The following is a 57,671-nucleotide window of genomic DNA, read 5'->3' as shown; positions in this document are numbered from 1 at the left end:
GCAGCCCGAGGTTAAGGCGATCGCCCAACCCGGTCCGAGCGGGCTGGCAAAATGCTCTGGCAAATGGTAACAGATTTAGTGCCGAAGCTACCGTGCCTCCCTGAGAGACCCCACGTGACGGCCCATCCCGACCACTTTCCAGCGGGGGATGCTGTTTTTTTTACCTGAGGCGGGCATTGTAAGACAGGGGGCAGACAAGCGGAATCCGGCAGCCCTACCACTGCTTGCACCCGCAACCCCTAACTCGCACCCCCCGGCTAGCAAGCCTCGCCATTCTCTGTTTTCATGGGAAAAGCCCCTATGCCTGTTGCCCCTATGCCTGATGTGTCCACCCTTGGTCTCTCCAGCACTTGGCTGATCAAAAGTGCCCAAACCCTAAGCGGCCACCCCTATACAGGGACCGTCCATATTTACCAAATGGGTCAAATTTACCAGATCTCCTGGTTGACCAGTTTGGGCGATTTTGCTGGGTTGGCGTTTCTGGAGGATGATCACCTCCTGGCGGGTTGGTGCCCCGATCAAGACTATGGCCTGATGCTCTACCGCATTACCCCAGACGGTATCCTGGAGGGTCGTTGGACAACCCCCATGAGCTATGCCCAAACCCATCTGGAACGGGCAACGGGGGGCATTGCTGGTCAGTTGGCGGGAACCTATACGGTCGCCGGGGAAGTGCGCAATAGTACTTATGCTGGCACGTTAACGATCGCCGAGACAACCTCGGATATCTACCATTTGCGCTGGCAGGCGGAACGGGCCTATGAGGGGATCGGCTTACGGGTACGGGATTGGCTGCTGGCCAGTTGGGGCTATACCTATCCCCCCAGTGTTATGGACTATACGATCGCGGGCGATCGGGCCTATGGCCGTTGGGTGCGGTTCCAACAGTCTGAAATTGGCCTGGAAACCTGGGAACGCATTTGCTAACGCAGTGCCACTTGCAGCGATTGGACCACGGCGTCGGAAAACATTTCGGTCACGGCTTCTAGGTAGGGGAGGAGCCGGGCCATGTTTTCAATGGCTAGCCGATCGTGCAGCTCCCGCGACAGCAGTCGCAGCATACTTTGTACCAACTTCCAATCTACCCTAAGGGCAGGATAGAGCATCACACAAAGCGGGAATAGCTCCTCTTTGACGGCGGCGATACTCCCCTCTAGCAGGCAGAGGCAGAGGTAAACCTGAAACATTTCCGCATCGCGCACACTGGAAATGCGCACGGTCTCATGGTTTAGGGAACCGGTATAGCTCTGGTACTGGGGGTATTCGCGGGCTACGCGATCGCAAATCACGTGGGCGATCGCGGTGCTCATGGGTAACACCTGCTGGACAGTCTGCAATTCCGGTGCGGGTAAGTCCCACTGGGCGGCAGCTTCATAGGTGCGTTGTAGGGGCATATAGAGGTGATCATCCATCACCTTTAGGTAGGGGGTTACCAGGGCTTGTTCGGGTTCGCTCAACCAGCCCAGCAATACCTGCCCAGTATAGTGAAACTGCATACTGACTAGGCCAAGCACCCGTGGCTCCCGTGCGGTGTACTGCCGCCGCACCTCCCCAAACGCCCGCCCTAGCAACACGGACAGCCGGGCGGGTGGCACTTCCTGGGCATAGGCCGTGAGTGTTTTCTGATAGGTTTGGTGGATATCTTGAATGATCTGCCAGGGGTTCGCCGTATCCACTTGAATCCCGTGGCGCTTGATCTCATCCGCTAACAACACCTCGACCTGGGACCAGGCCGTTGCACTGGCTAACTCTAAATGGTTAAGCAAATAGTTGGCGGTTTCTATCCGTCCGGCTGCTGAGTCTAATTCTGCATAACTCCGGGATTGTTCACGACTGGCCTGTTCTGCTTGGGCCGCCTGGTTGATGTCCGCGATATATTTTTTGGCCCACAGCGCGGATAGGGAGGCAAGGGTGTCGGTGTCCCTGTCTGAACGTTCGAGGGGGGAGTCTGTCATGTCGATGGGGTAGATGAGCAGCAGTCGGCAGAGACAATTTAAGGTTTTCTTAAGTCCCCTGAACTTCTATCATACCTTGCTGGCTAGGACACGGCGATCGTTTTCCTAGCTGACGAGCCGACTGGCTTCCGCTTCTGCTGGTGTTGGGGGAGACGGGGGGCCGTTGAGCCGGGAGTCAGCCTGGGGGGTGGGGGCAACCGCCCGATCGGCGTCCGCCGGCAGTATGCCGCAGGGCAGGGTCATACACGCGACCGTGCCCACGCCCACCTCACTCACTAGGGTTAAGGTGCCCTGTTGCAGCGTTACGCAGGCTTGGGTAATCGTTAAGCCCAAACCCGTTCCCATGGTCTTGCTGGCACTTTTGGCCCGGAAAAAGGGTTCAAACAGGTGTGCCTGGTCCTCTAGGGCAATCCCATGTCCATGATCACGGATATAGAAGGTCACGTGTGGTGTTGTGGCTGGTATAACGGGTGATTGGTCGGGATAGAGGAGGGCGGGAACATCTGGGCAAGAGAGTTCCAATTGAATTGTGGTGTGAGGCCGGGAGTATTTAACTGCATTACTCAACAGGTTAGAGAGGCAATGCCAGAGCAACTTGGCATCAAGATAGACCTGCTGACAGGTCCCGTGTTGGATAAATTCCAGGTGGTGGTGCTGGCCAATGCCCGTTTGGAAAGCCGCCAATAAGTCCTGGCAGAACGCAGCCACGTCCATTAGGGTGGGGGTATAGGCTAGACGGCCTGATTCAATATGACCAAAGGTGAGAATATCTTCGATCAGGCCATCCATGCTTTTGACGGCTTCTTTCGCCTGCTGGAAATAGCTCTGTTTTTTCTCCTCATGGCATTGGTGCCCGAATTGTTCCAGGAGTTCCACTGCCGATTTGATCAGGGACAGCGGTGTCCGGAGATCATGGGAGGCCATTGCTAAATATTGGGTTGTTCGCTGTTCAATATCCTTAGCTCGTTGTCGGAGCGTTTTCTCGGCTTGGTGGCGACGAATGGCAACCTGAATGGCCACATTAAGATCTTCGGGACGAAAGGGTTTGAGTAAATAGCCAAAGGGTTGGGTATCGTGGGCCTGCTGCACCGTATCCGGATCGGCAAAGGCCGTCAGGTAGACGATCGGAATTTGATAGGTATGCCAAATCTGGTGGGCAGCCGCAATCCCACTAATTTTGCCTTGGAGAACAATATCCATCAGTACCACGTCCGGGCGTAGCTCCGCAGCTTTCGCGATCGCCAATTCGCCGGAATCGACCGTACCGCTCACCACATATCCTAATTTTTTAAGCTGGCGACTAATGTCATGGGCAGTAATAAACTCATCTTCAACAATTAGTACTTTTGCAGTAGCCATAGAATCGACACGGAGATTCCTAACAATTTAGTTATACTGGCCAGCGAAGGCAAAATCATAGAGATTTATAAATCTAAAAAAACTATTGCCGACCTGTACCCAGGTTACGATCGTCAGCAGTGCTCAAATTATCCGGTGAATAAATGTTATAGGATTTTCGCCAGACTGGGTAGCGATTGTGAGGTTTTAGAAAGAGAGTGCTTACTGAATTCTCACTCGGAAGGCCCTGATCCCTAACCCCTGCCTAACTGAGCTAAACTCAAGGGTAAGGTTCGCAATTGAGTTTAATCAGCGAGCTAATATTGTTCCTATTGTACCGTTAGCACTACAGCTGGAAAAGTAAAGTTTTTCAACATTATTCCGTGTAATTGCTGGATTGGGATAGGTCGGTGCTCAGGCCCGTCGTTCGTAGTAAATTTCGGCAAAGGTGAGTTGGAACTGGGTACCCTGCTCGACGTTGAGGGCGATCGTGCCTTTGATTTGTTGGGTGAGGCCACAAACAAGCTGTAGCCCCATTGAGTTGGTATGACGGAAGTCCAGATCAGCAGGAAAGCCGACACCATCGTCCTGGACCGTTAATTGGTATCGGGCTGCATTGAGGCGGGCCAGCGTCACCTGCACCGTGCCCGATCGCTGATCGGGAAACGCATGTTCCAGGGCATTGGTGACCAGTTCGTAGGCAATCAGGCCGCAGGGAAGGGCTGTTTCCAGGTTCAGGGCAATTGGCTCGATCGCGAAGCTGAGTTGGATGCCCTGGGTGGGGCGGCCATACATGGAGAACGCATAACTGACCAGTTGATGGAGGTACTCGTCAAAGGCCATTTGGGCCAGGTCAGAGGACTGGTACATGCGTTCGTGAATCATCGCCATTGCCGAAATCCGGTTCTGACTATCCTTAATAATGCGGAGGACCTGGGGATCTTCGATCATATCTACCTGCCAGGACAACAGGCTGGAAATGATTTGCAAGTTATTTTTAACCCGATGATGAATTTCCTTGAGCAGCACCTCTTTTTGCGATAACTCATTGGCTAACTGGGAGTAGAGATTGGCTTGTTGAATCGCAATCCCAACTTGGGTAGCCAGCCGCTGGAGGAGATTGAGTTCCGTGTGCTGCCACTGGCGATCGTGGCAGGCATGGACAATCAGCAGCCCCCACAGACAGGTATGCTCGCCTTCGGACCAGGCACAGGTAGCGCCAATTTCGACCGGCGTTTCTTCGGCGGCCAACAGGATCGGGGCTACCATGCGGGACTGCACTCCAATTTCCTGCATAAAGTCGGCAATGCAGGCACTCCACGCATCCGCCTGCACATTGGGCACAATCTGGGCCTGACCCTGGCGATAGAACGTCATGCAGGCTTCCAGGAAGGATTCGTCGAAAAACCGTAAATTGAGCAGGCTGGGCAGGCCGGGTGTGACGGCTTCTTGAATCACGTGGGTGGCGGCTTGGGGATAGAGGCGGAAAATCAGGACGCGATCGGCCTGGAGCAGTTGGTGGATCTCCCGTACCGTTGTGGCCAAAATATGATCGAGATCGAGGGATTGGCGAATTTGTTGGGAGAGGGCGTGCAGGACTTTTTCCTGGCGGATTTGTTGCTCCAGGATTGTCTCCGTGCGTCGGCGTTCGGCCAGTTCCGCTTGTAGGCGGGCATAGAGATCGGCTTGCTGGATGGCGGTCCCCAAACGCCCGGCGATTTGCCGCAGAAGATCCACTTCGCCCGTGGGCCACAGCCGGGGAGCCGTGCAGTGGTGGGCAATTAGCAGGCCCCAGAGGCGTTGCTCACCGTAGAGGATGGGCACCACCAGGTTAGCCCGGATCTGGAATTGGGTCAGAAATTCGGCATAGCAGGGATCGATCGCCGCCGTCTGCACATCCGCTACCACGGCCACGCGACCCGCTTGGTACTGTTCAACCCAATCGCCGGGGAAGCACGGGTCCTGCACGGCTTGTCCCTGAAGGCTTAGAGCAGCCTGCGAGACCGCCTCCACGAGGACATCACCTTGCCAGTTCGCCTGGAAACGGTAGATCAATACGCGATCGACGCTCAGGAACCTTCGCACTTCTTCCACCGTAGCTTGCAGGATATCCGCCAGGTTGAGGGGCTGGCGCATGCGGAAAAATAATTGGGCCAAAAGGTGATCTTGTTCTGCCTGACGTTGTAGGGTCTGCTCAGTGCGTTTGCGATCGCTAATATCAAAGCAAACGCCCGTTACGCCAATGCTGCCATCCGGTCGGGGCACGATCGCCCCCGTATCGCGAATCCAGGCGACCTCGCCCGTTGGCTTGATGATCCGATACTCGCGCTGGATATTTTGCCTGGGGTGGTTGAGCCTGACGAGGGAGTAGTAAAAACTGTCGCGATCGTCGGGATGCACGAGTTCGATGAGGCATTGGGGCCGAGCCAGAACGGCCTCTAGGGTTAAGCCAGTGAGTGTCTCTACCCCCCGGCTGATAAATAGAAGATCAAAGGTTTGGTCAGGATGCAATATCCCGCGATAGACAGAGCCAGGAATTTGGTCGGTCACTTCGCGCAATAGCTCCTTTTGCTCCTGCAAAGTTTGCTCAAAGACCCACCGCTCGGTAATATCACTAATGCGGACAATCATGCACTCCGTACTGGCCACTTGCAGATGTTTGGCCACGAGGTTCCCCCAGAAGCGATTGCCCTTTGGGGTCAAGTACTCAAATTCCCTTTTAAAAGTACCCGTCCGGCTAAATTCCGCCTTGAGGGTCTCAATCTCCTGTTCCGAGAGCGGTTGGGTATGAAAACGGGTGCTGTGCTTGCCAATCAGGTCGGCGGAACTGTCCACCTCAAACAATTCCACTGCCCGACGATTACACTGGGTAATACACCAGGTATTGATATCAACAATAAAGATGGCATCCGCCGATTCCGCAAAAATGCCCTCAAATAAATCTCGATTTCGCCGAATTTCCAATTCCGCTAGTTTGCGATCGCTGATATTGCGAACAATGGCAATCACTTGCTGAGAACCCAGGGGACTAAACCGAGCCTCAAAGTAACGGGGGATATCACCAAACAGCAGGCGATACTCTAAGCGTTGGATCTGTTGAGTTCGGAGCGTTTTTTTGACGAGTTGGTAGATTTGGCGTCCGACCGGTGAGGGCAGTATGTCCTGAACTCTCTGACCTAAAAGGGTTGCTGCTGGCACGTATAAGTCCGCATCCTGTTGGCACTTAACTTCGAGATATCTGCCCTGGGCATCTAAGCGAAAGAGCATATCGGGCAATGCTTGAACGATGGCTTCTAATTTTTGATTTTGCTCGGTGAGGGTAGCCGTGCGCTCAGCTACCCATTGCTCTAAAACCCGGTTGGTCGATCGCAACTTAGCCACGGCATCCTCTAGGGACTGCTCCATCTGCTTGAGGTCGGTAATGTCCAGGACCAGGCCATTGACCCGCACCTCCCCTGTGGGCAATCGGGTATAGGACGCCCGGTCTTCCACCCACCGAATGGCACCCGTGGCCGTCACAATCCGAAATTCGTGGTTTAACGGCGCTAGGGTTTGCTGCGCCTGCTCAAGCCGTTGCTGAAACTGGGCGCGATCGTCGGGATGGATGAGGTCAAACAGGGCGGCGGGATTGGCTTGGAACCGGGCCAGGGGATAGCCCGACACGGCTTCAATGCCCGCACTGAGGTAGGTGAGGCGCATCTGCCCATCGCGATCTAACTCCACCTGGTAAACCGAGCCAGGAATTGTACTTGTAATGGTCGTGAGATATTCATTCTGGTGTTCGAGGGCCGTAATGGCTTGCTGTTGCTGATAGAGGGCACGATCGCGGGCCTCGGTTCGCTGTTGTAACAGCGTGTCTTTTTGCCGAAGTTGGGCGGCGGTTGTGGCTTCCAGGGTAGCGAGTCGCTGGCTCAGGGATTGCACCATGTCGTAGAGGGCGGCGGCATTCAGACTATGCAGAATCGTGCTTTGGGTGACTAACCCCACCAATCCCCCATCTGCTCCGATCACGGCCAGCCGACGGACCCGTTGCGCTTGCATCAGCGTATGGGCTTGCCAGAGGGAATCTGCTGGGGTGAGGGTGAACATGGGGGAACTCATCACCGCCTGGGCTTCGACTGTGGCTAGGTTCAAGCCCAATAGGTGCAATTGCACCACATCTTGCTCGGTGATGATCCCTAGGGGGGCGGGGGAAGTCCTGGCAGTTTTATGGGTACGGCTGGGGGGGTCGGGACTCTCGATAACCACGACACCACTGATCTGGCGTTCGGCCATGCGCTGAATAATTGCTTGGAGGGAATCGGTCAAAGCCGCTGTTATCACCGATCGCGTCATCACTTCCTCAACCCGTCGCCAACGGAGCGGTTCGAGGGGTTGTAAGGCCCGTTGCAGGGTTTGTGAAGTCGCCACGCCCAACAGGCGATCGTTGTCATCGAGAATGGGCAAATGGCGAATGTGGTGCTGCTTAAAGAGGTGGATCACCCTAAAGACATCCTCGCACTGCGATCGCCGCAGGGTCATGACCGACGACTGCATGACCGTTGTAACCGGTACATCCGCCAGTGGCAGGGACTGGGCCATACACCGTACCAGATCGCGCACGGTCAGGATGCCGCACAATTCGGTGCCTGCCATCACCAACACATAGTCAGTCACATAGTCAGTCGCAAGGTCACCCCCCAGGTCTGAAGGGGGCGTAGCCCGCCCTGTGGCCAGGGCGCACGTTGAATGCTGGGGATGCATCATCCCCAGGGCCGTCGTTAGGGATGTATCTGGTGTGACAATGGGGGGCTGGGGATCGATCGCAAGATCAGGAAGCATGTCAACAGGAAGAGGGGGCAATCGGTTTCTTTATTTTGGCCAATTATTAACGCAAATGGTGGCGGATCAGCCCTCCCCAAGCATTATCCAAGATTGGCTTGCTCCGTACAATGTGACTCAAAATTATGTCAACTCCAGCACTCGGTGATTCCGATGCTTCCCGGAACTGCCATGTCCTCCCTAACCGTTAAGAAATTCAGGTGCGTTGACGGCCTGGTTGGGGACGTGTTAGCTTAAGCAGCAATTCAGGCTCGCCCCCATTCAATACCTCTGCCTCTGCCTCGGTGCTAGCCGCGATCGTACACTGGGAGGCGGTTTGAGTGGAGTGAGTGAAGTCAAGCTTAATCTGGTGACGCTTGTGGCTTGGGAATGAGTTTCCCGCGTTGCAGCGGTACTGGAACGGAGGAACCAAATTTTGGGGCTTATCCTCAACTGAATCTGGTGATTATCAGGATCAGGGGAGGAGGGACACCTCTCAGTCCTAGCCCGTCAGCTAACTCCGTCAGCATTGGGGGGAGGACTAAAGAGATCGCATTGTTCAGAAATTGAATTTAAGTCATTCAAAAATTCAATCGAAAGTGCAACGACTCTTAACAGCCTCTCAAGTTGCCGATGTTAAGGGCTGGTCGATTTGACCACACTGCACCTGTATCTACTTTGTGTTGGTTCTTGCCCTTTGGGCTTTCTAGCACGGGTGGATATTTTTCTCGCTGCTCTCATACCCATTGCTAGCCTTAGAGGATGTTTTAAAAGGAGGATCGCGGTTTTAACCGCGACTACGAATCTCAACGTTTGGCTGTCCTAAGGGTTGCTTTACGTTTGTAGTGGCGACTAACGTCGCCGAAACGACTTGTTTCTGGACTTTTCAAACACTCTCTTGGGGCTACGGATGGCTCGTAGTGACGACTTTAGTCGGCTACACCGTCAAACTTAGGTAACCGCAGTTAACCCTAGCTAACACTCGTGGTCTGTCAAACTTCATTGGGGGTAGGTTGGGCGCACTGCGTTTGCCCTAGCCCAGTGGGCGTGTTGGGTCTCGCAGACTAGACACGAATAACATCCCCTTGCTTTAGCTATGACAGCCTGCTAGCCAATACGGATGTATTCTGAACCGTTGTCGCCCCACAACTGGTTTACGATCGCATCTCTTGATTCCCCTATCCACAGACACTTCAACGAGGGAGCGTATATACCTTGGATAACTGGCAAGCCATTGTAGCAACCCTGCTATTCTTCGGTGTCATCTTTTTGGTAATGACCGAATGGATTCATCTAACGATCGCGGCCTTCTTGGGTGCCCTACTGTTAGTCTTTTTCGATATTCTCACCCTAGAAGAAGCGGTGGGCTATATCGGGAGAAGTTACTCAACCCTTGCCCTCTTTTTTGGGGTGATGGTATTGGTACGAGCTTTTGAACCTACGAAAATTTTTGACTATTTGGCGACCCAAATTGTGATCCTTGCCAGGGGCAATGGTAAGCGCCTATTACTGGGAATTGTCGCGATTACCACTCCCATTTGTGCTGTTCTACCCAATGCCACAACTGTGATGCTATTGGCTCCCCTTGTTCCAACAATGGCCCAGGAAATTGGAGTAGATTTTATCCCGTTGCTGATTTTAATGGTGCTGGTGGCGAATAGTGCAGGACTGCTGACCTTGGTTGGAGATCCAGCTACGTTTATTATTGGCGATGCCATTAACCTTAGCTTTATGGATTACCTGCTGCGGCTAAGTTTGGGCGGAGCGGTCGCGATCGGGGTTATCCTGGTCGTACTCCCACTGCTCTTCCGGCGTACTTGGCGCAAGCAGCTAGACACCCTTACCCAACTTCCCCATCCCCAGATCAACCATCCCCGCACCCTGCTGGTTGGGGGTCTTATTATGGCCCTGGTCCTCGGACTGTTTGCTGTGGGAGAAATGATGCCAGTGCCCATCTCGCCCGCTGCCGCTGCCCTCCTCGGTGCGGCCTTAGCGCTCCTGCTAGCCCACCATAGTGGCATTGATTCGGTGACTAACATCCTATTGCCGTTGTTTTATGCCATGATGTACGGGGCCACCCTAGGGGGAAATGGCACCTTGGTGGGTGCTTCCGCTAACATTGTGGCCGCAGGCATTGCTGAACAACACGGTAAGCGTATAGCGTTCCATACGTTTCTACGGTATGGCTTTCCCATCATGACCTTACAACTGATCGTCTCGGCTCTCTATGTGGCAATTGTTTTCCTCCGCTAGGTTGCAACCGGTCTGATGCAATGGGTTGACAGCGTTGCCCTGCCTAGAGGCTTACTTATGGCCCACGATCGCGTAAACCTGATAGGACTGGGCGATCGCGGGTGCGGGGGTGGCTAGACTGCTGAAGGGATCACTCGTTGGCGCTAAATCTGCCCCTAGGGGTTGGCTAAAGTGATAAGTCACCCGCTGAAAACCCGTGGTTTCCAGCAAATAGGTCAGAAACGCCGGATGCCACAGGCGGGTATTTAACGGGTCCAGAAACCACTGCTGGTTAAGCACTGCTGGACAGAGGGGGTTGAGCAACTCCAGGACGATCGTCCCGCCTGCTTTGAGGGCGGCATAGCTCTGTTGTACCAGCGCGATCGCGGCTGGGGGGGACAACGTATCCAGCAATTGCGCCGCAAATATGCCCTCTACACTATCGGCAGGCAGATCGGCGAGATAGGGCAACACCGGCGTTTGCAGCACCTCCAACCCTTTCTCTTGGCAGAGTAACCGCAAATCCGTATTTTGGGTTAAGCCCTTGGCCTGATAACCCGCCTGCTGCGCTAGGTCTAGAAATTCCCCCCGCTGGCAATTCAAATCCACGAGCAAACCAGCTCCAGCAAAGTAGGATAGCAAGACTTGGAATCGGCTTTTGGCCGTTGCTTCACTGCCCGCGAAGCGCTCCAGAAAACCCGCGTAATCAAAGCTTTCCATCAAGGGCACTGCCGGCGTCAGGGGAGTGACGGGTGGGCTTCCCGCTTGGGGATGCGGTGTGAGGGGGGAAGGCCCCGTCGGGGCGATCGCACTGGCTACCGGTACAGAGGGGGCAGATGCGTGTAGGCGTCGGACTTGGCGCTCCGCTCTTGCCACTTGCTCACGGGTGGCCTTCACCTCCTGTCGTATCGCATCCAGGTGGTAATACACCTGATCCCGTGTGGTTGTTTGGGCGGCTTCGGCCTGTTGCCACTGGCGTTGGCTTTGCTCCACTTCGCCCCGCAGGGTGACGATCGCATCGGTCACCTGTTCCAGGCGCGTATTGACGTGATCGCGCACCTCCTCCATAAAGTCATGGAGATCGATATCGGCCTGCTGCAAATTGTGAACCTCCTGCCGGAGGCCGCGCACGACCCGCACATTCGCCGCATTGTAGGAAATTTGCTTTTCGATCACCGGGCGCAGCAGCTTGCGGGCCAGTTTGCGCAACGCCACTACGATCGGCCCCAACACCTTACTATGGGCCTTGATCGTCACCTGGTAGATATCAAACCCCGTTTGCAGGAGTTCTAGGTCCTCGGCCAATTCATTGGGGGGTGTCCCCACTGGACGATCGATCGCGGGTTTGGGCGGTGCCGCCAGGTAACGGCGGGGTTCCAGGCTTCGGCGCATTTGCTCTAGGATGCGCTGTTTATCGATCGTGTCGTGATTCATATTTCAGTCGGGCGATCGGGGTTCTAACAACTGCGGCGCATTTGTGCAAGCATACTTTCAGTCCCGCGATCGGGGTTCTAACGCTTCTCTACACTGTCCTAACGCCTTAGGCCCGGAAATCCGGTTACCAATACGCTGCTGCAAAAGTTTACCAGATTAGCAGAACGCTTGTGGGGTAGGCGTCCCGCCTGCCCGATCCACCTGCCAGATCCCACAAGGCGAAAGGCGAAAGGCGAAAGGCGAAAGGCAAAAGGCGAAAGGCGAAAGGCAAAAGGCAAAAGGCAACAGGCGAAAGGCGAAAGGCGAAAGGCAAAAGGCAAAAGTTAAAGATCTTCGCTTGTCAAGCGTCTCTCTCAGCGGCGATCGTCGCAGTTTCCTTCCGGGTCTGGAGTTGTAGCACGATGTCATCATGCATCTGGCGGCTAATGGGATAGAAAAAGGCTAGAATCAGGCCGCCGATTAACACCAGGCTGGGAATCGGGCCAATGAGCCAGCGGATCGCCCACAGGGCACTTTCCGGTTGGATTGGGGCCGGTTGATCGGCCAAATGGGGAATCAGGCCAGCCCCGTCGAGGATTTTGCCCACCAGGAACAGGGCGATCGCGACGGCTACCTTTTGCAAATAGACCACTAGGCCATAGAAAATGCCTTCCCGCCGGTGGCCTGTGTTCAGTTCGTCCAGATCCACCACGTCCGGTAACAGCGACCACGGCACCAGGTAGGCTGTTGCCAACCCCGCCCCCGCCATTACTGCGAGTGTATACATGAGGCCGATTTGTCCCGGTTGCAGCCCGAATAATCCTGCCTGCGCCACCAGGGTCAGGGGGATGCCCCAGAGGTAAATCTTTTGTTTATTGGACTGCTGCCCCAGCCAACTCCAGAAGGCCATTGTGGCCAACGCGGTTCCCTGGACGGCTAGGGCCATTTGGGTGAAATGGGTTTCCGATAGCCCCATCCACTCCACCACGAAGTAGGGCAAAATCGCCGCTGTCACCTGGACGCCCAACCAGGAACACAGGTACAGCCCAATCACAAAGAGAAAGGGCCGGGTCTGGAAGGCGACTTGCAATTGTTGGCGGAGGGGCCAGGATTCCCCAGGACGATTGTCCTGCCGTTGTTGCTGGACCCAGCGAAACCGCCGATAGGTCCCCGCCACACACACATACACCGCCAGCGTGGCCACCAAACCGCACACGGCCCCCAGGATTAAATACTGCTGGCGTTCCCCAGGGACGATCGTAAAAATCACCTGGGCCAGAACTAGAGCAATAATGCTGCTGCCAATGCTAAAGGCGGCTTTGTAGCTAACCAGTTGGGTGCGTTCGTCATAGCGCTGCGTCAGTTCCGCCACCAGGGTTGAGTAGGGAATCACGACGGCGGTGTAGGCAGCATAAAACAGGAAGGCGATCGCCGTGTAATATCCCCACAACCCCAGTTGGCTAGTTGTATTGGGCACTACCCAGAACAGCAAAAACGTTAATCCTAGGGGAATTGCCCCCAGAAGCATCCAGGGATAGCGGCGGCCCAAGGGAGAACGGGTGCGATCGCTCAGCCAACCCACCAGGGGGTCATTAATGGCATCCCACAGCTTACTAATCAGAATCACACTACCCGCCAGCGTTGGATTAAGACCCGCCACATTGGTGAGATAGAACAGCGCAAAAAAGACCAGAATACTGCTGGTCACTTCACTCGACATTTCACCAGCCCCATAGGCCAGCTTTGTCGTCAAATTCAGGGGCACCGGTGACATTGGAACCGCTGTCTTAGCGGGAGAAGATTGGATCACAGCCATTTACCGAAAAAACAAAGCATCAGTCCTCCCCCCTTACTATCCCCTATTCTGTCTCCTCTCTCCTCTCTCCTCTCTCCTTCCTACCCCCTACGACAACTCAATCTGACAATCATCCCCGATCAAAAACCGCAATGCCTTGGGACGGCGGGGTGCTTCAGTGAGCCGTGCCCGTTGGCCAATCACACTATCGACTAAGCGTTGATGGATACCTGAAATACTCGCTTGATCCAGGATCACGCTATGCTCTAAATCCACCTCCTGGAGCGTGACCCCATCGGCAATGCTGCTATAGGGACCAATAAAGCAATTTTCTAAGTGGCAATTTTCGCCAATCTTCACCGGACCGCGCACCGTGCAGTTCACCAGCTTAGAACCGGCCCCAATCTGTACCCGCCCGATCACCTGGCTTTGGGCATCAATTTCACCTTTGATATCCGTTGTTAGATCACTGTCGAGAATTAACCGATTCGCCTCTAGCAAATCATCTTTTTTCCCCGTATCCAACCACCACCCCTCCAACTGGCAGGCTTTGACGGGATGCCCCAACCGAATTAACTGCTGAATCGCATCGGTAATTTCCAACTCGCCCCGTGCGGAAGGTTGAATTTGGGCGATCGCCGTATGAATCCTGGGGGTAAATAAATAAATCCCCACGAGGGCCAAATTCGAGGGGGGATGTTTAGGTTTTTCCACCAATTCTAGGACCCGCCCCTGCTCATCCAGTTTGGCTACCCCAAAGGCTGTGGGATTAGGGACGGGGCGCAGCAGAATCAACGCATCCAGGTTTTCAGATTGGAAAGTTGTCAAAAATGATTGCAACTGATTCTCAATCAGGTTATCCCCCAGGTACATGATGAAGGGTTCATCCCCCAGAAAGGGTTGGGCGGTTTTGACCGCATGGGCTAGGCCCAGGGGATGTTCCTGCAAAATGTAGGTAATCTTGGCCCCAAAGCGATCGCCATTACCGGTTTTACTGCGCACCTCTTCCCCGGTTTCCGGGCTGATGATGATGCCAATGTCCGTCACGCCTGCGGCCACAATCCGTTCAATGCCATACCAGAGGATCGGTTTATTGGCGACCGGGACCAATTGTTTCGCCCCGGTGTGGGTGAGGGGTCGCAGTCGGGTGCCCTTCCCCCCCGATAGGATCAATGCTCGCATCGCGGATTACCTTGCCGTTTGGAGTTCACCTAACATTGTCCGTAATCCTTGCCGCCAATGGGGGGCCGGTTCACCTAAATAGTGATTGATTTTGCCACAGGCGAGGACGGAATAGGCGGGACGACGGGCTGGCGTGGGATATTCGGAGGTGGTAATGGGGACAACGCGCTGAAGCCGTAGGGGGATGCCCAGGGCAGCGGCTTCTTCAAAAATGGCGATCGCAAAGTCATACCAACTGGCCACACCGCTATTGGTGTAGTGGTAAATCCCGGCGGGAATGGGTGTGTTAGTTGGGTGGGCGATCGCCGCGATCGCCTTGGCTAAATCCCCCGTCCAGGTTGGCGTCCCAATTTGATCGGCCACGACGCGGACTTCGGCGCGTTCAGCCCCCAGACGCAGCATGGTTTTGACAAAATTCCCCTTGCCCCCCGCCCCATACACCCAGGCCGTGCGCACAATCACCGCATCCGCATCGGTGGCTAAAATCGCCTGTTCGCCGGCCAGCTTAGACTCGCCATAGGCATTGAGGGGATGGGTGGGGTCGGTTTCCAGATAGGGAATGCCCTTATCCCCTGCAAACACATAGTCCGTTGAGATGTGAATCAAGCGGGCATCACAATCGAGGGCGGCAGCCGCCATCATCCCCGGTGCTTTGCCATTGACCATCATGGCGCGATCGCGTTCAGCTTCGGCGCGATCGACGGCGGTATAGGCTGCGGCATTGATCACCACGTCCGGGTGAGCCTGCTCGATCGCCGATCGCACTTGGTCCAGTTGGGTCAGATTGAGTTCCTGCCGGGTCAGAATGGTGAGATTCAGGCCGGGTAGGGTTTGTAAAGTGGTTTGTAATGCCTCGCCTAATTGTCCGGCTCCCCCGATGAGTAAAACACGCATAAATGATGTGGTTAATAGCTAGAGATGAGTGGTGGGTGGTTAGGGATGAGTGGTGGGATGGGAGAACCCCAAGCACGACGGGTTAGTCAAACAAATCAGCGGTCTGAAAGGATTGTCCCTGTTGATCTTTGGCAGAGAGGATCGGGGGTGTGGTTAGGCCCCAGTCAATGTTGAGATCGGGATCATCCCAACGAATGCAGCGATCGTGGGGTTGCGAATAATAGTCAGTGGTTTTGTAAAGAACATCGGCGGTGTGAGACCGAACGACAAACCCGTGGGCAAACCCAACGGGAACCCACAGTTGACGATGGTTTTCGGCACTGAGTTCGACCCCAACCCATTGGCCAAAGGTGGGGGAACGACGGCGTAAATCAACGGCAACATCAAAAATTGTGCCCACAACAACCCGCACCAACTTCCCCTGGGCTTGGCCAATTTGATAATGCAATCCCCGCAGGACGGATTGGCGCGAGTGGGAATGGTTATCCTGGACAAATTCAACGCTGAGGCCGGTTTGGGCTTGAAACTGCCGCTGGTTAAAACTTTCGTAGAAAAAACCGCGATCGTCGCGAAATACCTTTGGCTCAATGATCAGAACCTCTGGAATGGCCGTGGCAATAACCTGCATGACCTACCTCTACACAACCCCGCCCATCTTAAACCGGATTCCTCCCCCACTCAAGCTTCACTCCTCACGAAGCCCCAACGGCCTGGACCCGCTCTAGTTCCAGATCATTGAGGTAGTCGATCGTCCAATTGGCCTGTCGTTGCAACATGTGGAAGGGATAGGTATGGGCCACTCCAACGACGGGAATCCCGGCCCGTTTGGCGGCTTGAATCCCAGCAGGGGTATCTTCGATCGCTAAGCATTCATCGGGGCGGAGGTTGAGTCCCGGATAGGATTCATTCAAGCGGGTCACGGCAAGCAGGTAGCCGTCGGGTTCGGGTTTACTGGCCCGATGATCGTCCCCGGCGACAATCACGGGAAACTGGGCTAAGAGGTTGGCTTGTTGCAACACCCATGCAATTTCCTGACGCAGGGCACCGCTGACGATCGCGAGTTTCAGTTGGGCCGATCGCAACCGAAAAATCAGATCATCCAGGCCGGGATAGAGGGGTAAGCGCTCTAAACCCGCGATCAATTGTTGATAGGCTTGGGACTTACGCTGGACGAGTTTGTCTAAATAGTCGTCGCTCACGACGCGCCCGCGTTGGGCCAGGATTTCCTGGAGGCAGGCGCGATCGCTCCGCCCCAGGCACAGTTGCCGAAATTCTCCTGGTTTGGGCCGCAGGTTTTCCTCAAGGAGGATTTGTTCAATCAATTGCTCATGCAGCGATTCATCATTGATGATGACGCCATTGAAATCAAATAAGACGGCCTTTAATACCATGCCCGAACACCTCACCTAGGTCTAGACCGCTGGATCAATGGGGGTAGGAGCCGCTCACTGAGTCGGGTCCATCCCCCTAGGGCAGCGTTCCCTTAACTGGGTACGGGTACCCAATCCCCCGTCCCTGGCTCTACCTCTAGCTTACGCTCGCGCCGCGTCTCTGCCGCCGCATTGGCGTACTCTGCTTGGGCAGTTGCCGGGGTGGCATCGGCGATCGGTTTCACGCCCCGCGTCACCTGATGCATCCACCAAAAGGGAGTGGTTTGCACGGCCCCAAAGCCGACCCGGCCCATGTCGGCATCGAGGCTGTTGTCGGCATAGTCTTTGATATACGGTTCCTCGAAGATATCCATCAGCCAGGGGGTAAACCGCAGGGTTTGCTGGTTGCCATCCAACACCAGAAACTCGCCCCCGGTTTTCAGGAGCCGGTACCCTTCACGCAAGATGGCCTGGGTGATGGCCGGAGGAGTTTCGTGAAACAGGAGGGCGGCGGTCACCAGATCAAAGCTTGCGGCCTCCAGCCCTGTGTGGGCGGCGTCGGCATGGAGCCAGGTAATGGTTTGTTGGGCTTGTTGCGTTTTGCGATCGGCCATGACCAGCATGTAGGGCGACAGATCCAGGCCAATGACCTCAGCATCGGGGAAGGCTTGCTTGAGCAATAGGGTCATGGAACCGGTACCACATCCTAGGTCTAAAATCCGTTGTGGGGATTTCACGCGAATGGTGTCTATTAAGGCTTGACGGACGATCGCTTCCCCTGGGGGCAGGACGTGGTAGGTAATGGGGTCATAGGTAACCGCCGCATCAGCCGTGAGATAGCCGCCCACAATGCCATGAAAGGGGGCCGTCCGGTAATAGTCGGGATAGGTGAGATCCGTTCGTGCCGTGTCTCCACCGGAGAATCGTTGGAACCGTTGCGTGGCCTTTGGCCAATCAATTTCGGCTTTCAATCGGCGCAGGGCCGGTTCGTCGATCAGAAACGTCCGAAAAAACGGGGCCAGAAAGCGCTCAAAAATCGTGTCTTGACGGGGCATAAGGATTTCCGCAAAAGCCGATCGGGTATCGGGCAACAGATAAACCCCTTCAGTTTAATAAATCCTTACTTCCCGTGGACGTGGGGTGCTGACGTGACTGGCAATGCGTGCTCCCTGAAGAGCCTTCCTATAATTAAAGTTAGACAGCCCCCCAGGAGACCGCAACGATGATTGCGCCTGAACTTCTCGCTAGCTTGCCCTCAACGGAAGTGTTACCCTGCTCCGACGATACGCCTGTGGACAACGAAGATCAAAATTCTCTGCCTAATCTGTTGTTGTTCATGTTGGCCAGCCTGTGGGCCGATCGGATGGATTGGTATTTTGGGGTCGATATGGCGGTGTACCACACGACGGGCGCCGATCCCCGCATTCCTGTGGTGCCGGATGCGTTTTTGAGTTTGGGTGTCGAGCGGCGCAAGGGCGGACGATCGCGGCGCAGTTATGCCACCTGGGAAGAAAATTGGGTGGTGCCGATCCTGGTCTTGGAGATGGTCTCCCACAAACCGGGCGGCGAATATGGCTCGAAGCAGGAGATTTACCGCAAGCTAGGGGTTCTCTACTACGTGATCTACAACCCGGAATTTTGGCGACGCGATCAGCACCAACCGTTTGAGGTGTACCAGTTAGTAGAGGGAGAGTATCAGCTTGTGTTCAGTACGGCGCAGGCCGATCGTCCCTATTGGTTTGCTGATATTGGGTTAGGGTTGGGCTTTTGTCGCCAACGGCTGGGTGGCATTGAGCAGGAAATCTTGGTGTGGTATGACGCCCAGGGGAATGCCTATCCTACACCCGATGATGTGCGTGTCCAACTGCGGCAACAACAACAAGCACTCGCAGCCGAACGGCAACGCGCGGAAGCCGAACGGCAACGCGCAGAAGCCGAACGGCAACGCGCAGAACAGGCAGATCAACGCGCAGAAGCCGAACGGCAACGCGCAGAACAGCTCGTGCAGTACCTGCGATCGCTCGGCCTTGATCCCAATAACCTGCCCGACCGCTAGGATCGGTTCGGCGTGGGGGCCGTAGTGACGACTTTAGCCGCCACCCTGCTGGTCGCCCACATCCACCTCAGAGCGCTGCCTAATTCACCGCTGCCAGATCGTAGCGGCTGGTCAGTTTTTCCAACTGGCGCGTCAACAGGCTCAGGAACAAGCCCACATCCGTCACCACGCCGACTGACTCCAGCGAGCCACGATCGCTCAACTTGGTTACCACTGCCGGGTTGATGTCCACACAAACCATCTTGACCCCCGCAGGCGTCATGTTGCCGACGCCGATCGAGTGCAGCATCGACGACAGCATGAGGATCATATCGGCTCCTTGCAAGAGACGGGCGTAATCCTGTTGAGCCTCGATCAGGTTCATGTGGGTATCGGGCAACGGGCCATCATCCCGGATCGAGCCAGCTAGGGAGAAAGGCACCTGCCGCTTCACGCATTCGTAGAAAATGCCACTGGTGACCACGCCCTGCTCAACGGCGGCCTGGATATTACCGCAGCCCCGGATCTTGTTGATCACCTTCAGGTGGTGGCGGTGACCGCCCCGCACGGACACGCCGCGCTGCATATCAACCCCCAAAGAAGTGCCCATCATCGCCTGTTCCAGATCGTGGACCGCGATCGCATTGCCACCGAGCAACGCCTGCACATAGCCCTCCCGGATTAACCGTGCTAAATGGGCACTTCCTCCGGTATGGACGACTACAGGACCCGCCACCACGACCACCTTGCCCCCCTGATCACGGATATGGCGCAAATCCCAGGCAATTTGTTCGACTATTAGTTCCACCCGGCGTTCACTGGAAACCCCCGATCCCATGAAGGTGAACTCCTGGCTGCCCCGCTGGTCACGGGCCTCTGGCTTGCGGATGGTGCGAATCCCCTCGACGGCAACAACGACGCGATCGCCGACTTGCAAATCCCGGATCAGTTTACATTGGGCGATCGGGCCTGCCGCAGTCTCGGCGACCACCACCACCCCATCCATACGCTGGTTCTGTACCGGTACCCACTCGCAATGCACCCGCACTTCCGTCGGGTAAATCGTGGTGACATAGAAATCATCGGGCGCAACCCCCGCTTGGGTGACCGTTTCCAACTGGGCATCACAGACTTCTTGGGGACGGGCCATTGCCCCCAGGTTAATCAGTTGCGATACCAACTCCTCCATGACTAACCGGGAGGGCGCCGATACCTTAATTTCTGCGGAAGACGTACTTTGCCGCTGCTCACCCAGGTTGAAATTGAGCACCTGGAAGCTGCCGCCACCCTCCACAATCAGATCCAGTGCCCGGTTAATTAACCCGGCATCCAAAAGATGGCCCTGTAACTGAATCACGCGGCTTTCCACCGGGGCATTGGCATGGAGATCCACTTGCAGCGGTTCCGTGGTCCGGAGGGTCAGGCACTTGGCTGCGCCCCCCGCCTTGAGGAATTCCGTGAGCGGGGTCTCCAGCACGGTAAACCCAAGGGAACCTAGGCGTTGCTTCAGGTCATTGCTGGCCCGGTTCATGACGATCGTGTGATCAATATTGACCGCATTACAGGCAAAATTGTCCGCATCGACTTCACTGACCACGATCCGCTTCGCTGTGGGCACCCGGCGCTCAATCAAATGGTTCGAGTAGGCATCAAACGCGGGGGGATAGTAGAGCAAGTAGCCATCAGTAAGCGGGCAGAAGCAAGTATCTAGATGGTAGAAGCGCTCGTCCATTAACCGCAGGGACAGGACTTCGATATCAAGCCACTCGGCCAGGTAGGGGTGGGAGTCGAGTTCCGATCGGAAGCCATAGCCTGCCCAGAGCCACCGCCCCTCGCGATCAAGGAGGGCATCCCCCGCCCCTTCAAAGGGCAGATCATGGGGGAGTTCATGCACCGTATACCCCTGGGATTCAAACCAGGCTTTGAAATGGGGTTCTTCCCCTTGCCGTTCCTTATGGAAAAAGCGACTGAGGACGACCTGATTCCCCAGCACTAGCCCCGCATTGGCCGTAAACACCATATCCGGCCAGCCTTTTTGGGGTTGAACCAGATCCACGATCGCGTATTCCTTGAGAATATGGTGCAAGCCCTGCCACTGGCTAACGGCCCGCTCCCGCGAAGACTTATGAACATTTCCCTCCATCCAAGGATTAATCACGTAATCTACGTCATAGTGATCGGGAGGACACATTAGAATACGAATAGCAGAGGCTGTCATAGAGAAAAAATCCTGAAAGTAAGCGTTTGCATCAACCCATAAGCTCTCTGGCAGTCAAGCGTTTGTCGAGTGGGTTCGACAAGAACCTCTATAACTGTCGCGTCTAGCAAATTTTGTATCTGGCAAACACAAAAGCGCTGACCAGCCGTTCGCCAGACAGCACGAGTTGATCAGTTGACCAATTGCCTATTGTATTATGGGCACCTCGAAAAATACCAATTTTCGCAACGATGGCCAAGTTGCTAATCGCCTTGCTCTCGTGAGCCTTGGCGATCGCGATCGGGTTTCCTCGCTGGCTCCATTCGGTTGGGGGCTACCGTTAGCTCCTGCTGGCTCAAGCCATAGGTATCGCGCACTAAATAAAGGGGGCGACCCTTCACTTCTTCATACACCCGACCCAAATATTCTCCAATAATGCCCAGGGTGACTAATTGCATTCCCCCTAGGAATAGTAAAACCACCATGAGGGATGCATAGCCCGGTACATCCACCCCCAAGATCAGGGTGCGGAGGATGAGGAAAAAGGCATAGGTAAAGGCTAGCAATGATAGACTGATCCCGATATAGCTCCAGATCTTGAGGGGGACCAAACTGAAGGAGGTAATGCCATCCACGGCAAAACGCCAAAGCCGCCGATAACTCCATTTGGTTTGTCCCTGGTAGCGACGATCGCGATCGTAATAAACGGCGGTCTGCCGAAAACCCACCCACGCAAACAGCCCTTTCATAAACCGAGTGCGTTCAGGTAGCTGCTTCAGAGCCATCACCACTCGCTGATCTAAGAGGCGAAAATCCCCCGTATCCCGTGGAATAGCGATCGGGGACATCTGGCCCATCACGCGATAAAACAGATTGGCCGTCAGGCGTTTCAACCAGGTTTCGCCCTGGCGGGTGCGACGGGTAGCATAGACCACGTCGTACCCTTCCTGCCATTTGGCAATCAGTGTCTCAATTAGCTCTGGTGGATCTTGCAAATCAGCATCAATCGGGATCACGGCTGTCCCCTGGGCAAAGTCAAGTCCCGCCGTGAGGGCAACTTCTTTGCCAAAGTTACGCGACAGGTTAATGACCTTAATCGCGGGATTACGATCGTGGTGTTTTAATAATTCCGCCAATGTCTGATCGCGGCTGCCATCATTGACGCAGATAATTTCGTAGGGCCAAGCAATCTGGGCGAGGACGGGTTCTAGACGGGCAAAAAAGTAATCAATATTGGGCGCTTCGTTATAGAGGGGCACCACGATCGAAAGGCTGGGACTTGGGGAAGTTGGCGGCTGGGTTGACATGGAAAGCTCCGCCTCCGCCTAGGAGCTTGCCGGCACCCCACCCACCGGGGGACGATTCTGTAGTTGCTGGACAACTCGCCGCAGGACGCCGTTAATAAAGCGGTGCCCATCCTCATCCCCATAGAGTTTGGCCAGTTCAACGGCCTCGTTAATCGCGATCCGTTCCGGGGTCCCTAGGTAGCACATTTCCGTAATGGCAATTCGGAGCAGGTCGCGATCGAGGCGCACCAAGCGCTGCACTTGCCAGTCCACCAGCGACGCCTCTAGCAGCTGATCAATTTCCGGGCGGTTGGCGTGGAGGTGTGCCAGGATTTCCAGGGCATAGGCACGGACATCGGCTTGATTGGCCAATTGAATCCGCTCCGGGAAGTCGAGCGCGGCCCCTAGGCGATTGAGGGCTGCTTGTCCCTGCGCGATCGCCGCCTGGACCATCACCCGCGCACTGTCCAGATGGGCTGCCTGGGTTTCACTTTTCAGCAGTTGCTCATGCCCGCGATCGAGTTCCATTGCTGCCGTTTCCAACGCCTCGTGGGCCTCGGTGGTCAGGGTACGCACCGCTGCTAGGACCAGATTTTGTAGGTCTTGCTTGGCTAGTCGTTCAGGACTCGACGGTAGTTGACTGAGGGCCAAGAGGGCCAACTCACGGGAAATTTGGCGGGCTTTCATGTGGATTTTTAGCCTTCTTCAAAGAACCTTCTGTGATTAGCCTTCTTCAACCGGCAACATCGCCTCGCTGGTGGCCACACTCCGCGAGCGCGGATTCTCCGATCGCAGTGCTTCTGATCTTAGCGCTTCCAGGCGAACCTCCTCGGCCCGTCGCTCCTCCAGTCGCCGTAGATCGGGCAAGCTCATGCCATTCTGGGTCATGGCACTGGGGTTGACAATCCCGCCCGAAATCAACACCTTAAAGGCATCTTCGATCGACATCGAGATATTAATTGCCTCCGCTTCGGGCACGATCGCATACCAGCCGGTCGTTGGATTCGGTGTAGTCGGGATGAAAATACTGAGCATCGGTCCCGGAAAGTGGGGTTCGATTTCACTGCTGACATTGCCCGTCACAAAGGCGATCACCCACAGGCCCCGGCGTGGGTATTCCACCAACACCACCCGCCGGAATTTGCTACTCGAATCCTTGAGCAGGGTTTCCAACAATTGCTTCAGGGTTTTATAGACTGACCCAGCAAAGGGAATCGCTTGTAGAACCCGTTCTCCCACATCTAGCAACCACCGCCCGACGATATTCCGGGCCATGAGGCCAATCAACAGGATACTCAACAGGGGCACCGCCAGCCCCAGGGCCAGGTTAATCAGGTTAATCAGCAGGGGATCAAGATCGTTGATGGGGTTGAGTTGCTTGGGTACGCGGGTCAGGAAACTAACAACCCAGGTGGAGATCGTGAAGGTCAGCCAAATGGTCGTGGCCAGCGGAATCACAACCAAAAGGCCCGCAATCAGGTCATTCTTAAGATCTTGTTTCAGATGTTTGAACACAGTAGGCTGATTCTCCTCTGACGGACCGGGAAGGCAAGTAGTTGGGTGGATTAGGGAACCAGCCGGGGGTGACCCGCTGGCTGGGGGAAGGGGGATCGCACGGGGCCACGGATGATGCCCGTGGGATCTACCTTAGTTGTAAGACTTGTATCTACCTTAGTTGTAAGACTTGTAAAGAATTGTTTCAAGTTGCCTCAGGAATCCCGTCACGGAGGACCCGATCGGCCACCCCTGAGCGACGGGCGTGGGGCGTCGGTGACGATCGCGATGGAATTCTGAATCAGTATCCCATATAACATTTATCTAAATAATCGCATGGGGATCAAGCCTTAATCACCCATCGTAGCGGAGATCCCAGCCGCCTTGGTAGCACGGGTCGATCTGAGCATGGGGTGTAACGACCGTGAGCCGGTGGCGAACAGGGCACTGCCGCCCGATCGCCCGGTTATTTGCCGGTCTATCTGTCTGCCTACATCTGGTGGTTGATCAGGGCACGGAGACCCCAAGCCCCGATCATGGCATAGGTGAAGGCTAGGACAATTCCGTTAATGCTGGTGCGCCAGGATGCTTGGGAGACTCGAATCTTGGCACGGGTCTCCGCCTCGCTGCGGCGACCATCAATTTCTTGCTGGGCTTGCTGGCGCACGCGATCGGCTTCCTGCTTGAGAAACTCATCAATCTTTTTAGGGTCCTGTTTGAACTGCTCCAGGAGTGCGGCATTTTCCGGGTCCATTTGCCCTTGGGCAATGGCTGCTTGGACCTGTTCCGGGTTTTCCAGCAGGGTGTTAATCCGGCTCCGCTGTTGCTGTAGCTGCATTTGGAGCTGGACATCAATCTGGGATTGGGCCTGTTGAATGTCCGTCTCAATCTGTTTGAGCGCCTCTGATCGCTCATACTGCACATTGCTCAGATGCACAGGGACCAACACCAGGAAAAAGACGCCCAGGATGGCGGCCAACACCAACAACCAAAACCGGAGGTCAAAGAACAAGCGTCGCTCTAGCAGGGCACTCGCATTGACCCGTGCGATCCAACTGCCGATCAAGAAAAACGCGATCCCTAGCAGCGGGATGGGCCCCTGATCGACTAACTGGGGGATTAGGCTTAATTGCCACTGGCGACTCCCCCAATCATAGGGAATAGCCAAGGCTAGGCAGTTAATGATGGGAATTAGGACCAATACAATCCCAATAATCCGTAGGATCGTCGCGACGGTAGGGGTAGGTTTATAGGAAAACTCGTTCATGGAAGCGGCCTAGCAATGCTTAGCAGAGGGTTAGCAAAGGGATTTTGAAAACCATAGCACCCTTGGGCCAGTCTTGCCCTTTTGCTGTGTTCCGGAGACTGGGGACCCCGGTTTACGGCACCCGACCGGGTTGCCTGCGCTCGGGTTGAACCGGCTCCGGATCAAGGGAAATGACTAGGGCGTAGTTGTAGGGACTGCGATCGCGGCTTAACTCTAGGCGATAGGCTCCCGTTTGGGGTAATTGCAGGTGCCATGCGGTCTGATCGGCGGCCATTGTGGGCCGGAGGGCGGTGCCATCGGGGGCAAACACCTGGGGAAGGGGTGTGGCTCCAGCCGTCTCGACCCGCAACACTTGGCCCTGGGTTGCCTGGATCAAGTAGGAATGGGGGGCGGTGCCGCGAAAGAACCCGGCTACGGAGACCGATCGCTGCTCGTTGGGAAAGCTTAGGGGTTGGGAAGTCTCTGGCAGCGGTGGGGGGGCAGGGGAACCCAGGGATTGGGGTTGGACGATCGCCGTCATGATGAGCGGGGTTAACTTACTGCGCCAGAACCGAATCGCTGGCATGTGCGCCATTTCAGCGAGCACCGTGGACCATTGCCCCACTTCAGATGCCTGTTGCACACGGGTGAACTGGGTCTCCGCCTGCCGCCAATCCCGCCGCCATTGGGTCACGGTGTCTTCAATGCGGCCATAGGCAACACTATCGGGGGGAATCGACCGGAGAATGGCGATCGCATCCTCTAGCCGACCGGCTTGGTACTGTTCCGTCGCGCCCGCAAAAATGAGTTCCCCGAGGTCTGGTGTCGCCGATAGACCGGGTTGAGTGGGCACGGGTGGAGTACGACACACCACCGCTGTCAATTCCTGATAAACCCAGCCCGCCAAGGGAGCCTTGAGGTGCAGCCACCCCTGAGCTTCTGCCACTACCGTTAACACGGTACCGTTCGCCAGGGTGCCCACGACGGTCTCAGGTGACCGAGTTCCTAGGAGTGATCGCACATTCAGGGGGGGATTGGGATCGGCCACGATCGTTACACAAGGGGTTTGGGCAAAGGCGGCTTGGGGAGAGATGGCCACATCCCCCTGGACCAAACGCCGGATCGTAGTGACTAAGCCATAGAGCAGGGCAATTACTAAGGCCATACTTGCCAAGCCAATCCCTGCCCAGACCAGTCGTTGCTCGAATTGTTGACCGACTTTAGGTTGCATAAATCCTCAAATGGGCACCCCTGCTCACCCTGCAGACCCGTTCGCCCCGTGACGGTGCCTACCTGTGCCCAGTCTATTCAGTCCGGGCTAAAGGCGTCGAATGAGTCCAACCCCTCGTAGAATGGAAAAAAGGACTTTTAAGGCAATAAAAAATTTCTGTGAACAACGTCCGCACCGTTTCCGACACCAAACGTAGCTTCTATAGCCTGCACACTCGCCCGATTAACACGATCTATCGGCGGGTGGTTGAGGAGTTGATCGTGGAAATGCATCTCCTCTCGGTCAACGTGGATTTCCGGCCCGATCCGGTCTACGCGGTGGGCGTGGTCACGTCCTTTGACCGATTTATGCAGGGGTACCAGCCAGCCAAGGATCAGGCGTCGATCTTCCAGGCGTTGTGTCGGGCCATTGAGGCCGATCCCGATCGCTTGCGTCAGGATGCCGATCGCCTGCGGGACTTGGCCAAGCACTTACCCGTGGATGAACTGATTGACTGGCTTTGCCTCCAGTCCCATCGCGATGATGTGGCGGACCTACAAGCCTATCTGCGGGCGATCGCCGAGAATCCGCGTTTTAAGTATAGTCGCCTGTTTGCGATCGGCCTTTTCTCGCTCTTGGAATGGTCTGATCCGGATCTGACTAAGGATGATGCGCGGCTAGCCCAGACACTTGAAAAGATTGGTGAAACCCTCAAGGTGCCCGTAGACAAGTTCCAGCGAGATTTGGAATTGTATCGCAGTAACTTAGAAAAAATGCAGCAAGCCCAAGCGGTCATGGCGGATGCGATCGCGGCGGAACGCAAACGACGAGAACAACGGGAACAGGCCCAGCAAGATGCCGTAGCCCCTTCCCCGGATAATGCTGCCGAGTCAGCCTAGGGGAAGCTTGGGGGGGATGGCGGGTCTATTTCTGAAGGAAGATTGAGCAAGAGTGCCATTATCTCCTATTACCCTTATTGTGGGGGGAGGATTTTGGGGTAATTGGGGGGAAACCAGATCATGCCATCCGCAGACCTCTGGCTATTGGCACAACAGGGCAATCCACAGGCACTCGAAACCGTCTTCAAGATGCAGAATCCAGAACCCACTTGGGTTATCAAGGTACGGCTACAGGATAACTGCCTCCAAGTGTTGTTAGAGGCAGAGCCAACCCCTGAAAAGCAGCGTGCCGTTGCCCTTGTGCAGGGTTTCTTGGCGCATCTGCAACCGCTCGCCCTCACGTCCGCGCAAACCGTAAGAATTTGGGGACGGCAGCGGGGGCAACTTTTGGCTGACTGGCGCGAAGATATTGAGCTCGCGGCTTTTCTAAAAACGCAACCAGAGCCGCCGCCTACCCCGATCGCCGTCTCGGAAGACTTCACCCAAGAGCCAGAACCTGCCCGTCCCCTGTCAGCACCCGCCAGCAGCGCGGCAGCGGCTGCCGCGGGCCTAGAGCCAGAAGCGGTGCTTGAAACGCGCGTGACGGAGGCCTCCAGCGATCAGCCGGAACCCGCCGAGCCGGGACAGGAGCTGGAGTCTGTGCTCGAAACCCTGGTTACGGAAGTCCTCAGCGACCCGCCAGCGCTGACGGACATTCAACCTGAACAGGTTGGGACTGCCCCTCTAGTGGCGGAAGCCCTCAACGAGCCGTCAGGGCTTACGGAGTCGTTACTACCAGAGGAGCCGGAAGGTGTACTCGCATCCCTCAGCGCTGAACTAGAAGCGATCGAGTCCGGACTAGAGCCAGAAAATGGGGTTCGCGATCGCAGCGACCCGCCAGACTTAATGGGGTTGGGACTGGAGCCAGAAGGGAGCTCAGCCACACCGGCACAGGAGCCGGAGGCTACGGGGGCGGTTCACCCGCCAGAAATTGACAACCGCTTGGCCGACTTGGCGGCGAATCCGGCCAGTTTATTCGTCAGCGGAGCCGCACTCCTGTCTGATCTCATGCCGGCAGCAGCCCCCGAAACAGCCCCAGCCGAAGCGGTTGCCGAAGCTCTCCGTGGTGCTGAGCGGGACCTGGAAAACCCAAGCCTTTCATCAGAAAGCCGCGCCGAGGCAGGACTTCCCGATCGGGAAGTGGAGGCTGTGACTGCCGATCGCGACACGGTCCATATCCTTGACGATCCGCTGGAACCGATATCCGACGAGCAAACCTTCCCGATCACCAGCCCCCCCCCAGATGTTACTGATGATATGACCGATGAGGTGGCCGATGAGGTGGCCGATGATGAGGTGACCGATGATGAGGTGACCGATGATCTGGCGCTAGAGGGGCAAGCCTTAGAGCTGCACGGCGCGTTAGAGACGGAAGCCCGTGATTGGGAACCCGCAGGGCCGACAAGTGCAGCGGTAGCAGCCGCTGAAGCAGTCGTTGCCATGCCCTCCGCGATCGTCCCTCCGCGATCGCCCCAGGATGGGGCGGCAGCCGAGGACGAAGCCGAGTGGTTCCTACGGCCTGAAATTGTAGTGGTGGTTCTGTTTGCCCTGTTCGTGATTATTTGGCAGACCTATGAGGCCATTCTGGAAGAAGTAGACAGTAGCGACGCATCCCTCTCTAGCAGCGCCCTGGCCCGTCGCCTCAACACCACCCGCCGAACCATTAACCGCCTGAAAAAACAGTCCGATTTTGCCCAATGGTCCCAGAGCCGTGATCCCGACGGCATTGCCTGGGTGTATGGCGAAAATGGCCGCTTTAGTCCGGTCCTAACCCCAACCCTCGGCTCGGAGTAGCCCAGCGGCTCGGTCCCCCGCACGGGGCTGGGGAAGATGATCCGGCGGGAAAGTTGGCGGGGGAAAAGAGCTAGATTTCTGGAAATCGGTCTGGGGTGGCCGTAAAAGGTAATATCCCTAGGTTTGGACAGGGGATAGTCGGGCTGCGATCTTGCTCCAGGGCGATGACCAATAGTTGCTTCTGGTTAGTAACTGGGCATTCTGGATCTATCGGGATCTGATGGGGGCTGATAACACCCGATCGCGTCTGCTGGGACGGAAGGGTAGCCTGATTGGGCCTGTGACTGACCTTTGACAAATCCGACTAGCCATTTCGATAGCGAGATATCTTCTATGACGGCGCTTAAACCGGATTCTGACAATCGGCATAGGGGCTTGGGACTGCAAGCCACCTTAGTTGGTGCCATTTTGATCACGGTGAGTGCTACAGCCGCGATCGTCCATGTGTCGTGGTTAATGATGTCGCGCCGTAATATCGAAAGCATTGTGACCCAGGTGAATGAAACAACTACCCGCAGCACGATTCAGGCGGTGGATGACCTTTTCTCGCGGGTGGAAGCAGCGGGGCAGTTGGTGCAGCATCAGCTCACGGAAGATTTGCTCAACAGCGATAATCCCCAGGCATTGGAGCAGTTTTACCTCCGCATGATCCAGGCCCATCCGACCTTTGCCTGGTTAGAGCTGGGACGTGAGGATGGGGACTACCTGGGGGTGCATCGCCAGTCCGATACCCGGATCAACCTGATCCGGCGGGATTGGAATCCACAAACCCAGCAAACCCAAAAGACGACCGAGCATTATGCGGTGGCAGTGGGCGGCCAAACCCGGCGTCTTGTGGAAACGGAGGTGCAGACGGAAACCTACTATGCCCCCCAACGGCCCTGGTATAAGGTCGCACTGGCCCAGCCCGGACAATTGGCTTGGACTGATGCCTATGTCTTTCGGACCAGTCGCACAGCGGGCATTAATGCCTCGTTAGCTCTGACGCAGCCAGGTAAGGTGATGGGAGTTGTCAGTATCGCTTTTGAACTGCAACAAATTGCTCACTATTTACAGGAGTTGGCAGCGCAAAATAATCTGACGGTTTTTATTGTCAATACCAAGGGCGAATTGATCGCTACGTCGATCGCAGTTGAGGAACCCTATACGGTGACGGGTCCGGACTCACTCCAACTCAAACATCTCCAGGAAGCCACCACGCCAGCTATCCAACTGGTTAATCGCATCTTGACCAGCGAACGGATCGATATTGCCCAGGTCGATCGTCCCCAACAGCTAACCTATCGCCATCAGGAAACGGGGGAACGCTATTACCTCTCCGTTGCGCCCCTGGGGTTGCTCGACTGGCAGGTTATTACCCTAATTCCTGAATCTAATTACCTTGGGGAAGTGAATGCCACGATCGCCAAGGCCACCCTACAACTCGGCTTGGTCACGTTACTTTTGGCTGTGGTCATGAGCCTGATCACCTCCCAGTGGATTACCAAGCCCGTGCTACGGCTGAGTACGGCCAGTGAGGCGATCGCGGCGGGTAACTTGGATCAAACCGTTGCCCTACCCAAGATTCGGGAGTTAAAGGTTTTAGCCCAAGCCTTTAACCGCATGGCGCAACAGTTAAAAGATTCATTTGTCCAACTGGAAGCAACCAATGCTGACCTTGAGGATCGGGTCACGGCTAGGACGGCAGCTCTCTCGGCAGCCTTGGCGAATCTGCAACAGATGCAAACGCAATTGATTCATACCGAAAAGATGTCTAGCCTCGGTCAATTGGTGGCTGGGGTCGCCCATGAGATCAACAATCCTGTTAATTTTATTCATGGCAACCTCATGCACGCCCAGGAATATGCTGAGGACTTATTGACGATCGTGACGCTGTATCAAGCCATCCAACCCAAGCTGGATCAGCAACAACATCCGGAATTGGAAGATATTGATATTGAGTTTATCAAGACTGACTTTCCGAAACTATTAGATTCGATGAAGGTTGGAACAGAGCGTATCCACAATATTGTCAAGTCATTACGCCACTTCTCCCGCCTGGATGAGGCTGAGTTTAAGCTGGCTGACATTCACGAGGGCATTGATAGTAGCCTGATGATTTTGCACAATCGCCTGAAGGCTCGTCCTGCGTATAGTGGCATTAATGTCATCAAAGAGTATGCTGATCTGCCTAAGATTGAATGCTATGCGGGGCAGCTTAATCAGGTTTTTATGAATATTTTGACCAATGCGATCGATGCTTTGGAAGCCTACGATCGGACCTGTACTGATGAGCAGCGACAAACCGACCCACCCACGATCTGGATCACAACCCAACTATGTGATAACGACTGGGTCAGCATTCAGATCATGAACAATGGCCCCCCTATCCCGGCTGAGATTCAGCCCAAACTCTTTGACCCCTTCTTTACGACGAAACCCATTGGCGAGGGGACAGGATTAGGGCTGTCGATCAGCTATCAAATTATTGTTGACAAACACAAGGGAACGCTCACGTGCGAGTCGAAGGCGGAAAGCGGTACAGTGTTTACGATTAAAATCCCAACCCATCAGGGCAGTGTCCCGACAACGGCTCCGCCCCTGTCTGTTCCTCAGGTAACGTCACCCTTTTGACTATGAACCCGAAACAGCCTCCCACCTTTGAGTACGATGAATTTCAGTCCGTTGGCAGAGACTACAGCCGCCAATCGGAAGTGGATATTTATGATGCTAGCCATGCCGATTTTCGTGACATCGTGGCTGAAAGCGATCGCGTCCTCGACGAACTTGGGATTAGCGCAACGGATCGGCTCATTGATTTTGGGGCTGGGACAGGTACCTTTGCCGTCCAAGCGGCCCAACGGTGTCAGTGGGTCGATGCCGTGGATGTTTCCCAGGCCATGCTCGCCCGCGCCCAGACCAAAGCAGCCCAGGCCCAGCTTACCAACCTCGCATTTCACCATGCGGGCTTTCTTACCTACGAACATTCGGGGCCTCTGGTTGAGGCTGTGACTACCACGTTTGCCTTCCATCACCTGCCGGACTTTTGGAAAGGAATTGCCCTAGGACGGATCAGGGATATGATGCAGCCTGGGGGGCAACTGTATATCCATGACGTGGTTTTGACCCCTGAAAATGCCCTAGACAATATCCGCGCCTTTATCCACCAATAGGCTGCCGTTGGCGGGGATTTCCTGCGCGAAGACGCTGAAGGACACTTCCGGGAGGAATTTTCGACCTACGATTGGGTGCTGGATGGGTTATTGTCCCGATCGGGTTTTAGGATTAAAAGGAAAACGATCACCGGAGGGGTGCTTGGGACCTACTTCTGTATCAAATCCTAAGGCGCTGCCCGTGTTGGCGGGCCTTGCCACTGGCTCTAGCTCTACCCCTAACCCTAACTTTGCAGCCTGTTGGCGATCGCGGGAGCAGGACGGGTGGGATCTGTGGAATAACGGTCAGCCAGTCGGCGATCGCTTCTTTACCCAAGCCCATCACATCGCCCAGGATCTTGACCAGCAGGCCCGCCAGCGTGTGCCGGCCCCCCGCCTAGCTAGGGTTATCCTCCGCCACCGGGACCCCCTAAGCTTCTTAAGCCATTTCGCTGCCGCCTGTTTGGCCCGGACCCACGTCTACCTCGCCAATCCCCAGTGGACTGATCGGGAGTGGCAAGCTGTCCTCGCCCAGGTCCAACCCGACGCGATCGCTGCCGACACGATCGCCGAGGCCGGATTCACCTGGCTACCTGCCCCCCCGACTGCCCCCCCTCGCCCCTGTCTCGCCGAACCCTTGATTATGATTCCCACCGGGGGGTCATCCGGCCAGATTCGCTTTGCCATGCATCGCTGGTCGGGATTGGTGACAGCGGTGGCTGGTTTGCAGCAGCATTTTGCGTGCCATGCCCTCGCGTCGATTTGTGTGTTACCGCTATACCATGTCAGTGGCCTCATGCAATTTGTGCGCTCGTTCGTTTCAGGGGGCGCATTGGCGATCGCAACTTTGCCGTCCCTACAGACAGGCGGCTATCCGCCGGTTGATCCACGATCGGCGTTTCTGTCCCTGGTCCCGACCCAACTCCAGCGTCTACTGACAGCCCCTTCCCCGGCGATGCTCTCCTGGTTGATCCAACTGCGGGCTATTTTTCTGGGAGGCGGTCCCGCTTGGCCCGATCTGGTCACTGCTGCCCACGCTCAACGGCTCCCAATCGCTCTTACCTATGGCATGACCGAAACCGCTGCCCAAGTCGCCACCCTCTCTCCCCAGGACTTTTGGGACGGCAACCGTAGTGTTGGTCGCCCCCTGCCCCATGTGGAAATTGCCATTGGCGATGATCGGGGTGAGCCGTTGCCAGCAGGACACATCGGCACGATCGCGATCCAAACCGCCAGCCTTGCCCTGGGCTACTATCCCCAACTTTTCCCCGCCGCAGACTGGTTTGTGACCGACGATCGCGGCTACTTCGACGATCGCGGCTATTTACACATCGTGGGGCGCAATAGCCAAAAAATTATCACTGGTGGCGAAAATGTTTTTCCTAGCGAGGTCGCCGCAGCCCTGCGGCAAACCCAACTCGTCCAAGACGTGTGTGTTGTGGGCTTGCCCGATCCGGTTTGGGGACAGGCGATCACGGCGGTGTATGTCCCAGCCCACGATCGCGTGACGCCCGCCCAACTCAAGCAGGCGATCGCCGGCAATCTGTGTGCCTTCAAGCATCCTAAACGTTGGCTGGCTGTTGACCACCTCCCCCGCAATCCCCAGGGCAAAGTCAACGCGCGCGCTGTGCAACACCTGGCCCAAGCTGCCCAATCCCTCCAGGACGACTCGTAGGCTTCGGGGCTTCGTGCCCCGAAACGGGTCTTCTCCCTTACTCGAACAGGCATTGCAACAGCCCCGGAAGGGCCTGCCGTTGCCGATTTTGGGGATTAATGCACAGGTGTACTGTTGAGCCTTGGGCAACACGCTCCCTCTCTGTTCCCGTTGTTCCCCGATCGAGTTGATAGATGACCTTAAACTTATCCGGCCCTAGCCGTTCCGGCTGCATCGTCACCCGCAACACATCCCCGCAAAATACTGGCTGATAAAAACCTACTTCGGCATGAACGATCGGGAGGGCGAATTCCGGATCTTGAAAAAACCGTTTTAAGTCAATCCCCTGTTGCCGTAGGGTTTCTTCATAGGCTTCATGACAAATCGTGAGCATATTGGCAAAAAAGACAACCCCAGCCGCATCCGTATCCTGAAAATGAATGACACGATCGTAAACAAATGACATAATCATTAAAAACTAACATCGCTATCAATCAATTTTTCTATTATATGGATATTGTTGATATCTTAAAGGCAGATTATGCCCGCTTCCCGCAACAGCAAACCTATGGGATTTATGCGCCTGATGTTTATTTTCAAGATCCCCTCAATTCGTTTCATGGGGTCGATCGCTATCGACGCATGATTGGCTTTATTGAACGCTGGTTTCAGCAGCCCTGCTTAGAACTACACGACATTCAACGGGCTGGCCAGCACATTACTACCCACTGGACCCTCTCCTGGACCTCCCCCCTCCCCTGGCGACCCCGGATCAGCATTCCCGGTTGGAGCGAACTCACTCTCAATGATCAAGCGTTGATTGTGGCCCATATCGATCACTGGCACTGTTCCCGTCTGGCGGTTTTGCGGCAACACTTTTTCCCCCAGGGCGATCGGTAATGCCGACGCGATCGTGGACCCGTTATCCTGCCCCTGCACTTGAAGTAACCCCAAGCACCCGATCGGGTGAGCCAGGGCGGTGAGGGCAGGGCTGTATCCAGTGCCTATCCTGAGAAGCACCGATTTGAGGATTTGGCCGGATGAACGTCTGTCCCCCCCGCCTCCTGACCTTTTTGCAGGGTGAGTTGGCCCTCGCGCCTGACGCCATTACCCTCGCCCTGCGGCAAGTGGGGCCAGATCTCCATTTGTTGCCCATTGTTCTCTGGCAATATGGGCTGGTGGATTTGGAAGAACTGGCACAACTGTGGGATTGGTCCGCTCAGGCCGACCCCACGCCCACCCTAACTTTGGTGAAAACCAGTATGGACACATCTGCCGGTTCTGCGGTGTCTCCTGCCGTATCGCCTTGGGTTAGCGCAGCTTAAGGATGCAGTCGCCCCAGCACCCAAGAAGGTGGCAAGATTGAAGTAGGGATTGATCCTGTCCGCCGCTAAAAAAGCCGTAGGTGCCAGCTATGAGTTTGTTCAACCGCGATCGTGTCTTGGTGCCCCTGGACTTTTCGGATGAAGCGTTTGCCGCGATCGCCGAAAGCTTAGCATTTGTTGCCGATCCCGCCCATTTGCATATCCTACACGTTCTCCAAAAGCTAGAAGTTACGGAACCGGGGATGCTCTGGAATACCCTGGATTTGCAAACCCGTATTCACAATGTTGAAACGGCGTTTTATCATCGCTGTGATGCTCCCGCCTATCGTCAGGCCCATTTCCACGTCGCGATCGGGGATGCGGCGGCTGAGATTATTGACTATGCCGCTAAGCAAGCCATTAGCCTGATTGTGATTCCCTCACGGGGGCGAACGGGTCTCAGCCGCTTTCTGCTGGGGTCAGTCGCTGAGCGGGTTGTTCGCTTTGCCCATTGCCCGGTGTTGGTCCTGCGGAAATAGGCCCAAGCCAGTTCAATCCCCAGGGAGACGCTGCCCAAACAGGCTGAACCCGCCGAAAACACTTATCTTAGAGGGTGTTTTAAAAGTCCAGAAACAGGCTGTTTAGGCGACTAAAGTCGCTACTACAAACGTACAACAACGCTGAGGACGGCCAAATGCTGAAGTTCGTAGTCGCGGTTTTAACCGCGATTTAAAACAGCCTCTTAAGCTGGACGCTGTACTAGCGGTGGTACGGAATTGTCACGGTGAACTGGAGTATCCTATCCTGATGCGCGACTGTGATCACAGCACCTAAATGATCGACCATCCGCTTCACCAGGGCCAATCCTAATCCGGTCCCTCCATGCTTCCAGGGATCATTACTGGGAATCCGATAAAACTTCTCAAACATCCGTGATAGTTCCACCCTAGGAATGTCCACCCCAGAGTTACTGACGCTGATCGCAATCCCTTGTGCAACAGCCTTGGCCTGGAGGGTGATCGTTTCGTGGGCAGGTGTATATTTACAAGCATTATTCATTAATTCACGCATGACTCGGCTTAGATACCCAAAGTCTGTGGTTAGGGGGGGGAGGTCAGTTGCTACCTGAATCACGAACTGCTGTTGATGGTTAGCCATTCGACTATGGAAGGGTTCAGTTAGGTGGGGTAACCAAAGTTGAAGGTCCATTGTTGACAGGGAAAGCGGTTCGGTACCTGCCTCTAAACGAGAAAGATCGAGGAGGTCATTGATCAGGCTAATTTCTCGTTCACATTCGTCTTGTAGGATTTTGAAATAGCGATCGAGTTGGGGAAGATTAGATTTAGTTTTTGCTTGCCCTTCCGGTTGCAGCATCCCCACTCGTTTGAGCAGGATCTCCAACATTTGGGTCGCCATTTTGATATTCGACATCGGCGATCGCAACTCATGGGAAACGGTACTGAGGAAGTCGTCCTTAAGGTGATTCAGGCGTTCTAATTCCTGTACCTGTACCTGGGCGGCGGCATACAGTCGGGCCTGACGCAGGGCGATCGCACACTGGGCCGCCACTTGCTCGACTAAGCTAATCTCTAGGGCATCAAAATTTTGTTGGGGGTTACGCATTAACCACAAATCGCCCAAGACGGATTGATCATCGACGATCGGGCAAACCAGAACTAGGTGGTTCTGCTTGCTGGGACGAACGCTACAGGTTCCCCACCAACAAAACTGAAAACTTTCCTTGCGGGCAATCTGCTGATATAGATCGCGATAGGCATCCATCGAAATCCTTGTCTGCCGAGCGGGGGGAATGATGGGATTATATTCATAGGCGATCGTGGCCTGCGTCATTTCCAGATCATAAAGCGCTGTATCGCAGCATTTGACCCCTAAGCCTTTCCCTAGCTCTTGGACCACGGTCTGCAAAATTTGGCGTTCGTCTAAACTATCGCGCACCTTTTCGGTAATCCGCTTGAGGAGGGCTTCAAAATCCAGCACCCGTTGCAATTCTGCTGTCCGTGCCTGCACCTGCCCTTCCAGGTTTTGGTTAAAGCGATGGACTAAGCAGTAGAGTTCCGACTGTTGAATGGCGATCGCTAACTGATCAACTAAAATCTGCGTGATCTCAACTTCAGTTTCACTCCAGGTTGGCTGAGTATGCTTGCCCAAGCGCAATCGTCCCCAGACCTTGGGTACATCGGGATCAGGACTTTGATAATTGGGAATCGGGACCAGAAGACGCGCACCAATCAAGGTTTTACCCAGGACCGGGTGCACAAGGTTCAGAAAGCTTTCATCGGTTAGCTGGACAATTTGCATCTGCTTGAGTTGTGCCGTTACTGGGTTATCCAAATCCGGGAAAATATGGCCAAGGGTGGAAGGAAATGCCTCGTCATGGGACGAATAACAAGCGACCTGACGCCAGAGGTTCTCAGCAGGAATGTATTGGGCAATATCGGCAAAATCTACATCGAGCAATGCACTAATTTCTTGCATTGCCGCCGAGAAGACCGCCTCTAATAGGAGCGATTGTCGAATGGTTTGAATGACCCGGTTAATCGCCTGCTCTCGACGGGTTTGGGCACGGAGTTTGGCCTCGGTTTGCTTACGATCGGTAATATCTTTAACGATCGCAATATCGCATTGGGGTATCCCCACTGGCGATCGCACCAAGGCCACACTGATCTGCACCCAGCGCACCTCGCCATCCTTGCGCACCAACCGTTTTTCCAAACTGTAGGACGGGATCTCGCCCCGGAACAACTGCTCCCCTAAGGCCAGGTGAATGTTGAGATCATCGGGATGGGTAATATCCGTGATCGAGCGTCCCAACAATTCCACTTCCGAGTAGCCCACAATATCGCAAAAACAGGCATTAACCCGAATCAGACGGTGTGAGGTGTCAAACTGGCTCAGGCCCATCGCAGTTTGCGTCCAAAGGGCATGGAAACAAGCCGCTTCCGTAATCCTTGGGAGCGGCGGCGGGACCATAATAGCGGCAGACGGCATCGTCAGTCCCATCACCCCAGTCGCCGTGGTGGTCAGTGCTAGGTCTGGATGGCCTGGAGCGGTGGGTGCGGCGGGCAGCCCGTAGGTGGGCAGCACAGGTTCACTAGGGGGCACCTCCGATGGCACGGTCGGTGCTGGTGGACTGAACTTTAGGGTAACAGCCGCCACGACAGCCTGCACAAAGTCGAGGGTGTTTGGCTCCCAATCAGCCTCAAGGGGGAGATCACAGCGCAACACCCCCCAACAGTGTCCGTGGGCGATCAGGGGACTAGCCAGAACTTTGATATCTGCAACCGGCCCGTTCCCCTGGGAGAAGCTGGCCAGGGGGCCAATGAGGGGGCTGCCGTGCCGGAGTTGTTCCAGGCTAGGGGGTGTTAAGCACCAGTCGGCTGGCTTGGGTTTACCTGTCTGGTCACTGGGAAGATCGCAGTCAGGGGCATGCCAGTAGGCTTGGGCATAAAGTTGGGGATCTTGCAGGGGAACACTCTGGCTGGCAAAATATGCGGCCTGCTGAACCCCGATCGCGGCCCCCACGCGGGCTAAAATTTCTGGCCAGCAATCCTCTAGACGCAGGTGTTTAACCAACACCTGTTGAATAGCCACGAGAATACCTAGGGCGCACTCACGCCCCTGCCGAAGAGTCTGACTGGGCAGTCGCGTCATCAAGGATATCGCTGGGCAGATGGGCCAGAATGCAAAATCACAGAAACGCTGTTACATCATTATGCCTTAGCGCCAAAAGCGCAACTGGATGAAGGGCGGAAGGAGGGGGGCGGCTCTGCGCAGGATACCCACCTGCGCCCATAAGCCACCTAGGATTACTATCGCTTAGGAGCCTGAAGATTGGGTTGCTAGATTGAACGTGGGATCGCCGTCTCGGCTGCCTCAGGGACCGACAAGATGCCTACCCCAAATTGGTTTTCGTTCGCGTAGCGCCTGCGCAGGAGAAGCGACGGAGGAGATGCTCCCCAGGAGATGCTCCCCATCGCGCCCCCTTAGGCTGGGCAGGCAGAAGTCTCCCACAAAACGACGGTAGAGTCTGTGGATTCGGTATCCGTCGGGAGGTTCAGAAAGGCTTCTACGTGGGAGGACGATCGCAACCGTACCCAAATTGTGTAGCTATCGCCCTCGTAGGTCACGATAACAGGAATCCCCTGCTGACTCAGTTGGCATGCCTGTTCCTGTACCCAAAGGCGTCGGCCCGAGTCAAAGATACGCAGGGCAAAAAACAGCTCGTTATTGTGGCACAAGCCATCGCGCAGTTGGCCGTTCTGCCAAAACTTAAAGGTGCGCAAATTAAATCCGTGCAGCAACAGCGACAGCATCTCCATAATACACGTCCAGTCCTTAATACACGTCCAGTCCTTGGATACCCTAGGTTCACTTTCACCGTAGATGGTGAAAATCTTGTGAATAACGGTGAATGACTTACCTAATGGTGCATCACAGTGTTACTAAGCTGAACGTCCCGATGCACAAAGATCTTAGGCTTGTCTAGCGTAAAAATCAGGAATTTGAAAAAAAATATTAAACTTATAAACTATGCTGATTTAATCAACTGGGAAAGCACTAATGTCAAAATCCCGTTGGACATTATCGTCAGTATTCACCGTAATTGTCGGTAATCTAGACTACAAGCGATCGTCTTTTTGTCTCAGTGAGAGGCAGGCAAGTGACTGAGGGCGGCGCGTAGTTGGCCGTTGTGGGCGGTCAGTAAGGCTGTCGCGGCGGCGAAATCTAGGCCCGTCCAATGCATGAGTAGGGCCAATTTCACGGATTTGCCACTGCGATCGAGGAGGTGATTGGCGGCCTCGCGATCGAGATCGGTCAAATCCGACAAAATCCGCAGGGCGCGATCGTGCAATTTCTGATTCGTTACAGCCACATCAATCATGCGGTTACCATAAACTTTGCCCAGCTTCACCATTGTCCCGGTCGAGAGAATATTTAAAGCTAGCTTCGTGACTGTGCCTGCCTTCAGACGCGTTGATCCCGCCAAAACTTCAGGCCCGACCAGGAGCCGGATGTCGATATCGGCATGGCTGGGCACTTGTGTGGCTGGCACGCAGGCGATAAAAATAGTGGTCGCACCCCGTTGCTGGGCAGCCCGCAAGGCCCCAACCACATAGGGCGTGGTCCCCCCCGCTGTGATCCCCACGACGACATCCCGTGCGGTAACGGTGTGGTGGGCGATGGCATTGGCTCCGGCATCGGCGTCATCCTCCAGTCCTTCGGCACTGCGCAGGAGAGCTGCCGGTCCCCCGGCAATAATTCCCTGGACTAATTCCGGTGGGGTGCAGAAGGTGGGGGGGCATTCCGCCGCATCTAATACCCCCAAGCGACCACTGGTCCCCGCTCCGATATAGAATAACCGGCCTCCCTGACTGAGGGCCTGGGCGATCGTGTCAATGGCAACGGCGAGGGGTTCACGGGCTGCCGCGATCGCCGCGATTGTTTTGGCATCTTCCTGGTTAAACAGGTCCACTAATTCTAGGGAACTGAGTTGATCCAGGTTTTGGCTGTTGGGGTTGGGTTGTTCGGTGAGCAGGTGACCCCGTTCGGGCAAGGGCAAACTCATTTCCATCTGTTTGGGGATCGCTACAGGAGTCCTTCAAGTTGGCGGCGAATTCGATCGAGATCCGCCGAGGACAAGCCTGCCTCATCCTCACTGGCGGGGGCGGGGCGATGGGGCGGGTCCGCAGACCAATCTGTTTGGGCCAGGTTATTTTCCGGCGGTGAGAGCAGAAGACGATCGTGATCCCCCTCCGGGATGTAGCCGATGGGCACTAGTTGACAGCCGTAGTCGGCATCCTCACAGAAGGCTTCCACTTCTGCCTGGTCGATCGCTTCCACTGTAGGGAGGGGAAAATCCTGGGCTTCTAGCAAGAGGGCATAGCGAGTGGCATCATCCTCCGACTCAAACATCAGTACTAGGTTGCGCCCGCCGATCTGGAGAGTATGGATACCCTCGTTGTCCGTACCGGCGTTAAACAGTAAGACAAAGACTCGCATGGCCCGATCTCATTGCTCCCGTTTGCTGCATATCACCCTCCATCGTACTGGTTTGTGGGGATCGGCGTTGCATTTTGAGGTGGGGGATACCTGCTTCTTCAAAGGGCAGCCCGATCGGCTCAAAGTCGAATTTGCGATACAGGTTTTGCACATAGGATTGGGCGTGCAGCATCACGGTCTCCACCCCGGTGTGATCGAGGTGTTGGAGGATTTGGGCCATCATCTGTAGGGCAATCCCCCGACCACGATAGGCCGGTATGACCGCGAGGCGTTCCAGTTTGACCGTCCGCTGATCGAGCGGGCGAATACGGGCTGTCCCAACGGCTGTCCCGGCTACCCAGGCCAGAACGTGCTGGGCCGTGTGATCTAATCCATCCAACTCTAGGGCGGCATCAACGCCCTGCTCTTGTTGAAAAACTTGCTGCCGAATCGCGATCGCGTGGGCAAGGTCGGGATGATCGGCCCAAATCCAGGTAATGGCTAAGGGTAAGCCGATGCGAGTGTCGGAGTCTGTGTTTGGAAATGTGATCATTGGATACGAAATGTAACACCCTCATTCCAGTTGATCATACCCATCTTGGGTACAGGAGTAGACAGAGGGGGGCGACCCTTGTGTGACGGGTAGGGAAATCCGTATCTGCATCGCCGCTATATCCTCCCTCTGCCCTAGGGGACAGCGCCGCGATCGTTCGCTATAAGGTAAAACAGGGTAGCGTGTCTTCCCGATGGCACCCTAATGGTTTTGTCGTTAGGGAGGGGGCATCGGCGATGGGCATCGAAGCAACCACTCAGCCAGTTATAGCGAACCAAGCAGGACCCATGACAACGATTCTGGAACAGGGCAATATTTCGATCCACACCGAGAATATTTTCCCGATTATTAAAAAGTGGCTCTACTCCGACCACGAGATCTTTCTGCGGGAATTAATCTCCAATGCGGTGGATGCCATCCAAAAATTGCGTATGGTCACCCGTGCGGGCGAATATTCCGGGGCACTGGGTGATCCCCAAATTGAGATTGCGATCGATAAGGATAAGCAGACCCTCTCCGTCACCGATAACGGGATTGGGATGACCGCCGATGAGGTGAAGGAGTATATCAACCAGGTCGCCTTCTCCAGTGCGGAAAAGTTTGTCCAGAAGTATGCTGCTACCACGGGGGGAGAGCAGATCATTGGCCACTTTGGGCTGGGGTTCTACTCCTCGTTTATGGTGGCCAAGCGGGTAGAGATTGATACTTTGTCCTATCAAGCGGGGGCGTCCGCAGTCCACTGGAGTTGTGATGGCACAACGGAATTCCAATTGACCAACAGCGATCGCACCCAGCGGGGGACAACCGTAACGCTGACGCTGCAAGATGAGGAATTGGAATATTTGGAGTCGGGTCGGATTCGCCAGTTGGTGAAAAACTACTGTGACTTTATGCCGGTGCCGATCAAACTGGATGGTGAACAAATCAACCGCCAAAAGGCTCCGTGGAAAGAAGCGCCCAGCAGCCTCACCAAGGAAGATTACCTCGAATTCTACCGTTATCTGTATCCCTTCCAGGAGGAACCGCTCCTCTGGGTGCATTTGAATACGGACTATCCCTATGCCATCAATGGGATTCTGTATTTCCCGAAGTTAAGGCCGGATATTGATGTCACCAAGGGCCAGATTAAACTCTTCTGCAACCAGGTCTTTGTTAGTGACAATTGTGAAGAAATTATCCCCAAGTTTCTCCTGCCGTTGCGGGGGGTGATCGACAGTCCGGATATTCCCCTGAATGTATCGCGCAGCTTCCTGCAACACGATCGCACGGTGCGCAAGATTGCGGACTATATTGCCAAGAAGATTGCCGATCGCCTCAAGGAACTCTACCGCGACGATCGGGCGGAATACATTCGCTGCTGGCAGGACTTGGGCACCTTTGTCAAATTCGGCTCCCTCAACGATGACAAGTTCAAGAAGCAGGTTGAGGATATTTTGATCTACCGCACGACGGCGGATCTCAGTCAGGGAACGGCGACTAATCCCGCGATCGAGGTGCAGTCCGAGGCGGGTGATGTATGGGAAACGGCCACGCCTGCGGCTACCGCCAGTGACGGACCGTTTTATACCACGCTGAAGGAGTATTTAGAGCGGAATAAGGAACGCCACAAAAATCGGGTGTTCTACTGCACCGATGCCGCTACCCAAGCCACCTATGTGGATTTGCATAAAAATCAAGGATTGGAAGTCCTTTATATGGACTCCTTTATTGATACCCACTTCGTTGGGTTCCTGGAGCGGGAGTATGCCGATGTCAAGTTCTCGCGGGTAGATTCCGATCTGGACGATACCCTAATCGATCAGGATAAGGCTAATGAAATTGTTGATCCTACTACGAACAAGACCCGTAGTGAACTGATCAAGGAACTGTTTGAGAAGGCCATCGGTAAGCCCAAGGTCAACATTCGCACGGAAGCCCTCAAGGCTGAGCAAGCTGAAACGTCACCTCCCGCAATGGTCCTGTTGCCGGAAGTGCTGCGCCGCCTGCGGGAAATGAATGCCCTGATGATGCAGCAACAGATGGAGTTCCCCGATGAACACATCCTGCTGGTGAACACGGCCCATCCTCTGATTCAAAACCTAACCCGCCTGAGCCAGGGGGGCATTATCCAGGAGGGGGGACAAGCCTCTCCCTCAGCCGAGCTGGCCAATCTGATTTGTCAGCATGTGTATGACTTGGCGTTGATGTCCCAGAAGGCGTTTGATGCGGATGCGATGAAGGCCTTTGTGGAGCGATCGAACCGGGTCCTCACCCATCTGACGGAGCAAGCCACAAAGTAGGGGTTAGTGTTCAGCGAACAGGCGTCTGGAGGCCGCCTCTATTATCTGGAGCAGGCGAGACGCCTACCCCACGGCCCTATCGGCGATCGCTGTGGGTTGGGGAACTGGGGAGCAGGTCCCCGCTGCTGGATGGTTGGCGAGTACAGCAGACAGACGGCTTCGTAACGTTGGTAGTAACGACTAAAGTCGTTGTTACCAACGTTAGTTGCACGATCGGCGGGAAATGCCATTAAAAGCAGAATTGCGCCAACTAGTTGGGTAGCAGGTGTAACTGCGGCTGTTGTCATAGGGATAGGGGGCTGGGCTGAGCCTTCCCCCAATGGTCCGGGGGCGGTATCCGTCCCAATCGCGATAGGGATAGTCACGGTAGCCGTCACGGGTAATAATTCGGGTGCGATCGCCGCTCTGTCTGCCCTGATTGATAATGATGGTCTCGGCGGTGGGGGCTACAATGATGGTCTCGGCGCGATCGCGATAGTAGCCCTGCCCGTGGGAGGGGTAGATCACAGTGCGTCCATAGGGTTCATAGGCAGATTGCCGTATCCACGGACGGGAATAGGGAGTCCCTGCTTGCAAATACACCCCTTGACGTGGCGCATTCAACTGTACATAGATCCCTGGTTGGCCGGCGAAGGCCGCTTCCGACCCCAAGGATACCAGGGTAGCGGCAACGGCAAGGGGGATTCCCCAGAGCGTTTTCATGGTGACGGACTCCTAATCGTTGATGTGAGGGGGGTAAGGCCGGTAGATCCCTGGCGATCGGGCGACTGGTCGATTGGGTTGGCCAGTTCAGTTCAACGCGGTTCGCTGTCGTTTGAGAGTCAGAGCCGCATGGGATAACTGCAACGCTAGCGATCACTCGCTATTACTATTAATTAAGATCTAGACGTTTAGGGTAAGAGGGAAGTTCCCGACTAGGAGATATCCCAAATTTGACCTGTCAGGTTCATGGCCCGCAACCCCTAACTCGCGTCTCCCACGGGGAGCGGGGGAGTTATCTTGAAGTTCCTCTCCCAAAGGGCGAGGGTAGTAAAACTGGGATGCACCCGCGAGATCAGCGTCTATCGCCCGTTGGGCGTGAGATTTTAGGGTGAGGGTAATGCAAGGGGGATGCGCCCGATCGCAACTTGCCATCACCCTCGCACAAGCTGGACCTCTGGTTGATAGAGACCCGACAGCATTGCCGCCGGGGGTTTGGGATGGGGCCAAGCAAAGGCATGGCGAAAGGCCGCTTCCTGGCAAGCTTGTAGTTGACGAAAGTCAATAATATTATGGGTCAGCAGATTTTCATATTCAAAGGGGAGGCGCACATTATGCAACCCCGCATTATCGGTACAAATGGCAATGTCTACCCCCGCGTCAAAACACCGATCGAAGACGATCTTAAGTTGTTGAATATCATCCAGGGTATTGGTTTTGAAATAAGTCGTTGGGCACACCTCTAGGCATTGGCCCCGTGCCGCTAATTTGGGTAGTAACTCCGGATAGTGTAGGGGAATTTGAATGCCATGACCAATGCGCATGAGGTACGGCAATAACTCCGGATAGCAACCAGCGGGGGTCTCATACAAATGGCCTGTGGTTTTTAAGCCTAGCCGCTGGGCATAGGCATAGAGGTCCCGAAATTCGTCTAACCGTTCAGCATAGTGGGCATCCCCCCCCGCCACATCGATCGCGCAGACATATTCTGGCATTTGCGCGGCTAGTTCGACGATCGCCCGGTTAACGGTGTAGGGCAAGCGTGAGTGCATTGCCAGGATTTGGCTCGTTACCACGGGGTATTCCCCCAACTGACTGGCCTGCGCCACGGTTTGGACGATCGCGGCCATGTGATCGATCCGTTCCGTTGGGGACAGATCATCGGGCGTGCGCAGATAGGGCGTATAGCGAATTTCCAAATAGGCTAAGTTCTCAAATACATAGGCCCCCCGGATCAAGCGATAGAGGAAATAGGGAAGGGTTTCCTGGGTTTGCACACTTTCCACCAGGGTATGCAATTCCAAATACTCATCCAGGGTATTGCGGGGCCGCGTATAAAAGTCCTCAAAGGGGGAATAGTCCGGAAAGCGCTCAGCTAAGTCAGGGCTATGCCGCTGGAAATAGCGCCAGAGGATACGGGGGACTACGGAGCCACCCAAATGCCGATGGAGTTCTGCGTATAGGGCCACGGGTTTTCCTAAAAGCAGTGAAAGTAAAAAATCTTAACATTACATCTTCTTCCCAGTGTACCTCTAATCTTCAGGCGGCAACCCGCTGGGCTGAAACAACGGGCACGGGTGGCCAGAGGCAGCGGCCTACGGCGTGGGCGATCGGGGCTAGGCTCTGGGCCAGATCCACCATTGTGTCGAGGGCAAGGGCCTGACGGGCATCGGAAACCGATTGTTCGGGCTGGGGATGGCACTCGATGATTAACCCATCCGCGCCTGCCGCGATCGCCGCCCGTGCCAGATCCGGCACCAACTCCCGTTTGCCCGCCGCATGGCTGGGATCGACGATGATGGGCAAGTGGGTCAGTTGTTTGAGGGCGACCACGGCCCCCAGATCCAGCACATTGCGGGTGTAGGCGTCGAAGCTGCGAATCCCCCGTTCACACAGCACTACTTGGGGATTGCCGTGGCTGAGGATATATTCCGCTGCCATCAAAAACTCTTCGATTGTGGCCGACAACCCCCGTTTGAGCAAAATGGGTACGGGTGCTTGTCCCACTGCCTTGAGCAGGTCAAAATTTTGCATATTACGACTGCCAATTTGCAGCATATCAACCTGGGGAGCCAGACGTTCAATTTGGCTGATGGCCATCACTTCGGTGACGACGGGTAGGGCATACTGCTGCCGCACGGTGGCTAAAATGTCTAACCCCGCTTCTCCTAACCCTTGGAAGGCATAGGGTGAGGACCGGGGTTTGAACACGCCCCCCCGCAGGGCCGCGATCGGGGTGCCCTGGAAGGTTGCGGCAATTTCGGTCATTTGCGCCAGGTTTTCCACCGTGCAGGGACCGCCAATCAGGGCGATCGGGCGATCGCCGATGCTTAAATGGGGGCCAAGGGGAACGATCGTGCGGTGATCGGGATGGGATTTAGTAGCTAGCGTGGCCGCGTGCATGGAGGCTCCTTATATAAGCTATGAACGTAGAACGGGTAATGATTCGGGATAGCCCCAGGGGATGGGGCCAAGCGATCGCTCAAAAAAAGCCCGGAGTGCTTAAGAGCCGGGCTACCCAAGACAAAACTGCCAGGCTACCCAGCGTGATCGCGGTACCAAAACGCTAAGCTAAACAATCGCGATAGACAGGGGCAACCGGCCATAGGATATGCAACTCAGATGCAACTCAGAAAGATAAACGCTGGACAACGGGCATTTGGGATGGTCCTAAATATGCAAAAACCGCAGTCCCAAGGGCTGCGGTTCACGAAGGTTGGTCAGCAAAAAAGTTGCTCACTCCCGGTGAACCGCCTTGCTAAACCAAAAATAAAATCGTTGCTGGGCTGTGATCATCATGGTTTTGATGGACAGTGGTTTGATCAAGAAAGATTACTTAAGCAGACTGAGGCAAACCGATCGTGCGTATCCTGGTAACAGGGTTGGGCTTGGCGCTCAGGTGCCATCCAAACGCTAACAAAGGTCATCCTAACTGTCAAGCAAGGCAAGTTCGCCAATTGCCGCTATCCGGTTGGGCTAAACACGTTGAGTTTTCCGATGAATGCTTACCTGAATACGCTTCAAGGCTTTGGGGTGGGTCTGGGGACACTGATCTTGGGGGCGGCCCCGGTGTTGGCCCAGATGCCCACGGGGCCTGATTTGTTGCAGCAGATTCAGCACTGTGTGCGCACAAGTGGGGAAAATTCAGCGTCCCTGAGTCTGGCGCAACGGCAACTGGCGGCGATGCAGTGTACGTTCACGACGATCGCGATCGCCCCCGATGGCAGTATTTATGCCAATGTGGACGATCGTCTGACGGCTTTGGTGCAAACCCTGGGCCTGCGCCTACCTAACCCCTCTGGGACTGGTACAGCGCGGGTGCCTTTGCAAACGCTAACGGAAAGCCGGGTGTTGACCTTACCGGTGCAGGTGGGGGGGACTGTGCAGGAATTTTTGTTGGATACGGGGGCCTCGGCCTCGATCCTGAGTCGTCCGATCCTCGATCGCACCCAGCGGGCGGGGGTAGATTTGTCCGATCGCCTATTTAGTTATCTGGTGGTGGGTGAAAGTTGCCAGGGCCTAGGGGCCAGTTTGCATACCCTGCCACCGCTGCAAGTGGGACAGGCCCAAGTCGCTGATTTGTTGGGGATGGGGTTTCCCCCGGCTTCTATGCCGAAGCAGTTAGCGGGGGTATTGGGGCTGGATTTCCTCAGTCGCTTTGACCTAATCCTTGATCCCCAAGCCTTGACCTTGGAACTGCGTTCGCGCAGCGTCCCCAGGCGGGCATCGCCCAGCGTTGCGGCAACCTTACCGGGAGAGGCGGCCAACAATTTCCCCGTCCGGCGGCGATCGGCCCTAGCGACAACCGCGATTCCCCTCCAGGGTAAGATGGGCATCATGACTGCCGAGGTGCGGATCAATGGTCAAGGCCCCTTCACGTTTGCCCTTGATACCGGTGCGGGTTGGGTCGTGGTGTCCCCCCAACTGGCGCAAGCGCTGAACCTGGGGGCTAATGCCCAGCCCATTGAAGTGTTGGGCTTTTGTGGTACGGCCCCAGCCCAATGGGTTGTCCTCGATCGCGTCAGTATCCAGAACCATACGGTTCCCCGGTTGGATACCGTTATTCTGACCGACAGTCGCCCCCTGGAACTGCTGGGCGTTGACGGTGTGATTGGTCAAAATTTTCTTAACCAGTTTCGGCAACATTGGCGCTTTGACGATCGCACGCCCCTGGGTTTTCCGGCTACCGGTAGCTTGGAACTCATGCCCCTGTCAATAAATACACCCTGATGGGATTGCCCTGATCTGATCCGGTTTTACTCAAGCCTGTTGGCACACCTGGGGTGGCAGCAATAACTCCCGCCGCCACAACTCGGCCCGACACACAGCCACGCAATAACGACCCACGAGGTTTCGCTGTTCTGCGGTGGGCAGTCGCCCTTCGACATCGTATCGAGCAATCACACTCGCCACTTCCCAGGCATCCTGGCTGGGGACTTCCGCTTGTATCAGCCGTTCCCAGTAGTGATATTTGCAGGTTAACTTGGTCCTTTGGTGATCGGACAGGTCTTGCTCTAACAGTTTCAGAATCCGGCGACGTAGTCCCTTGGCATGGGCGATCGCCATTGGTGTGCTAGTGCGGGTAACCGACATAGTAGCAGTGCTCCTCAGATGCAATTCAGATGCAATCAAACAGTACGACCCATAGTTGTATTATTGACGACTTGAGTTCCTGGGGCAGCAAGCTTAGCACTAACTTCACGTGCGCTTTTCCCAGTTTGTGGGTGATGCCAGCCGCTACCGCTAGGTGTGCTCTGCCCCTGGAGAGGGTGATCCGCATCACGCCTGAGGGTTAGGGGGCGATCGCAGGCGTTAGGATAAAGCTAGAGAGAGAGTTGGCGCAGGCAGTTGCGGGTTAGGCCAGTCGGAAAATGGCGTGGTTAACCTGAGGAAAGTCCGGACTCCCAAAAGACCAAACCTGCTGGGTAACGCCCAGTGCGGGTGACCGTGAGGAGAGTGCCACAGAAAGATACCGCCAATGGATTTTAGATTTTGGATTTTAGATTTTGGATTTTGTTCAGGATCGGAAGTCGAAGATCGACAATTCGGTTGGTAAGGGTGCAAAGGTGCGGTAAGAGCGCACCAGCAGTATCGAGAGGTACTGGCTCGGTAAACCCCGGTTGGGAGCAAGGTTGAGGAACAAGGGTTGGTCTTTTTCCTGTTCCGTTGAGGGCGATGGCCCTCCAGCGCCGCCAGAGGTGTTTGGTAACAAACATCCCAGATAGATAACTGCCCTGGTGATGGGAAACCGTTCGCCAGAACAGAATCCGGCTTATGTCCAACTCTTTCTCTTTTGCGCGTGTTGAGCCTGGGAACGTGTTTAGATTTTGTTAGTGTCTGTTCATCCCTATGACTGTTCCGGAGCTAGTACCTGACCCACGCCGCCAAAAGGAACTGCAATTGGTGGTCAAAAAGTTTGGTTTATCCCTTACGCAACCGATCCGGTGGCCGTTGCTCGATCGGGCTTTGACCCATGTCTCGGTTTCCAGTACCTATAACTATGAGCAGTTGGAGTTTATTGGCGATGCGGTGGTGCGGTTGGCGGCGACGGAATTTCTGGTGCAAGCCTATCCCCATTTAAGTGAGGGGGAACTGTCGGCGGTGCGGGCGATCCTGGTGAGCGATCGCATCCTGGCCCAATTGGCGGATCAATATGGGTTGGGGCGATCACTGCGGGTGGCGGCGAGTGCTGCTGGGGATCAGGCGGGGCGGGAGTCGCGTCTGGCCGATGCGTTTGAGGCGGTGTTGGCGGCGTTGTATTTGAGTACCCATACCCTGGCCTTAATTCGTCCCTGGTTAGATTTGGCCTTGACGCCGTTGGCGATCGCGATTCTCGATGATCCGGCCCGCCAGAACTATAAGGCGGCGTTGCAGGAGTGGACCCAGGGCAAGCTGAAGCAATTACCGGAATATCGGGTTTTGGAAATTAGCGACCTACATGGTGACCAGGAACGTTTCCAGGCGGAGGTCTGGTTGCAGGGGGAATGTCTGGGCATGGGCAAGGGGCGATCGATCAAGCAGGCGGAACAGGCTGCCGCTAAGGTCGCATGGCAACGCTATCAAACATCGGAAACTGCCGATGTCCAAGCCTGATCCACCCCTCGCGGTCTGGCTGGCGACCTGGCTGGCGGGGGCAGAACCGACGCCGATCGCGTGGGCTACGGTGCTGCGTCAGGAGCTAGCGGATGCCCGCCGCGCAAGGGCATTCAACCTAACGTCGGCAACGGTGGGAACTCAGTTGGCGGAGCGTCTGGCCCTACTGCGATCGCTTTGGCCTCGCCTCAGGGCTGATCCCCAGCTTCTCCCGGCAACGCTCTCTGATGGCGATCTTCTGGTCACCCTCTGGCAGGTATGGCTCCCGCTGGCTCAGCAGATTGCCGCTGGCTGCGCCAAGGGCGATCGCCCCTTCATTCAAGGTGTTTTGGGGGTCCAGGGGACGGGGAAAACGACTTTGGTGCGGATCTTGCAATCTATTTTGACCCACCTCGGTTATCCCACCCTGAACCTGTCGATCGATGACCTCTATAAAACCTATGCCGAGCGGCAATGGCTGCAACGTCAAGATCCGCGTTTGGTTTGGCGGGGTCCTCCTGGTACCCATGATGTTGAGTTGGGTTTGCAGGTGCTGCACCAATTACGGCAGGGGACAATGGCACCGGTTGCGATTCCTCGGTTTGATAAATCGATGTGGGGGGGGGCGGGCGATCGCACGGCCCCAGAGTGGGTGACTGGAATTGCGATCGTTCTATTTGAAGGGTGGTTGGTGGGGCTGCGACCGATCGCCCCGGCTGTGTTTGAACATGCCCCGCCCCCGATTGTCACGGCTGCCGATCGCGCTTTTGCCCGTGATATGAATCAGGCGCTCAATGCTTACCTGCCCCTCTGGGGGTATCTCGATCGCCTCATGGTGTTGTATCCGAGTGACTACCGCTTCAGCCAATGCTGGCGGCAGCAGGCGGAGCAACAAATGCGGGCGACGGGGAAGTCTGGGATGAGTGAGGCCGCGATCGGGCAATTTGTCGAATACTTTTGGAAAGCCTTGCATCCTGCCTTGTTTATCCCACCCTTGCTTCAGCCACCGGATGGGGCTGATCTGGTCCTGGAACTGGATGCAACCCATCAAGTGACGGCTATCTATGGCTGTCGTGACTCGGTTTAAGCTGCCCTTGGCACTTATTGGCGCGATCGGGTCGGGTGAGCGACTACAGTTGTTACTGCAAACGAATAGTCTGTCAGGCGTAAACGGCTGGGTTGTAGGTTGGCGTCGAGCCTGCGAGGCCCAACACGAGCACTAACTCGGTTGGGTCGCACGGCATTTGACCCAACCTACCCAATTAACCTTAACGGGTTACCCCAAATGCCCCCCGATCGCCGGTTGAGATGACCGAGTGCGGCCTGCCTAGCTGCTCAACAAGGTTGTCGCTCGCTGCACCAATGCCTCCGGTGTAATGCCATTAAAGGCCATGAGTTGATCTGCCGATGCTGTGGTTTCGCCGCGCCGCCAAGCAAAGATATCTCGCGTGACGCGACTGCGCAACATCAGGGGTTCCAACATCGCACTGGTGCCGCCGGTGATCCCTAACAGAACATCGCCGCTAAAGAGGCGATCGAAGCCCGCATCATCTAAAAATTCACCGTCGGGAAAGGAACAGGTTTCCCAACCCGTATCGTGGGGCCGATAGAGTCGTCGGGGGTTAATGACTGCAACAATGCGGGAGCCAATGCCTTGGGCTTGGAGCTGTTCGGCAGCGGCGTAGACGGGAATCAGGGGCATATCCCCAATCACAGCAAAGACCACGGTTCCTTGACCCGATAGTTCCTGGAGGGTAACGCCGCCGTGGCGCAGGGCCTCGCGGGTTTGTTCAAAGGTGGTGCGGATGGGCAGGGGGGACTTGCTGGCGGTGATGGTAATCCCCTTGTTGCAGGTGGTCAGTGCCCATTCGTAGCACACCTGAATGCTGTTGGCATCGGGGGGGAACAGGGGGAAGACGTTGCCATTGCGCATCATCGCGGCAAAGTAGTTTTCGATCTCCGGTCGCTGGTGTGTCCAGCCGTTCCGCCCTTGTTCCAGGGCACCAGCGGTAAATAGGGCGATCGTCGAGGGGGTCGCCCGCCGCAGTTCGGCCATTGCCTGGGTGACGGTTTGCCAAATGGGCAGGCCGTTGATGGCGAAGGATTCGTAGGAACACCAGAGGGTCCGGGCACCCATCAGGGCCAAACCGGCGGCTAAACCGGCACAGGCATCTTCACTCAGGGGTTCGTACACTTGGCCGCTGGGTCCCTGGTTGTAGAGTTCGTCCGGGGTGGGGTGGATGATCTTGAGGGCCTGGTTGATGTTGGCGATCCCGGAGGCTTCGTTACCGTCGGCGTTGGTGACGAGGAAGTTGGGATCTTCTTGACCGACGTGGGCGACGAGTTGGCCCATTGCGGTGGTGGCGACCTGTTTGGCCCCGATCGCGTACTCGGTGAGGGGCAAGCTGGAAATTGGGGGCAGGGGATATTCAAATTCCGTGACCACTGTTTGGGCAGCGGGACCGCCGTGGGCGCGTTCGCAGTTGGTGCGCACCAGTTGCCAGGCGTCGGGGTGGAGTGCCCGTGCTTGCAGGGCGTTGATGATATCGGGGTTCTCTAAAGTGTGGTGGGCGTAGAGGTTATGGGACTTGGAGCCGTAGGCATGGACGCCCGCCCCCTTGAGTTGTTTGATAATCAGGACGGTGAGGGTCCCACTCAGGGCCGATCGGATTGCTTCATCGGTGGCGACGAGGGCCGCTTGGGTGAAGGCAAGGCGTTGTTCAAAGGAGAACCGGGTGCTATCGACAAAGGGTCCCGGCTGATTCTGGTCGTCAAAGTCCTTGGCATCCACGAGGACCACTTCCTCAAAGCCATTACCAGTCCAGTAGGCCATCATCTCGTCGTCGGATTTGGTGGAGAGCATGCTGTGGTGTTCCTGGGAGTAGCCGTTCCACACCAGGATGGGCAGGAAGTTGGTAACCCCAGGAAAGGCTGTGTGAAAGTGGGCCATGCTGCTCATGACGTAGGGTTCGCCAATGCCGCCATCGCCGATCGTGACGGGGAAGAGAATATCCCGGTGGAGCAGTGCCGCCGCCATTGCGAAGTGCTGTCCTTGACCCAGGGGACCCGCCGGGTTGAGCAAGCCCGGAATGCAGCCCGACAGGTGACCCAGGAGGCCGTGCATTTCCCGGAAGCGATCGCGCAATTGCTGGACGGTGTAGATGCCCATTGCCTCCAGGGAGCGATCGAGGAACATGGCGGCGTAGAAGCCGGGGGCGTGGTGGCCGACTTCGGTGATGATATTTTTGTGGCCCAGGAGGGTGAGGGCGGCATAGATTTCGGCCTGACTGGCAAAACCCCCGGGGTGACCAGAGGCTTTACTGGCGGTCATTTGCAAAATCAGATAACGCAGGGCATCGGCGGTGAGTAGGGTTTGGAAGGCTGCCGCGCGATCGGTGACATCGGCGATCGCGGTATGACCGCTGGCGATAACGGGGGTTTGGCCATACTGGTCAAAATGGGGCGGGCGATCGCCGAAGTATTGAATACCTTCACAAAAGGCGGGCAGGGTGGAAGTGGACGGGGTAGCTGTCATGGTTGAGATACCTGCGTTAAGCGGCTGCGTTGGTTAAAAATCACGTTAATCAGAAATTTTACAACCTACTGTCGCTGGCTTGAATGGGGGGCTGGTCGAGATTTGGGGTTAGTATTTTCTCTATTGATAGGGTTGATGATTGTCTGGTGCTTTGGGCTGGGAATCTAGCTATCAAAGCGATTAAGGCGATGATAAAGTTTAGAACTTGTTGTTACAAGTTATCGGGAAATGGATTCATTTCGTTAATGATTTAGGCCATGATTGGGCTGTTTATGGGTCATGTCCCTGGCCAAAAGGATCGTAAAATAAGAGTTACATAAGTGAGGACAATCCACTTGTGTTCAATGGTGTTGGGGAGAAAACCAACGGGATCAAAGCAATTTTTCATGCGTTCGGAGAGTTGTTCGTCGATCGTTTCATTCATCGTATCCTGATAGGATCGCTCTGAGGTAGGCATCGCGCTGGGCCTGGATTGTTCGTCGATCGTTTCATTCATCGTATCCTGATAGACCAGGTTGAGCATATCGACGATCGGGCGAGTTTGGTCAAAGTGTTTAATGCGTCCAATGCGCTGTTCTAGTCGCGTTGGGTTCCAAGGGAGATCAACGTTGATGAGGGTGCCTAGTCGTTGAAGGTTTAAGCCTGCGCAGGAGTCATTATTGCCTAGATATTTCTGGCACGATCGACGGTCTGGCTGATTAATCTCTGTAGATATCGGCTACTAGAACCAGACAAATTGGGATAGTCGCCTTATACTTGAGAGCACTGTGAGCCAAGGCGAGCGGTGTGAGAAGAGTGTGTGGATAGACGGTATGGATTGGCAGAAAATTCTCAGACTTGCCAAGCAGGGGCATCCCTTGGCCATTTCGATGCTGGTCAACGCAGCCTTGCCTTTCTCAGATACGGAAAGTAGAGCGGTTTGGCGCGGCGGCCAGCTTGAACTGTGGCTAGAAGCGCAGCACTCGCCTCCCCCGCAAGGTTCCTGTGTTGCCTATCTCCAAGCCGGTTTCCAAAAGCTTGCGGCCCCTGCCATTGAGCAGGTACAGGTGCTTTGCTACGTTGCCGATCGTTCCGAAATTGCTTGGCGTGAGGTTATTCAACTTAAGATGACCTTAGCGAGTCGCCGATCGCAGCCCCAACAGGTGCGTATTGCCAGTTACCGCCATTCCTCGCGATCGCTTGCTGCCCCCAAGCCCCAAACCTCAAAGCCGGTAGGCACGACACTCGCGTTGGCCTATGAGGCATCCGCTTCAATTGTGAACCCCCCACCCACATCCTTGGTTGCCACTGAGGCTAACAGAAAACTCAATGGCTATGTGTGTTTTATCAAATACTTACTCAATCATCGCTATTTAAAATATATTTTTATTATTATTATCAGTGCTGTTAGTATCGGTATTGTATGGCTAAATCTGCACGAAATTTATCAAGTCAATACCAGTCAAGATTTGGATGATGTCATCATCTCTCCTGAAGCTTCTAACCTATGGTTATCTCCAGTCATGTCCTTGCAGAAGCAAATGGCTGCACCAGAGATACAGGCTTTGCTTGAACAGGAACTTTTGCATATTAGACGGGTAGCAGCTAAGCAGACAAATAATCTCATACCTGAAAGTTTTTCAGGAAAAATTGTTAGTCACATCTCTTTGAATACGCCAAGGAAGGTAATTGCCTTAACCTTTGATGATGGTCCGTGGCCAAACTCAACAACACAAATTCTTCGAATTCTTGAAGAACATCAAATTCAGGGTACCTTTTTCCTGGTGGGGCAAGCTGTTAAAGCATATCCCAATCTTGTCAAAACGATCGCTCAATCGGGTCATGCTATTGGTAATCATTCCTGGAGTCATCCTTACCATGCAATGAATCCAACGATCGCCGCGAGCCAAATCGATCGAACAACACAGATTATTGAGGAGATTATAGGTGAAAAAAGTGTTCTCTTTCGCCCACCGGGCGGTTTTATGAATAATGGTCTGGTTGCCCATGCTCAAAAGAATAATTATGCCGTAGTCATGTGGTCGGCAGACTCTTTAGACTATACTCAACCGTCAGTTTCTAAATTATTAAATAATGTTTTAAGCCAGGTGAGTAATGGGGGGATTGTCCTCATGCATGATGATGGTGGTAATCGAACTCAAACTGTAGCAGCACTGCCATTATTAATTCATGAACTGAAGCAACGTCATTATCAGTTTGTCACTATTCCTGAACTATTTCATTTACACTATCAGGAAAAGATTTTGGGATCTAATGTTTGGCTAGGTATTCGATCACTCGAAGAATTATATGCTTTGCGTCTAGCCATCCAAGATAAGATTCAACATCAAGTTGTCTCAGGTATCACAAGTTTAATATTGGCTCAGCAAAATTCTGATTGTAATCCAATTGAAACCTGCTTACTAGCTTTAGCTACAGTTGAACAAAAGATCTATGCTGAGGAACAGGCTCGATATAGTTGGCATACAGCAGTCAACTATGCAATGGCAGCCGCTCAATTGGCGAATGCGAAGAAACCAACCTTCCGTACTTGGCAAGAATCGGAACAAAATTGGCAGGCTGCGATCGCGCTATTAAAGCAAATTCCGGTTGACTCAATGTGGCGATTACGAGCACAGCAAAAAATTATTGAATATTCTAGAAATCACGCTGTTGCTAAATACAGATTAGAAGCAAGTCAGTCTCAGTTTATCGAAGATATTTTGCAAAATAGAAACCTCTTGTCAAGGACATACCTCAGTATTTGTAATCTTGAAGAGGAGTGTCGGCATCATCATGGCCATTTATCGATTTCAGATCCAGCAAGTCTTATTAAAGTACCGATCGCCCTAGCCCTAGTTCACCAAATTAAGGAAGGAAAATCAAGTTGGGATACATCTATTCAGGTCCAACAGGGAAATTATACTGAGGACTCTGGTGAAATTGTACCAGGCAAGTATTATTCACTTCAGGTACTCATGCAAGAAATGATCAATCATAGTAACAATATTGCAACTAATCAGTTAATTGATCATTTAGGGCGAGAGACAATCAATCAATTTTTACAAGCAAAAGGTTATCGCTATAGTCGCGTTCACTCTAAGTTAATTGGTCAAGTAAGTATTCCCAAAAACCTTGGCAATCAATCCAGAAGTGTTGAATCCAGATATAAAACTTTACACTTGAGGGTGCGAGAGTCATACAAGCGTTTCTGGAAGCAAATCGTAGCTCCAATGGACGAGCGAACAGCGACGGCTGAGTTCTAGTTGCAAATAGCGAAACTTGT

General features: G+C 54.9%; 44 protein-coding genes, 1 other RNA gene, 1 pseudogene and 1 riboswitch. Of the genes and pseudogenes, 17 read left to right on the top strand and 29 right to left on the bottom strand.

What is annotated here, in order from left to right:
- The first annotated feature begins 300 nt into the window (after positions 1-300).
- A complete protein-coding gene (locus ACWIUF_RS09055; protein WP_448572023.1) occupies positions 301-927 on the top strand; it encodes a hypothetical protein in 627 nt (208 codons plus the stop codon).
- Here ACWIUF_RS09055 and ACWIUF_RS09050 read toward each other — a convergent pair.
- From ACWIUF_RS09050 to ACWIUF_RS09040, 3 genes are all read right to left on the bottom strand, one after another.
- Positions 924-1,955 carry a hypothetical protein gene (locus tag ACWIUF_RS09050; RefSeq protein WP_448572022.1) on the bottom strand — a complete coding sequence of 344 codons (1,032 nt, stop codon included), beginning with the start codon at positions 1,953-1,955 and terminating at the stop codon, positions 924-926. The two genes, ACWIUF_RS09055 and ACWIUF_RS09050, sit on opposite strands and share 4 nt — an antisense overlap.
- Before the next feature lie 105 nt (positions 1,956-2,060).
- Complete coding sequence (locus ACWIUF_RS09045) at positions 2,061-3,314, bottom strand: hybrid sensor histidine kinase/response regulator (protein WP_448572020.1); 1,254 nt, start codon at positions 3,312-3,314, stop codon at positions 2,061-2,063.
- A gap of 393 nt (positions 3,315-3,707) precedes the next feature.
- Positions 3,708-8,114: a GAF domain-containing protein gene (locus tag ACWIUF_RS09040; RefSeq protein ID WP_448572019.1), complete on the bottom strand. Its 4,407-nt coding sequence runs from the start codon at positions 8,112-8,114 to the stop codon at positions 3,708-3,710.
- 371 nt (positions 8,115-8,485) lie between these two features.
- Positions 8,486-8,637, top strand: a riboswitch (cyclic di-AMP (ydaO/yuaA leader).
- 671 nt (positions 8,638-9,308) lie between these two features.
- Here ACWIUF_RS09040 and ACWIUF_RS09035 point away from each other — a divergent pair.
- A complete protein-coding gene (locus tag ACWIUF_RS09035) occupies positions 9,309-10,346 on the top strand; it encodes an SLC13 family permease (RefSeq protein ID WP_448572018.1) in 1,038 nt (345 codons plus the stop codon).
- A 51-nt stretch (positions 10,347-10,397) separates the two neighbouring features.
- Here the strand turns inward: ACWIUF_RS09035 and ACWIUF_RS09030 are convergent, their stop codons facing one another.
- From ACWIUF_RS09030 to ACWIUF_RS09000, 7 genes are all read right to left on the bottom strand, one after another.
- The gene (locus ACWIUF_RS09030; RefSeq protein WP_448572017.1) at positions 10,398-11,759 is read right to left on the bottom strand and encodes a hypothetical protein; all 1,362 of its coding nucleotides are present in this window, start codon (positions 11,757-11,759) and stop codon (positions 10,398-10,400) included.
- Between the two features lie 340 nt (positions 11,760-12,099).
- Positions 12,100-13,512 (bottom strand): MFS transporter, encoded by a 1,413-nt coding sequence (locus tag ACWIUF_RS09025; protein WP_448572016.1) that lies wholly within the window; start codon positions 13,510-13,512, stop codon positions 12,100-12,102.
- A 129-nt stretch (positions 13,513-13,641) separates the two neighbouring features.
- The gene (locus ACWIUF_RS09020) at positions 13,642-14,715 is read right to left on the bottom strand and encodes a glucose-1-phosphate thymidylyltransferase (RefSeq protein ID WP_448572015.1); all 1,074 of its coding nucleotides are present in this window, start codon (positions 14,713-14,715) and stop codon (positions 13,642-13,644) included.
- Between the two features lie 6 nt (positions 14,716-14,721).
- Positions 14,722-15,609, bottom strand: coding sequence for a dTDP-4-dehydrorhamnose reductase (gene rfbD, locus ACWIUF_RS09015; protein WP_448572014.1), 888 nt, complete (start codon positions 15,607-15,609; stop codon positions 14,722-14,724).
- Positions 15,610-15,691: 82 nt separating this feature from the next.
- Positions 15,692-16,237: a dTDP-4-dehydrorhamnose 3,5-epimerase gene (gene rfbC / locus ACWIUF_RS09010; RefSeq protein ID WP_448572013.1), complete on the bottom strand. Its 546-nt coding sequence runs from the start codon at positions 16,235-16,237 to the stop codon at positions 15,692-15,694.
- A gap of 64 nt (positions 16,238-16,301) precedes the next feature.
- Positions 16,302-17,000: an HAD family hydrolase gene (locus tag ACWIUF_RS09005; protein ID WP_448572012.1), complete on the bottom strand. Its 699-nt coding sequence runs from the start codon at positions 16,998-17,000 to the stop codon at positions 16,302-16,304.
- Between the two features lie 92 nt (positions 17,001-17,092).
- A complete protein-coding gene (locus ACWIUF_RS09000) occupies positions 17,093-18,034 on the bottom strand; it encodes a class I SAM-dependent methyltransferase (RefSeq protein ID WP_448572011.1) in 942 nt (313 codons plus the stop codon).
- A gap of 167 nt (positions 18,035-18,201) precedes the next feature.
- Here ACWIUF_RS09000 and ACWIUF_RS08995 point away from each other — a divergent pair, with 167 nt between their 5' ends.
- A complete protein-coding gene (locus tag ACWIUF_RS08995; protein WP_448572009.1) occupies positions 18,202-19,035 on the top strand; it encodes a Uma2 family endonuclease in 834 nt (277 codons plus the stop codon).
- A 79-nt stretch (positions 19,036-19,114) separates the two neighbouring features.
- Here the strand turns inward: ACWIUF_RS08995 and argZ are convergent, their stop codons facing one another.
- From argZ to ACWIUF_RS08965, 6 genes are all read right to left on the bottom strand, one after another.
- Positions 19,115-21,232: a bifunctional arginine dihydrolase/ornithine cyclodeaminase gene (argZ, locus tag ACWIUF_RS08990; RefSeq protein WP_448572008.1), complete on the bottom strand. Its 2,118-nt coding sequence runs from the start codon at positions 21,230-21,232 to the stop codon at positions 19,115-19,117.
- Positions 21,233-21,474: 242 nt separating this feature from the next.
- A complete protein-coding gene (locus tag ACWIUF_RS08985) occupies positions 21,475-22,518 on the bottom strand; it encodes a glycosyltransferase family 2 protein (protein WP_448572006.1) in 1,044 nt (347 codons plus the stop codon).
- An 18-nt stretch (positions 22,519-22,536) separates the two neighbouring features.
- Complete coding sequence (nusB, locus tag ACWIUF_RS08980) at positions 22,537-23,184, bottom strand: transcription antitermination factor NusB (protein WP_448572004.1); 648 nt, start codon at positions 23,182-23,184, stop codon at positions 22,537-22,539.
- 36 nt (positions 23,185-23,220) lie between these two features.
- On the bottom strand, positions 23,221-24,012 hold the full coding sequence (locus ACWIUF_RS08975; RefSeq protein WP_448572002.1) for a DUF502 domain-containing protein: 792 nt from the start codon (positions 24,010-24,012) through the stop codon (positions 23,221-23,223).
- 469 nt (positions 24,013-24,481) lie between these two features.
- Positions 24,482-25,258: an HpsJ family protein gene (locus tag ACWIUF_RS08970; protein WP_448572001.1), complete on the bottom strand. Its 777-nt coding sequence runs from the start codon at positions 25,256-25,258 to the stop codon at positions 24,482-24,484.
- A gap of 112 nt (positions 25,259-25,370) precedes the next feature.
- Positions 25,371-26,468 (bottom strand): hypothetical protein, encoded by a 1,098-nt coding sequence (locus ACWIUF_RS08965; RefSeq protein WP_448571999.1) that lies wholly within the window; start codon positions 26,466-26,468, stop codon positions 25,371-25,373.
- A 158-nt stretch (positions 26,469-26,626) separates the two neighbouring features.
- Here ACWIUF_RS08965 and psb29 point away from each other — a divergent pair, with 158 nt between their 5' ends.
- The 5 genes from psb29 (at position 26,627) to ACWIUF_RS08940 (ending at position 33,985) form a co-directional block, all read left to right on the top strand.
- The gene (gene psb29, locus ACWIUF_RS08960) at positions 26,627-27,346 is read left to right on the top strand and encodes a photosystem II biogenesis protein Psp29 (RefSeq protein ID WP_448571997.1); all 720 of its coding nucleotides are present in this window, start codon (positions 26,627-26,629) and stop codon (positions 27,344-27,346) included.
- A gap of 120 nt (positions 27,347-27,466) precedes the next feature.
- Positions 27,467-29,179, top strand: coding sequence for a hypothetical protein (locus ACWIUF_RS08955; RefSeq protein ID WP_448571996.1), 1,713 nt, complete (start codon positions 27,467-27,469; stop codon positions 29,177-29,179).
- 333 nt (positions 29,180-29,512) lie between these two features.
- Positions 29,513-31,792, top strand: a complete 2,280-nt coding sequence (locus tag ACWIUF_RS08950) for a sensor histidine kinase (RefSeq protein WP_448571994.1) — start codon at positions 29,513-29,515, stop codon at positions 31,790-31,792.
- Between the two features lie 2 nt (positions 31,793-31,794).
- Complete coding sequence (locus ACWIUF_RS08945; RefSeq protein WP_448571993.1) at positions 31,795-32,331, top strand: class I SAM-dependent methyltransferase; 537 nt, start codon at positions 31,795-31,797, stop codon at positions 32,329-32,331.
- 181 nt (positions 32,332-32,512) lie between these two features.
- Positions 32,513-33,985: a 2-succinylbenzoate--CoA ligase gene (locus tag ACWIUF_RS08940; RefSeq protein ID WP_448571991.1), complete on the top strand. Its 1,473-nt coding sequence runs from the start codon at positions 32,513-32,515 to the stop codon at positions 33,983-33,985.
- A 37-nt stretch (positions 33,986-34,022) separates the two neighbouring features.
- Here the strand turns inward: ACWIUF_RS08940 and ACWIUF_RS08935 are convergent, their stop codons facing one another.
- Positions 34,023-34,430, bottom strand: coding sequence for an acyl-CoA thioesterase (locus tag ACWIUF_RS08935; RefSeq protein WP_448571990.1), 408 nt, complete (start codon positions 34,428-34,430; stop codon positions 34,023-34,025).
- Positions 34,431-34,474: 44 nt separating this feature from the next.
- Here ACWIUF_RS08935 and ACWIUF_RS08930 point away from each other — a divergent pair, with 44 nt between their 5' ends.
- From ACWIUF_RS08930 to ACWIUF_RS08920, 3 genes are all read left to right on the top strand, one after another.
- Complete coding sequence (locus ACWIUF_RS08930; protein ID WP_448571989.1) at positions 34,475-34,864, top strand: DUF2358 domain-containing protein; 390 nt, start codon at positions 34,475-34,477, stop codon at positions 34,862-34,864.
- A 140-nt stretch (positions 34,865-35,004) separates the two neighbouring features.
- On the top strand, positions 35,005-35,289 hold the full coding sequence (locus ACWIUF_RS08925; RefSeq protein WP_448571988.1) for a DUF2949 domain-containing protein: 285 nt from the start codon (positions 35,005-35,007) through the stop codon (positions 35,287-35,289).
- An 89-nt stretch (positions 35,290-35,378) separates the two neighbouring features.
- Positions 35,379-35,807 carry a universal stress protein gene (locus ACWIUF_RS08920; protein WP_448571987.1) on the top strand — a complete coding sequence of 143 codons (429 nt, stop codon included), beginning with the start codon at positions 35,379-35,381 and terminating at the stop codon, positions 35,805-35,807.
- Between the two features lie 220 nt (positions 35,808-36,027).
- On the opposite strand, the gene ACWIUF_RS08915 is transcribed toward ACWIUF_RS08920, so the two are convergent.
- The 5 genes from ACWIUF_RS08915 to ACWIUF_RS08895 form a co-directional block, all read right to left on the bottom strand.
- Complete coding sequence (locus ACWIUF_RS08915; RefSeq protein WP_448571985.1) at positions 36,028-38,940, bottom strand: PAS domain S-box protein; 2,913 nt, start codon at positions 38,938-38,940, stop codon at positions 36,028-36,030.
- Positions 38,941-39,272: 332 nt separating this feature from the next.
- Complete coding sequence (locus ACWIUF_RS08910) at positions 39,273-39,608, bottom strand: hypothetical protein (RefSeq protein ID WP_448571983.1); 336 nt, start codon at positions 39,606-39,608, stop codon at positions 39,273-39,275.
- A gap of 323 nt (positions 39,609-39,931) precedes the next feature.
- Positions 39,932-40,855, bottom strand: a complete 924-nt coding sequence (gene murQ / locus ACWIUF_RS08905) for an N-acetylmuramic acid 6-phosphate etherase (RefSeq protein WP_448571982.1) — start codon at positions 40,853-40,855, stop codon at positions 39,932-39,934.
- Positions 40,856-40,875: 20 nt separating this feature from the next.
- Positions 40,876-41,289 carry a DUF3110 domain-containing protein gene (locus tag ACWIUF_RS08900; protein WP_448571980.1) on the bottom strand — a complete coding sequence of 138 codons (414 nt, stop codon included), beginning with the start codon at positions 41,287-41,289 and terminating at the stop codon, positions 40,876-40,878.
- Complete coding sequence (locus ACWIUF_RS08895; protein WP_448571979.1) at positions 41,264-41,821, bottom strand: GNAT family N-acetyltransferase; 558 nt, start codon at positions 41,819-41,821, stop codon at positions 41,264-41,266. The genes ACWIUF_RS08900 and ACWIUF_RS08895 overlap by 26 nt, the downstream gene beginning before the upstream one ends.
- Before the next feature lie 287 nt (positions 41,822-42,108).
- Here ACWIUF_RS08895 and htpG point away from each other — a divergent pair, with 287 nt between their 5' ends.
- Positions 42,109-44,100: a molecular chaperone HtpG gene (gene htpG, locus ACWIUF_RS08890; RefSeq protein ID WP_448571977.1), complete on the top strand. Its 1,992-nt coding sequence runs from the start codon at positions 42,109-42,111 to the stop codon at positions 44,098-44,100.
- A gap of 201 nt (positions 44,101-44,301) precedes the next feature.
- On the opposite strand, the gene ACWIUF_RS08885 is transcribed toward htpG, so the two are convergent.
- From ACWIUF_RS08885 to aroF, 3 genes are all read right to left on the bottom strand, one after another.
- Entirely contained in the window at positions 44,302-44,802 is a 501-nt protein-coding gene (locus ACWIUF_RS08885) for a hypothetical protein (protein ID WP_448571976.1), read from the bottom strand.
- A gap of 431 nt (positions 44,803-45,233) precedes the next feature.
- Positions 45,234-46,268 (bottom strand): adenosine deaminase, encoded by a 1,035-nt coding sequence (locus ACWIUF_RS08880; RefSeq protein ID WP_448571975.1) that lies wholly within the window; start codon positions 46,266-46,268, stop codon positions 45,234-45,236.
- 70 nt (positions 46,269-46,338) lie between these two features.
- Positions 46,339-47,202, bottom strand: coding sequence for a 3-deoxy-7-phosphoheptulonate synthase (gene aroF / locus ACWIUF_RS08875; protein WP_448571974.1), 864 nt, complete (start codon positions 47,200-47,202; stop codon positions 46,339-46,341).
- A 594-nt stretch (positions 47,203-47,796) separates the two neighbouring features.
- Here aroF and ACWIUF_RS08870 point away from each other — a divergent pair.
- On the top strand, positions 47,797-49,029 hold the full coding sequence (locus ACWIUF_RS08870) for a retroviral-like aspartic protease family protein (RefSeq protein ID WP_448571973.1): 1,233 nt from the start codon (positions 47,797-47,799) through the stop codon (positions 49,027-49,029).
- A 30-nt stretch (positions 49,030-49,059) separates the two neighbouring features.
- Here ACWIUF_RS08870 and ACWIUF_RS08865 read toward each other — a convergent pair whose 3' ends face one another.
- Positions 49,060-49,392, bottom strand: coding sequence for a hypothetical protein (locus ACWIUF_RS08865; protein ID WP_448571971.1), 333 nt, complete (start codon positions 49,390-49,392; stop codon positions 49,060-49,062).
- 238 nt (positions 49,393-49,630) lie between these two features.
- Between ACWIUF_RS08865 and rnpB the strand changes: the two genes are divergently transcribed.
- The 3 genes from rnpB (at position 49,631) to ACWIUF_RS08850 (ending at position 51,958) form a co-directional block, all read left to right on the top strand.
- An RNA gene (gene rnpB / locus ACWIUF_RS08860) (RNase P RNA component class A) lies at positions 49,631-50,089 on the top strand.
- A 59-nt stretch (positions 50,090-50,148) separates the two neighbouring features.
- The gene (gene rnc, locus ACWIUF_RS08855) at positions 50,149-50,892 is read left to right on the top strand and encodes a ribonuclease III (RefSeq protein WP_448571970.1); all 744 of its coding nucleotides are present in this window, start codon (positions 50,149-50,151) and stop codon (positions 50,890-50,892) included.
- Positions 50,879-51,958, top strand: a complete 1,080-nt coding sequence (locus ACWIUF_RS08850) for a glycerate kinase (RefSeq protein ID WP_448571969.1) — start codon at positions 50,879-50,881, stop codon at positions 51,956-51,958. Before rnc ends, ACWIUF_RS08850 begins: the two co-directional genes overlap by 14 nt.
- Before the next feature lie 240 nt (positions 51,959-52,198).
- On the opposite strand, the gene ACWIUF_RS08845 is transcribed toward ACWIUF_RS08850, so the two are convergent.
- The 3 genes and pseudogenes from ACWIUF_RS08845 to ACWIUF_RS08835 form a co-directional block, all read right to left on the bottom strand.
- Complete coding sequence (locus ACWIUF_RS08845; protein ID WP_448571967.1) at positions 52,199-54,406, bottom strand: phosphoketolase family protein; 2,208 nt, start codon at positions 54,404-54,406, stop codon at positions 52,199-52,201.
- Positions 54,407-54,683: 277 nt separating this feature from the next.
- Positions 54,684-54,929, bottom strand: a complete 246-nt coding sequence (locus tag ACWIUF_RS08840) for a hypothetical protein (RefSeq protein WP_448571965.1) — start codon at positions 54,927-54,929, stop codon at positions 54,684-54,686.
- Positions 54,930-54,974: 45 nt separating this feature from the next.
- A pseudogene (locus ACWIUF_RS08835) lies at positions 54,975-55,109 on the bottom strand (hypothetical protein); the annotation flags it as partial.
- Between the two features lie 109 nt (positions 55,110-55,218).
- Between ACWIUF_RS08835 and ACWIUF_RS08830 the strand changes: the two are divergent.
- The gene (locus tag ACWIUF_RS08830; protein ID WP_448571964.1) at positions 55,219-57,651 is read left to right on the top strand and encodes a polysaccharide deacetylase family protein; all 2,433 of its coding nucleotides are present in this window, start codon (positions 55,219-55,221) and stop codon (positions 57,649-57,651) included.
- The last annotated feature ends 20 nt before the right edge of the window (positions 57,652-57,671 follow it).

The sequence above is a fragment of the Trichothermofontia sp. genome, from assembly GCF_053493415.1.
The sequence above is the reverse complement of the archived record's forward strand: the minus strand, read 5'-3'. Positions and strand labels throughout refer to the sequence as shown.

Coding starts and splice junctions, on each gene's coding strand:
- ACWIUF_RS09055 (WP_448572023.1), top strand. CDS start 301: ATGCCTGTTGCCCCTATGCCTGATGTGTCCACCCTTGGTCTCTCCAGC.
- ACWIUF_RS09050 (WP_448572022.1), bottom strand. CDS start 1,955: ATGACAGACTCCCCCCTCGAACGTTCAGACAGGGACACCGACACCCTT.
- ACWIUF_RS09045 (WP_448572020.1), bottom strand. CDS start 3,314: ATGGCTACTGCAAAAGTACTAATTGTTGAAGATGAGTTTATTACTGCC.
- ACWIUF_RS09040 (WP_448572019.1), bottom strand. CDS start 8,114: ATGCTTCCTGATCTTGCGATCGATCCCCAGCCCCCCATTGTCACACCA.
- ACWIUF_RS09030 (WP_448572017.1), bottom strand. CDS start 11,759: ATGAATCACGACACGATCGATAAACAGCGCATCCTAGAGCAAATGCGC.
- ACWIUF_RS09025 (WP_448572016.1), bottom strand. CDS start 13,512: ATGTCACCGGTGCCCCTGAATTTGACGACAAAGCTGGCCTATGGGGCT.
- ACWIUF_RS09020 (WP_448572015.1), bottom strand. CDS start 14,715: ATGCGAGCATTGATCCTATCGGGGGGGAAGGGCACCCGACTGCGACCC.
- rfbD (WP_448572014.1), bottom strand. CDS start 15,609: ATGCGTGTTTTACTCATCGGGGGAGCCGGACAATTAGGCGAGGCATTA.
- rfbC (WP_448572013.1), bottom strand. CDS start 16,237: ATGCAGGTTATTGCCACGGCCATTCCAGAGGTTCTGATCATTGAGCCA.
- ACWIUF_RS09005 (WP_448572012.1), bottom strand. CDS start 17,000: ATGGTATTAAAGGCCGTCTTATTTGATTTCAATGGCGTCATCATCAAT.
- ACWIUF_RS09000 (WP_448572011.1), bottom strand. CDS start 18,034: ATGCCCCGTCAAGACACGATTTTTGAGCGCTTTCTGGCCCCGTTTTTT.
- ACWIUF_RS08995 (WP_448572009.1), top strand. CDS start 18,202: ATGATTGCGCCTGAACTTCTCGCTAGCTTGCCCTCAACGGAAGTGTTA.
- argZ (WP_448572008.1), bottom strand. CDS start 21,232: ATGACAGCCTCTGCTATTCGTATTCTAATGTGTCCTCCCGATCACTAT.
- ACWIUF_RS08985 (WP_448572006.1), bottom strand. CDS start 22,518: ATGTCAACCCAGCCGCCAACTTCCCCAAGTCCCAGCCTTTCGATCGTG.
- nusB (WP_448572004.1), bottom strand. CDS start 23,184: ATGAAAGCCCGCCAAATTTCCCGTGAGTTGGCCCTCTTGGCCCTCAGT.
- ACWIUF_RS08970 (WP_448572001.1), bottom strand. CDS start 25,258: ATGAACGAGTTTTCCTATAAACCTACCCCTACCGTCGCGACGATCCTA.
- ACWIUF_RS08965 (WP_448571999.1), bottom strand. CDS start 26,468: ATGCAACCTAAAGTCGGTCAACAATTCGAGCAACGACTGGTCTGGGCA.
- ACWIUF_RS08955 (WP_448571996.1), top strand. CDS start 27,467: ATGCCATCCGCAGACCTCTGGCTATTGGCACAACAGGGCAATCCACAG.
- ACWIUF_RS08950 (WP_448571994.1), top strand. CDS start 29,513: ATGACGGCGCTTAAACCGGATTCTGACAATCGGCATAGGGGCTTGGGA.
- ACWIUF_RS08945 (WP_448571993.1), top strand. CDS start 31,795: ATGAACCCGAAACAGCCTCCCACCTTTGAGTACGATGAATTTCAGTCC.
- ACWIUF_RS08935 (WP_448571990.1), bottom strand. CDS start 34,430: ATGTCATTTGTTTACGATCGTGTCATTCATTTTCAGGATACGGATGCG.
- ACWIUF_RS08930 (WP_448571989.1), top strand. CDS start 34,475: ATGGATATTGTTGATATCTTAAAGGCAGATTATGCCCGCTTCCCGCAA.
- ACWIUF_RS08925 (WP_448571988.1), top strand. CDS start 35,005: ATGAACGTCTGTCCCCCCCGCCTCCTGACCTTTTTGCAGGGTGAGTTG.
- ACWIUF_RS08920 (WP_448571987.1), top strand. CDS start 35,379: ATGAGTTTGTTCAACCGCGATCGTGTCTTGGTGCCCCTGGACTTTTCG.
- ACWIUF_RS08915 (WP_448571985.1), bottom strand. CDS start 38,940: ATGACGCGACTGCCCAGTCAGACTCTTCGGCAGGGGCGTGAGTGCGCC.
- ACWIUF_RS08910 (WP_448571983.1), bottom strand. CDS start 39,608: ATGGAGATGCTGTCGCTGTTGCTGCACGGATTTAATTTGCGCACCTTT.
- murQ (WP_448571982.1), bottom strand. CDS start 40,855: ATGAGTTTGCCCTTGCCCGAACGGGGTCACCTGCTCACCGAACAACCC.
- ACWIUF_RS08900 (WP_448571980.1), bottom strand. CDS start 41,289: ATGCGAGTCTTTGTCTTACTGTTTAACGCCGGTACGGACAACGAGGGT.
- ACWIUF_RS08895 (WP_448571979.1), bottom strand. CDS start 41,821: ATGATCACATTTCCAAACACAGACTCCGACACTCGCATCGGCTTACCC.
- htpG (WP_448571977.1), top strand. CDS start 42,109: ATGACAACGATTCTGGAACAGGGCAATATTTCGATCCACACCGAGAAT.
- ACWIUF_RS08885 (WP_448571976.1), bottom strand. CDS start 44,802: ATGAAAACGCTCTGGGGAATCCCCCTTGCCGTTGCCGCTACCCTGGTA.
- aroF (WP_448571974.1), bottom strand. CDS start 47,202: ATGCACGCGGCCACGCTAGCTACTAAATCCCATCCCGATCACCGCACG.
- ACWIUF_RS08870 (WP_448571973.1), top strand. CDS start 47,797: ATGAATGCTTACCTGAATACGCTTCAAGGCTTTGGGGTGGGTCTGGGG.
- ACWIUF_RS08865 (WP_448571971.1), bottom strand. CDS start 49,392: ATGTCGGTTACCCGCACTAGCACACCAATGGCGATCGCCCATGCCAAG.
- rnc (WP_448571970.1), top strand. CDS start 50,149: ATGACTGTTCCGGAGCTAGTACCTGACCCACGCCGCCAAAAGGAACTG.
- ACWIUF_RS08850 (WP_448571969.1), top strand. CDS start 50,879: ATGTCCAAGCCTGATCCACCCCTCGCGGTCTGGCTGGCGACCTGGCTG.
- ACWIUF_RS08845 (WP_448571967.1), bottom strand. CDS start 54,406: ATGACAGCTACCCCGTCCACTTCCACCCTGCCCGCCTTTTGTGAAGGT.
- ACWIUF_RS08840 (WP_448571965.1), bottom strand. CDS start 54,929: ATGCTCAACCTGGTCTATCAGGATACGATGAATGAAACGATCGACGAA.
- ACWIUF_RS08830 (WP_448571964.1), top strand. CDS start 55,219: ATGGATTGGCAGAAAATTCTCAGACTTGCCAAGCAGGGGCATCCCTTG.